The organism is Cyanobium sp. BA5m-21 (genome assembly GCF_024346235.1).
Lineage (GTDB): Bacteria > Cyanobacteriota > Cyanobacteriia > PCC-6307 > Cyanobiaceae > Cyanobium_A > Cyanobium_A usitatum.
Genome location: NZ_JAGQCO010000007.1, coordinates 1 through 55,143 on the forward strand (window position 1 = coordinate 1; position 55,143 = coordinate 55,143).

General features: G+C 62.8%; 59 protein-coding genes and 1 pseudogene (1 of these 60 only partly in view). 27 read left to right on the forward strand and 33 right to left on the reverse strand.

Features of this window, described 5'->3' with window-relative positions; all coding sequences use genetic code 11:
• Positions 1–330: 330 nt before the first annotated feature.
• The 3 genes from cysK to KBY72_RS03450 are packed head-to-tail and all read left to right on the forward strand — an operon-like array spanning position 331 to position 3,931.
• Positions 331–1,317 carry a cysteine synthase A gene (gene cysK, locus KBY72_RS03440; protein ID WP_254961716.1) on the forward strand — a complete coding sequence of 329 codons (987 nt, stop codon included), beginning with the start codon at positions 331–333 and terminating at the stop codon, positions 1,315–1,317.
• Positions 1,318–1,323: 6 nt separating this feature from the next.
• Positions 1,324–3,393 carry a cation-translocating P-type ATPase gene (locus KBY72_RS03445; protein ID WP_254993077.1) on the forward strand — a complete coding sequence of 690 codons (2,070 nt, stop codon included), beginning with the start codon at positions 1,324–1,326 and terminating at the stop codon, positions 3,391–3,393.
• Positions 3,290–3,931, forward strand: coding sequence for a cation transporting ATPase C-terminal domain-containing protein (locus KBY72_RS03450; RefSeq protein ID WP_254961718.1), 642 nt, complete (start codon positions 3,290–3,292; stop codon positions 3,929–3,931). The genes KBY72_RS03445 and KBY72_RS03450 overlap by 104 nt, the downstream gene beginning before the upstream one ends.
• On the opposite strand, the gene gorA is transcribed toward KBY72_RS03450, so the two are convergent.
• From gorA to KBY72_RS03470, 4 genes are all read right to left on the reverse strand, one after another.
• On the reverse strand, positions 3,928–5,271 hold the full coding sequence (gorA, locus tag KBY72_RS03455) for a glutathione-disulfide reductase (RefSeq protein ID WP_254961719.1): 1,344 nt from the start codon (positions 5,269–5,271) through the stop codon (positions 3,928–3,930). The genes KBY72_RS03450 and gorA overlap by 4 nt on opposite strands.
• A 190-nt stretch (positions 5,272–5,461) precedes the next feature.
• Positions 5,462–5,800, reverse strand: a complete 339-nt coding sequence (locus KBY72_RS03460; RefSeq protein WP_254941649.1) for a P-II family nitrogen regulator — start codon at positions 5,798–5,800, stop codon at positions 5,462–5,464.
• Positions 5,801–5,812: 12 nt separating this feature from the next.
• Complete coding sequence (locus KBY72_RS03465) at positions 5,813–7,264, reverse strand: ammonium transporter (protein WP_254961720.1); 1,452 nt, start codon at positions 7,262–7,264, stop codon at positions 5,813–5,815.
• Positions 7,265–7,727: 463 nt separating this feature from the next.
• A complete protein-coding gene (locus KBY72_RS03470; protein WP_254961721.1) occupies positions 7,728–8,246 on the reverse strand; it encodes a phycocyanin subunit beta in 519 nt (172 codons plus the stop codon).
• Between the two features lie 93 nt (positions 8,247–8,339).
• Between KBY72_RS03470 and KBY72_RS03475 the strand changes: the two genes are divergently transcribed.
• From KBY72_RS03475 to KBY72_RS03490, 4 genes are read left to right on the forward strand one after another with little or no spacing between them, the layout of a single operon-like run.
• The gene (locus KBY72_RS03475) at positions 8,340–9,596 is read left to right on the forward strand and encodes a glutathione S-transferase family protein (RefSeq protein WP_254961722.1); all 1,257 of its coding nucleotides are present in this window, start codon (positions 8,340–8,342) and stop codon (positions 9,594–9,596) included.
• Between the two features lie 13 nt (positions 9,597–9,609).
• Positions 9,610–10,185: a DUF2808 domain-containing protein gene (locus KBY72_RS03480; RefSeq protein WP_254961723.1), complete on the forward strand. Its 576-nt coding sequence runs from the start codon at positions 9,610–9,612 to the stop codon at positions 10,183–10,185.
• 17 nt (positions 10,186–10,202) lie between these two features.
• Entirely contained in the window at positions 10,203–10,835 is a 633-nt protein-coding gene (locus tag KBY72_RS03485) for a M23 family metallopeptidase (RefSeq protein WP_254961725.1), read from the forward strand.
• A 16-nt stretch (positions 10,836–10,851) separates the two neighbouring features.
• Positions 10,852–11,130: a DUF427 domain-containing protein gene (locus KBY72_RS03490; RefSeq protein ID WP_254941654.1), complete on the forward strand. Its 279-nt coding sequence runs from the start codon at positions 10,852–10,854 to the stop codon at positions 11,128–11,130.
• 46 nt (positions 11,131–11,176) lie between these two features.
• On the opposite strand, the gene KBY72_RS03495 is transcribed toward KBY72_RS03490, so the two are convergent.
• From KBY72_RS03495 to KBY72_RS03505, 3 genes are all read right to left on the reverse strand, one after another.
• On the reverse strand, positions 11,177–11,413 hold the full coding sequence (locus tag KBY72_RS03495) for a hypothetical protein (RefSeq protein WP_254961726.1): 237 nt from the start codon (positions 11,411–11,413) through the stop codon (positions 11,177–11,179).
• A 104-nt stretch (positions 11,414–11,517) separates the two neighbouring features.
• Entirely contained in the window at positions 11,518–13,686 is a 2,169-nt protein-coding gene (locus tag KBY72_RS03500; RefSeq protein ID WP_254961728.1) for a glutamine synthetase III, read from the reverse strand.
• A 125-nt stretch (positions 13,687–13,811) separates the two neighbouring features.
• Complete coding sequence (locus KBY72_RS03505) at positions 13,812–14,207, reverse strand: Hepatitis C virus core protein (protein WP_254961729.1); 396 nt, start codon at positions 14,205–14,207, stop codon at positions 13,812–13,814.
• Between the two features lie 52 nt (positions 14,208–14,259).
• Here KBY72_RS03505 and arsS point away from each other — a divergent pair, with 52 nt between their 5' ends.
• From arsS to KBY72_RS03525, 4 genes are all read left to right on the forward strand, one after another.
• Positions 14,260–15,273 carry an arsenosugar biosynthesis radical SAM (seleno)protein ArsS gene (gene arsS / locus KBY72_RS03510; RefSeq protein ID WP_254961730.1) on the forward strand — a complete coding sequence of 338 codons (1,014 nt, stop codon included), beginning with the start codon at positions 14,260–14,262 and terminating at the stop codon, positions 15,271–15,273.
• A gap of 182 nt (positions 15,274–15,455) precedes the next feature.
• Complete coding sequence (locus KBY72_RS03515; protein ID WP_254961731.1) at positions 15,456–15,836, forward strand: PilZ domain-containing protein; 381 nt, start codon at positions 15,456–15,458, stop codon at positions 15,834–15,836.
• The gene (locus KBY72_RS03520; RefSeq protein WP_254961732.1) at positions 15,833–16,426 is read left to right on the forward strand and encodes a hypothetical protein; all 594 of its coding nucleotides are present in this window, start codon (positions 15,833–15,835) and stop codon (positions 16,424–16,426) included. Before KBY72_RS03515 ends, KBY72_RS03520 begins: the two co-directional genes overlap by 4 nt.
• A gap of 69 nt (positions 16,427–16,495) precedes the next feature.
• On the forward strand, positions 16,496–17,017 hold the full coding sequence (locus KBY72_RS03525) for a LexA family protein (RefSeq protein WP_254941659.1): 522 nt from the start codon (positions 16,496–16,498) through the stop codon (positions 17,015–17,017).
• Between the two features lie 89 nt (positions 17,018–17,106).
• On the opposite strand, the gene KBY72_RS03530 is transcribed toward KBY72_RS03525, so the two are convergent.
• The 7 genes from KBY72_RS03530 to KBY72_RS14390 all read right to left on the reverse strand — a co-directional run bounded on the left by KBY72_RS03530 (position 17,107) and on the right by KBY72_RS14390 (position 20,483).
• Positions 17,107–17,430 (reverse strand): hypothetical protein, encoded by a 324-nt coding sequence (locus KBY72_RS03530; RefSeq protein WP_254961733.1) that lies wholly within the window; start codon positions 17,428–17,430, stop codon positions 17,107–17,109.
• A 435-nt stretch (positions 17,431–17,865) separates the two neighbouring features.
• Positions 17,866–18,000 carry a hypothetical protein gene (locus KBY72_RS03535; RefSeq protein WP_254993078.1) on the reverse strand — a complete coding sequence of 45 codons (135 nt, stop codon included), beginning with the start codon at positions 17,998–18,000 and terminating at the stop codon, positions 17,866–17,868.
• A gap of 437 nt (positions 18,001–18,437) precedes the next feature.
• Positions 18,438–18,812, reverse strand: a complete 375-nt coding sequence (locus tag KBY72_RS03540) for a hypothetical protein (protein WP_254961737.1) — start codon at positions 18,810–18,812, stop codon at positions 18,438–18,440.
• A 101-nt stretch (positions 18,813–18,913) separates the two neighbouring features.
• Positions 18,914–19,102 (reverse strand): YgaP-like transmembrane domain, encoded by a 189-nt coding sequence (locus KBY72_RS03545; protein WP_396121862.1) that lies wholly within the window; start codon positions 19,100–19,102, stop codon positions 18,914–18,916.
• Positions 19,103–19,144: 42 nt separating this feature from the next.
• On the reverse strand, positions 19,145–19,327 hold the full coding sequence (locus tag KBY72_RS03550) for a rhodanese-like domain-containing protein (RefSeq protein ID WP_254932001.1): 183 nt from the start codon (positions 19,325–19,327) through the stop codon (positions 19,145–19,147).
• Between the two features lie 18 nt (positions 19,328–19,345).
• A complete protein-coding gene (locus KBY72_RS03555; protein WP_315859519.1) occupies positions 19,346–20,158 on the reverse strand; it encodes a rhodanese-like domain-containing protein in 813 nt (270 codons plus the stop codon).
• 16 nt (positions 20,159–20,174) lie between these two features.
• Positions 20,175–20,483, reverse strand: coding sequence for a hypothetical protein (locus tag KBY72_RS14390; RefSeq protein WP_315859518.1), 309 nt, complete (start codon positions 20,481–20,483; stop codon positions 20,175–20,177).
• A 102-nt stretch (positions 20,484–20,585) separates the two neighbouring features.
• On the opposite strand from KBY72_RS14390, the gene KBY72_RS03560 reads away from it, so the two are divergent.
• The 4 genes from KBY72_RS03560 to KBY72_RS03575 are packed head-to-tail and all read left to right on the forward strand — an operon-like array spanning position 20,586 to position 23,637.
• Complete coding sequence (locus KBY72_RS03560; protein ID WP_254993079.1) at positions 20,586–20,924, forward strand: ArsR/SmtB family transcription factor; 339 nt, start codon at positions 20,586–20,588, stop codon at positions 20,922–20,924.
• Between the two features lie 47 nt (positions 20,925–20,971).
• Positions 20,972–22,516, forward strand: coding sequence for a carboxypeptidase M32 (locus tag KBY72_RS03565; RefSeq protein WP_254931999.1), 1,545 nt, complete (start codon positions 20,972–20,974; stop codon positions 22,514–22,516).
• 30 nt (positions 22,517–22,546) lie between these two features.
• Positions 22,547–23,134 (forward strand): inorganic diphosphatase, encoded by a 588-nt coding sequence (locus KBY72_RS03570; protein WP_254931998.1) that lies wholly within the window; start codon positions 22,547–22,549, stop codon positions 23,132–23,134.
• A gap of 14 nt (positions 23,135–23,148) precedes the next feature.
• Positions 23,149–23,637, forward strand: a complete 489-nt coding sequence (locus KBY72_RS03575) for a L,D-transpeptidase (protein ID WP_254993080.1) — start codon at positions 23,149–23,151, stop codon at positions 23,635–23,637.
• Positions 23,638–23,916: 279 nt separating this feature from the next.
• Here the strand turns inward: KBY72_RS03575 and KBY72_RS03580 are convergent, their stop codons facing one another.
• From KBY72_RS03580 to rpoD, 4 genes are read right to left on the reverse strand one after another with little or no spacing between them, the layout of a single operon-like run.
• Positions 23,917–25,935, reverse strand: coding sequence for a chloride channel protein (locus tag KBY72_RS03580; RefSeq protein WP_254993083.1), 2,019 nt, complete (start codon positions 25,933–25,935; stop codon positions 23,917–23,919).
• Entirely contained in the window at positions 25,910–26,860 is a 951-nt protein-coding gene (hemC, locus tag KBY72_RS03585; protein ID WP_254993088.1) for a hydroxymethylbilane synthase, read from the reverse strand. The genes KBY72_RS03580 and hemC overlap by 26 nt, the downstream gene beginning before the upstream one ends.
• A 25-nt stretch (positions 26,861–26,885) precedes the next feature.
• Positions 26,886–27,284: a DUF1824 family protein gene (locus KBY72_RS03590; protein WP_254960927.1), complete on the reverse strand. Its 399-nt coding sequence runs from the start codon at positions 27,282–27,284 to the stop codon at positions 26,886–26,888.
• The gene (gene rpoD / locus KBY72_RS03595) at positions 27,281–28,678 is read right to left on the reverse strand and encodes an RNA polymerase sigma factor RpoD (protein WP_254960928.1); all 1,398 of its coding nucleotides are present in this window, start codon (positions 28,676–28,678) and stop codon (positions 27,281–27,283) included. The genes KBY72_RS03590 and rpoD overlap by 4 nt, the downstream gene beginning before the upstream one ends.
• Before the next feature lie 417 nt (positions 28,679–29,095).
• Between rpoD and priA the strand changes: the two genes are divergently transcribed.
• A complete protein-coding gene (gene priA, locus KBY72_RS03600; RefSeq protein WP_254960929.1) occupies positions 29,096–31,312 on the forward strand; it encodes a primosomal protein N' in 2,217 nt (738 codons plus the stop codon).
• 9 nt (positions 31,313–31,321) lie between these two features.
• On the opposite strand, the gene KBY72_RS03605 is transcribed toward priA, so the two are convergent.
• Genes KBY72_RS03605 through KBY72_RS03615 form a run of 3 tightly spaced genes read right to left on the reverse strand, consistent with a single transcriptional unit; the run spans position 31,322 to position 33,901 of the window.
• Positions 31,322–32,440 (reverse strand): DUF3153 domain-containing protein, encoded by a 1,119-nt coding sequence (locus KBY72_RS03605; RefSeq protein WP_254960930.1) that lies wholly within the window; start codon positions 32,438–32,440, stop codon positions 31,322–31,324.
• Positions 32,433–33,311, reverse strand: a complete 879-nt coding sequence (gene argB / locus KBY72_RS03610) for an acetylglutamate kinase (protein WP_254960958.1) — start codon at positions 33,309–33,311, stop codon at positions 32,433–32,435. The genes KBY72_RS03605 and argB overlap by 8 nt, the downstream gene beginning before the upstream one ends.
• A 41-nt stretch (positions 33,312–33,352) precedes the next feature.
• On the reverse strand, positions 33,353–33,901 hold the full coding sequence (locus KBY72_RS03615; RefSeq protein WP_254993090.1) for a DUF2854 domain-containing protein: 549 nt from the start codon (positions 33,899–33,901) through the stop codon (positions 33,353–33,355).
• Positions 33,902–33,923: 22 nt separating this feature from the next.
• On the opposite strand from KBY72_RS03615, the gene KBY72_RS03620 reads away from it, so the two are divergent.
• The gene (locus KBY72_RS03620; protein ID WP_254960932.1) at positions 33,924–34,127 is read left to right on the forward strand and encodes a hypothetical protein; all 204 of its coding nucleotides are present in this window, start codon (positions 33,924–33,926) and stop codon (positions 34,125–34,127) included.
• 23 nt (positions 34,128–34,150) lie between these two features.
• On the opposite strand, the gene KBY72_RS03625 is transcribed toward KBY72_RS03620, so the two are convergent.
• Positions 34,151–34,639 (reverse strand): single-stranded DNA-binding protein, encoded by a 489-nt coding sequence (locus tag KBY72_RS03625; protein WP_254960933.1) that lies wholly within the window; start codon positions 34,637–34,639, stop codon positions 34,151–34,153.
• A 16-nt stretch (positions 34,640–34,655) separates the two neighbouring features.
• On the opposite strand from KBY72_RS03625, the gene KBY72_RS03630 reads away from it, so the two are divergent.
• Entirely contained in the window at positions 34,656–35,462 is an 807-nt protein-coding gene (locus KBY72_RS03630; RefSeq protein ID WP_254993092.1) for a precorrin-6A/cobalt-precorrin-6A reductase, read from the forward strand.
• Between the two features lie 3 nt (positions 35,463–35,465).
• On the opposite strand, the gene KBY72_RS03635 is transcribed toward KBY72_RS03630, so the two are convergent.
• The 4 genes from KBY72_RS03635 to KBY72_RS03650 all read right to left on the reverse strand — a co-directional run bounded on the left by KBY72_RS03635 (position 35,466) and on the right by KBY72_RS03650 (position 40,180).
• Positions 35,466–36,464, reverse strand: coding sequence for an adenosine kinase (locus KBY72_RS03635; protein ID WP_254960935.1), 999 nt, complete (start codon positions 36,462–36,464; stop codon positions 35,466–35,468).
• Positions 36,464–37,783, reverse strand: coding sequence for an adenylosuccinate synthase (locus KBY72_RS03640; RefSeq protein WP_193486180.1), 1,320 nt, complete (start codon positions 37,781–37,783; stop codon positions 36,464–36,466). The genes KBY72_RS03635 and KBY72_RS03640 overlap by 1 nt, the downstream gene beginning before the upstream one ends.
• Before the next feature lie 88 nt (positions 37,784–37,871).
• Positions 37,872–38,306 (reverse strand): photosystem II protein Psb27, encoded by a 435-nt coding sequence (psb27, locus tag KBY72_RS03645; RefSeq protein WP_106502435.1) that lies wholly within the window; start codon positions 38,304–38,306, stop codon positions 37,872–37,874.
• 47 nt (positions 38,307–38,353) lie between these two features.
• Complete coding sequence (locus tag KBY72_RS03650) at positions 38,354–40,180, reverse strand: proline--tRNA ligase (protein WP_254960936.1); 1,827 nt, start codon at positions 40,178–40,180, stop codon at positions 38,354–38,356.
• A 140-nt stretch (positions 40,181–40,320) separates the two neighbouring features.
• Between KBY72_RS03650 and KBY72_RS03655 the strand changes: the two genes are divergently transcribed.
• On the forward strand, positions 40,321–40,809 hold the full coding sequence (locus KBY72_RS03655; protein WP_254993093.1) for a hypothetical protein: 489 nt from the start codon (positions 40,321–40,323) through the stop codon (positions 40,807–40,809).
• Between the two features lie 399 nt (positions 40,810–41,208).
• On the opposite strand, the gene KBY72_RS03660 is transcribed toward KBY72_RS03655, so the two are convergent.
• Entirely contained in the window at positions 41,209–41,907 is a 699-nt protein-coding gene (locus KBY72_RS03660; protein ID WP_254960937.1) for a class I SAM-dependent methyltransferase, read from the reverse strand.
• 82 nt (positions 41,908–41,989) lie between these two features.
• Here KBY72_RS03660 and KBY72_RS03665 point away from each other — a divergent pair, with 82 nt between their 5' ends.
• Positions 41,990–42,352 carry a 2Fe-2S iron-sulfur cluster-binding protein gene (locus KBY72_RS03665; protein ID WP_106502554.1) on the forward strand — a complete coding sequence of 121 codons (363 nt, stop codon included), beginning with the start codon at positions 41,990–41,992 and terminating at the stop codon, positions 42,350–42,352.
• Positions 42,353–42,381: 29 nt separating this feature from the next.
• Complete coding sequence (locus KBY72_RS03670; protein ID WP_254941160.1) at positions 42,382–42,726, forward strand: Spx/MgsR family RNA polymerase-binding regulatory protein; 345 nt, start codon at positions 42,382–42,384, stop codon at positions 42,724–42,726.
• On the opposite strand, the gene KBY72_RS03675 is transcribed toward KBY72_RS03670, so the two are convergent.
• Positions 42,692–44,233: a hypothetical protein gene (locus KBY72_RS03675; protein ID WP_254993096.1), complete on the reverse strand. Its 1,542-nt coding sequence runs from the start codon at positions 44,231–44,233 to the stop codon at positions 42,692–42,694. The genes KBY72_RS03670 and KBY72_RS03675 overlap by 35 nt on opposite strands.
• Positions 44,234–44,310: 77 nt before the next feature.
• Between KBY72_RS03675 and lepB the strand changes: the two genes are divergently transcribed.
• Positions 44,311–45,078 carry a signal peptidase I gene (lepB, locus tag KBY72_RS03680; RefSeq protein WP_396123055.1) on the forward strand — a complete coding sequence of 256 codons (768 nt, stop codon included), beginning with the start codon at positions 44,311–44,313 and terminating at the stop codon, positions 45,076–45,078.
• Here the strand turns inward: lepB and KBY72_RS03685 are convergent.
• The gene (locus tag KBY72_RS03685; protein ID WP_254993097.1) at positions 45,041–46,321 is read right to left on the reverse strand and encodes a dihydroorotase; all 1,281 of its coding nucleotides are present in this window, start codon (positions 46,319–46,321) and stop codon (positions 45,041–45,043) included. The genes lepB and KBY72_RS03685 overlap by 38 nt on opposite strands.
• Positions 46,322–46,324: 3 nt before the next feature.
• On the reverse strand, positions 46,325–47,659 hold the full coding sequence (locus KBY72_RS03690) for a histidine phosphatase family protein (RefSeq protein ID WP_254960941.1): 1,335 nt from the start codon (positions 47,657–47,659) through the stop codon (positions 46,325–46,327).
• A gap of 83 nt (positions 47,660–47,742) precedes the next feature.
• Here KBY72_RS03690 and KBY72_RS03695 point away from each other — a divergent pair, with 83 nt between their 5' ends.
• The 5 genes and pseudogenes from KBY72_RS03695 (at position 47,743) to KBY72_RS03715 (ending at position 53,084) form a co-directional block, all read left to right on the forward strand.
• Positions 47,743–49,158 carry a CPBP family intramembrane glutamic endopeptidase gene (locus KBY72_RS03695; RefSeq protein WP_254960942.1) on the forward strand — a complete coding sequence of 472 codons (1,416 nt, stop codon included), beginning with the start codon at positions 47,743–47,745 and terminating at the stop codon, positions 49,156–49,158.
• 66 nt (positions 49,159–49,224) lie between these two features.
• The gene (locus KBY72_RS03700; protein WP_254960943.1) at positions 49,225–49,698 is read left to right on the forward strand and encodes a hypothetical protein; all 474 of its coding nucleotides are present in this window, start codon (positions 49,225–49,227) and stop codon (positions 49,696–49,698) included.
• Between the two features lie 13 nt (positions 49,699–49,711).
• On the forward strand, positions 49,712–51,529 hold the full coding sequence (locus tag KBY72_RS03705; RefSeq protein WP_254960944.1) for a peptidoglycan D,D-transpeptidase FtsI family protein: 1,818 nt from the start codon (positions 49,712–49,714) through the stop codon (positions 51,527–51,529).
• Positions 51,530–51,645: 116 nt separating this feature from the next.
• Positions 51,646–52,632, forward strand: a pseudogene (locus KBY72_RS03710) (transaldolase); the annotation flags it as partial.
• 74 nt (positions 52,633–52,706) lie between these two features.
• A complete protein-coding gene (locus KBY72_RS03715; RefSeq protein ID WP_254960945.1) occupies positions 52,707–53,084 on the forward strand; it encodes a Crp/Fnr family transcriptional regulator in 378 nt (125 codons plus the stop codon).
• An 8-nt stretch (positions 53,085–53,092) separates the two neighbouring features.
• Here KBY72_RS03715 and KBY72_RS03720 read toward each other — a convergent pair whose 3' ends face one another.
• The 3 genes in view from KBY72_RS03720 to pyrH are tightly spaced (at most 8 nt apart) and all read right to left on the reverse strand, a layout consistent with a single transcriptional unit that may run on beyond the window.
• Positions 53,093–54,259, reverse strand: a complete 1,167-nt coding sequence (locus tag KBY72_RS03720) for an NAD(P)/FAD-dependent oxidoreductase (RefSeq protein ID WP_254960946.1) — start codon at positions 54,257–54,259, stop codon at positions 53,093–53,095.
• Entirely contained in the window at positions 54,256–54,795 is a 540-nt protein-coding gene (frr, locus tag KBY72_RS03725) for a ribosome recycling factor (protein ID WP_254960947.1), read from the reverse strand. Before frr ends, KBY72_RS03720 begins: the two co-directional genes overlap by 4 nt.
• An 8-nt stretch (positions 54,796–54,803) precedes the next feature.
• On the reverse strand, positions 54,804–55,143 hold the 3' end of the coding sequence (gene pyrH / locus KBY72_RS03730) for a UMP kinase (RefSeq protein ID WP_106502448.1). 368 nt of this gene lie beyond the right edge of the window; the window shows 340 of its 708 coding nt (coding positions 369–708); its start codon lies off the right edge, out of view — the gene reads right to left on this strand; its stop codon occupies positions 54,804–54,806.

Consider the following 55,143-nt stretch of genomic DNA (forward strand, 5'->3'; position numbering starts at 1 on the left):
TGGCAAGCCACCAGACGGAATCCCGTCGAGCGCAAGGACATTGCGTAACAGGACTGTAACGGAAGATTGCGGGATTAGTGAGAAGGCCGGCCGGGAGGCGCCAAAGCCCTGCTGATGAATCCCATAAGTACCGCTTATGTTGAGGTGCGGCAGGCCCCAATCGGGTCAACCCCAGGGGCCAAGCCCAAGGCCTTGCGTGAGGCATCGAGTTGGCTCGCCGTCTGCAGATCGATGTTGTTGACCACAAGGCCTGTAAAAACAGGCTAATTCTTGCTGTTCGCTTGGCAGAGCATCCCTAGGGTGCGCTAAGAGAATGGCTCCCCCAAACGGATGACGAGCGTTTACGCCGACCACAGCCTCACCATCGGCAAAACCCCCCTAGTGCAGCTCAATCGGGTCACCGAGGGATGCAAGGCCCGCGTACTGGCCAAGATTGAAGGCCGCAACCCTGCCTTTTCGGTGAAGTGCCGCATCGGCGCCGCCATGATTTGGCGGGCCGAGCAGGAGGGACTGCTGGGACCTGGCAAGGAGCTGGTGGAGCCCACCAGCGGTAATACCGGCATCGCCCTGGCTTTCGTGGCCGCCGCCAAGGGGATCCCCCTAACCCTGACGATGCCGGAGACCATGAGCCTGGAGCGCCGCAAACTGCTCACGGCCTACGGCGCCCACCTCGTTCTCACTGAAGGAAGGATGGGTATGCCCGGCGCCATCGGCGCTGCCAAGGAAATGGCAGCCTCCGACCCCGACCGCTACGTCCTTCTGCAGCAGTTTTCCAATCCGGCAAACCCCCAGATCCACCACGACACCACCGGCCCCGAAATCTGGGACGACACAGACGGCCAGGTGGACGTACTTGTGGCTGGAGTGGGCACCGGAGGCACCATCACTGGCGTCAGCCGTTACATCAAGGGAACCCTGGGCAAGCCGCTGGTTTCGGTGGCAGTTGAACCCGTCAACAGCCCAGTGATCAGCCAGGCCAAGGCAGGGCAGGAGCTCAAGCCCGGTCCCCACAAGATCCAGGGCATCGGCGCTGGCTTTGTGCCCGCAAACCTCGCTCTGGACCTGGTGGACCGGGTCGAAACCGTTAGCGACGAGGAGGCGGTGGCCATGGCCCGCCGGCTGATGAAGGAAGAGGGAATCCTGGCGGGCATCTCCTGTGGTGCCGCAGCCACGGCCGCCCTGCGGCTAGCCCGAGAGGAGGCCTACGCCGGCAAAACCATCGTGGTAGTGCTGCCCGACTCAGGCGAGCGCTACTTAAGTTCGGTTCTCTTTGAAGGGGTGTTTGACGAGAAGGGCCTTGCCCCACGATCTAGCTAACCCGCCATGCAGCTCTCTGCTAGCCAGCCGATCTGGAGTATCCCAGCGCAGGCAGTGCCGGCAGCTCTGCAGTGCACACTCCAAGGCTTGAGCGACTCAGAGGCCCAGCGGCGGTTGGAGAGGTTTGGAGCCAATCGCCTCCCAAGCCAGCGCCGCCGTTCCCTGCTGCTGAGGTTTGTCGATCAACTGGTGCATTTCATGGCCCTGCTGCTCTGGGTGGCTGGGGCCCTGGCATTTGCAGCGGGCACGCCCCAGCTGGGCTGGGCTATTTGGGCGGTTGTGCTGGTCAACGGCCTGTTTTCCTTCTGGCAGGACTACCAAGCCGAGCGCACCCTGACGGCGCTGAAGCGATCCCTACCCCGCCAGGTGCGGCTCTGGCGCAACGGTGAACTCACCGAGCTAGATGCCGAGCTGCTCGTGCCGGGCGACCGAATCCTGCTGGAGGAGGGAGACCAGGTGCCCGCCGATGCTCGCCTGATCCAGGCCAACGAACTGAGCCTGGATCTCTCTGTGCTTACAGGCGAATCGCAGCCAGTGGCGCGCCATGCCGATGCCATCGACTCACCTGCGGCAGACAAAGTTGTCCTGATCCCGACTCGGGAACGGGCCAATCTGGTTTTGGCGGGCACCAGCGTGGCCGGGGGGCGCGGCGAAGCCATCGTTTACGCCACCGGCGGTGAAACCGAATTCGGCCATGTGGCCCACCTCACCGCCGCCACATCCAGGGGCATCAGCACCTTGGAGCAGCAGGTGGGCCACATCGTGCGCACCATCACAGCCATCGCCTTAACCATGGGGGCGATCACCTTCAGCTTCAGCCTCCTGTTTGTGGGGATGGGTCCCCTCGAAAGCCTGGTATTCGCAGTTGGCATCATAGTTGCAAACGTGCCCGAGGGCTTGCTGCCCACGGTCACCTTGGCCCTGGCGATCAACGTGCAGCGCATGGCCAGTCAGAAAGCACTGGTGCGCAGGCTTTCAGCCGTGGAGACCCTCGGCTCGGTAAGCGTGATCTGCAGCGATAAAACCGGCACCCTCACCTGCAACCGCATGGCAGTGGAGGAGATCTGGCTGCCCCAGGCAGGCGAGCAGCCAGGGATTGATCGAGGTGGAGAAGCCGAGCTGTTGCTGGCGGCCTGCCTTTGTTCAAACGCCCAACTCAAAGCCAGCGGTGACGGCAGCCGAGCCCTAGGCGACCCCACTGAAACCGCCCTGCTGGTGGCAGCCCAGGCTCGAGACCTGGGCCTCGCGGTGCATCAGCAGCGCCATCCCCGCAGCCGGGAGTTGCCATTTGATTCCCATCGGCGCCGGATGAGCGTGATCGTGGCCACCGAGGCCGGGCTGCAGCTGATCACCAAGGGGGCACCCCTGGAGCTGCTAGAGCGCTGTAGTCCGGCGGGCCGCGCCCAGGCAGTAGCCGCCAACGACGACCTTGCATGCCGCGGCTACCGCGTCATCGCCGTGGCCCAGCGCAGTCTCGAGGCCACAGAGGGGCAAGCCCCAGCCGATCAACTGGAGCAAAAGCTCAGCTTGTTGGGCTTGATCGCGCTCTACGACCCGCCCCGGCCTGAGGTACCCGAGGCGATTCGCCAGTGTCACCAGGCGGGCATCAAGGTCACGATGGTGACTGGCGACTACGGCCTCACCGCCCAGGCCATAGCGCGCCAGATCGGCCTGCTGGATATGCCGGCCAAGGGTGACAACCACCCCCAGGCTGATCCGGTGCGGGTGATCCAGGGCGACCAGCTTGAATTGATTAGCGATGTGCACCTGCGCCAGCTGCTCAAATACCGCAACCGGCTGGTGTTTGCCCGGATGGCCCCCGAGCAGAAGCTACGGCTTGTGCAGGCCTACCGCTCCCTCGGCGAAGTGGTTGCGGTCACTGGCGATGGGGTCAATGATGCCCCGGCCTTGCGGGCGGCCGATTTGGGCATAGCTATGGGCCTGGTGGGCACCGATGTGGCAAGGGAGGCAGGTGGTGCTGCTAGACGACAACTTCGCCACGATCGTCACGGCGGTGCGCTTTGGCCGAGGCGTGGTGGCCAACATTCGCAAGTTCCTGCCCTACGTGCTGCCTAGCAACGTGGCCGAGATGGCTCCGTTTTTAGCCATGGTGACCGTGCAAATCCCGGCGGCCCTAACCGTGCTGCAGATCCTGGCGGTGGATCTGGGCACTGATTTACTACCCGCCCTGGGGCTAGGAGCCGAGGCGCCTGAATCGGTATTGATGCGCCAACCGCCCCGGCGCCGTTCAGCGCCGCTACTGGATCGGCCCCTGATGCTGCGCGCCTATCTGGTGCTGGGCCTGAGCGAAGCCGTGGTGTCGATGACGGCCTACCTGCTCAGCTGGCAGCAGCAGGGTGTGGGGATGGCCTGCCGCAGTGCGCATCGCTCCGCCTTCGTCAACTTGGTGCAACAGGGCTGGCGCCGCAATCCCCTGCTTTGGCTTGGCATAGCAGCTGAAATTCTCTTCACAGCGCTATTGCTCTATTGGCCGCCCCTGTCGTGGCTAGCGGCGATGGTGCCAATTGACAGCCGGGCCCTGCCGATGGTCCTGTTGGCGCCGCTGGTGGTGATGCTGGCTGATGATTGGCGCAAAAGCCGGCTCACGGCCTAGTTCGGCATGGTCACAAACTCCTCGGCAACCGAGGGGTGCAGGGCCATGGTGCGATCGAAGTCGGCCTTGGTGGCGCCCATGCCAATGGCGATGGCTGCCATCTGGATAATTTCAGCGCTGTGTTCGCCCACCATGTGGCAGCCCAGCACCTTGCCGCTTTCCAGCTCCACGACCAACTTGAGCAATACCCTGGGCCCCCTGGCCGGCAAGGCCTGGCTCATCGGCCGGAAACGGGCCCGATGCACCCGCACGCCCTCTGGGCCATGGCGCTGGATCGCCTCCTCTTCGCTGAGCCCCACACTGGCCAGCTCCGGCTGACTGAATACCGCATAGGCCACCAGGCTGTGGTCCACCTGGCGCGGGCTAGTGCCATAGACACTGTCGGCAAAGGCCCGTCCTTCATCAATGGCAACCGGGGTGAGGTTGATGCGGTCGGTGACATCGCCAACTGCATAGATGTGGGGCACGTTGGTGCGCTGCTCGCTATCCACTGGAATGCGATTGGCTTCAGTGGCGATAGCCGCTGCCTCAAGGCGCAGGCCCTCCAGGAAAGGGCGCCGGCCGGTGGCAAGCAGCACTCCACCGCAAGGAATGATTTCGCCTGCCTCGGTATGGACGCTGAGGTCGCCGGCACTGCCAGTGATGGCTGCAGGACTGTGGGCAAAGCGAATCTCAATACCCTCTTGCTCCATGCCCTCCTGGACCGCCTTGGCAGCTTCAAGATCAAAGCCCCGCAGCAAATGATTGCCGCGCACCAGCTGGGTCACTGCCACGCCAAGGCCATTGAGGATGCAGGCGAATTCACAGGCGATGAAGCCAGCACCCACCACCACAAGGCGCTCCGGTAGTTGCTCCAGCAGAAACATCTCATCGCTCACCCAGCCAAGCTCTGCCCCTGGAATCGCTGGCCGCTGGGGCCGCCCCCCCACCGCAATCAAGATGCGCTCGGCCCGCAGGCGGCGCTCGCCAACGGCAATGGTGTGAGCGTCTTCAAAGCAGCCCCAGCCGCGCACCAGCTCTACCCCCGCTTTTTCAAGAAAGCCGAGGTGCAGCTGATTGAGACGACCCACCTCGGTGCGCACATTGGCCAGCAGGGTGCTGGGGTTGCGGCGAATCCCCTCGATTTCCCAGCCATAGCTGGCTGCATCGGCAAGCAAGTGTTTATAAGCGGAGCCGTAAACCAGCAACTTTTTGGGCACGCAGCCGCGGATCACGCAGGTGCCGCCCACCCGATCGCCCTCCACGATCGCCACCCTGGCGCCATAGCTTGCGGCCCGTTTGGCAGCAGCTAGACCACCCGAGCCGGCACCAAGCACCACCAAATCGAAGTGTTCGTTCATGGGGGGAGCTGAAGTGCTGGAGCTCCTCACGCTATGGCGTGAAGTCCTTGGGCGGAAGGGTGCTCCCCAGCTCAGCGAAAAACCCAGGGAAGCTGGTGGCATTGTCAGCAGCCATAAAAAAAGCCCCCCGGATGGGGGGCAGTTGAGGTGTCCCAGATGGAAACACCACATCAAATCAAGAGGTGGGTGCTCAGATCGCCGTGTCGCCGCGCTCACCGGTGCGGATGCGGATGGCTTCCTCAACGGGGGTGACGAAGATCTTGCCATCACCGATTTCGCCGGTTCGGGCGGCCTCGAGAATGGCAGTGAGGGTGGCTTCCAACTTGTCGTCAGTCACCACCACAACGATCTTGGACTTGGGTAGGAAGTCCACGGTGAACTCGTTGCCGCGGTAGCGCTCCACCTGACCCTTCTGTCGCCCGAAACCGCGGACATCGACAAGAGTCATGCCGACCACATCGAGGCCGACGAGGGTTGTTTTGATTGCTTCCACCTTGGAAGGGCGGACCATTGCCGTGATCATTTTCATGGTGATTCAGCTTCAGTTGGTCGTGGGGTCGTAAGCCTCTTCCCCGTGGGCGACGAAGTCGAGTCCACGTTCTTCCTGCTCAGGAGTGACCCGCAGGCCCACCGTGGCGCCAACGATCCAGAGAATGACCGCGGTGCCGATGCCGACAAACCCGTAGCTGATCAGCACGGCCTTGACGTGGGCCACGAACAGGGCGGTGTGGCCGCCGCTGGCGAGGATTGCTGCCGATTTGGGGAAGTAGTCGGCCGGCACCAGGGCAGGGATGGCTAGGGCGCCGGTGAGCAGGGCTCCCACCGTGCCACCTACGCCGTGGACGGCGAAGGCATCGAGGGAGTCATCAAAGTTGATAGCCGACTTCACCTGAACTGCGAAATAGCAGGCGATGGAGGTCGCCGCACCGATAATCAAAGCCTGGGGCATGTAGACGAAGCCGGCGGCGGGGGTGATGCCCACCAGACCAGCCACGGCGCCGGTGGCGGCTCCCACGGCGGTGGGTTTGCCATCAAGGAACCACTCAATCAAGCACCAGGTGAGCAGGGCCGTTGAGGCCGACAGGGTGGTGGTCAGGAAGGAGAAGCCGGCACCCTTAGCAGCGAAGTAGCTGGCGCCGTTGAAGCCGAACCAGCCGAACCAGAGCAGGCCGGCACCCAGGAGGATGAAGGGCACGTTGTGGGGAGGACGCTTGCTGCCGGGGAAGCCGCTGCGCGGACCCACAATCGCAGTGGCCACCAGAGCAGCCACGCCTGCAGCAATGTGAACAACTGTGCCGCCGGCAAAGTCGATGGCGCCGATCTCACCAAAGGGACCGATGTAGCCACCGCCCCAAACCATCTTGCACATGGGGCAGTAGATGAACAGGCTCCAGAGCAGGGAGAACCAGAACCAGGCCTTGAAGTTGATCCGCTCCACAAGGGCGCCGGAAATAAGCGCCGGGGTGATGATCGCGAACATGCCCTGGAAAAGGGCGAAGGAGGAAGCGGAGATGGCGAAACCATCAGCTAAGGGAGCATCACCGAGCTCACCGCCCACGCCGTTGAGCCACATCTGGCCGAGACCACCGATGAAGGGGCTGCCGAAGCCGGTGTCGAAGGAGAGGGAGTAGCCGATCACAACCCAGACGACACCGATGAGCCCCATCAGGAAAAAGCTCATCATCATGGTGTTGAGCACGTTCTTGGCGCGGGTGAAGCCGCCGTAAAAGAACGCCAGGCCTGGGGTCATAAGTAGAACCAGTGCTGAACCCATCAGCATCAGCAGGGTGTCGGCGCCGTCGGTGGGGACCTTCGCCAAGGCTGCCTTGGCGGAGCCTGCCATCAGCGGCAGCAGGCCAGCACCAAAGGCGAGCAGCATCACGGCGTAACGCTTCAGTTCAGGCTCCTGAACCTTGGCGAGAAGCTGGGTGCGGAATCGATCAAAGACAGCGAGCGGGGTTGGACCGCCGCCAGCGATGGGGACTTGGGCCATGAAGGAAGGTGACCTCTAATGTTCACCCGGCCACAATCGTGCAGCGCTGCAGTCCTGTGGGTAGCAAATGACACCGTTCACCAGAACGCTGATCCCTTCCGCCCTGTGTTGGCTGGCAGCCCAATCTTGGGACGGACGTCGCTGACTAGAAGCCGCCGAATGTGCCGCCGAGGATCGACGGCAGAGCGGGTCTGGAGGGCCAACTGGGCAACTCCATGACTGGTCCTCAGATTTTTGTGATGTTGGATCCGTTCACGGTTGGATCGGTTCACGAGTTAGTTGTCTGCGGCTGAGTGAAACAATCCTTCGTGACTGATGCCCTGATGCTCACTATTGAGGTCTTCAGCTGAGCTGCCTGGCCCCATCCCTTGGCTCTTGATCTCCAGTGCAACCGGAAACCAAACAACCCTCTGGTTGAGCCGTTGGGCTCCTGCCAGAGGGACATTCCTGGGCTTGTGCCCAATCAGCCGACTGCAGCAGCAGCGCGGTCGAAGTAGGTGCCAACTTCGGACATCAGGGCGGAGCAATCGCCAGGGGTGATGCCGTTGCGATCGTTAGCGATCGAGATAGCAGCTTGCTTCATTTTGCGAACGCCTTCTGCCACAGAAGCGCCAGGAACGCCGAGGGCGAGGTAGGTCTCACGCAGGCCGTTGAGGCAGCGGTCTTCCAGCACGGAAGCATCGCCGTTGAAAATGGCATAGGTGACGTAGCGGAGGATGATATCCATGTCGCGCAGGCAAGCAGCCATGCGGCGGCTGGTGTAGGCGTTGCCACCTGGAGCGATCAAGGCGGGCTGCTGATCGAAGAGATCGCGGGCAGCGTTGGTAACGATGGCAGAAGCGTTGGAGGTGATGCGGTTCACCGTATCCATGCGCTTGTTGCTTTCGGCAACCATCGCTGCGAGGGCATCGATCTGGCCGGCGTTAATGAATTCGCCACGGGCATCAGCCTGGGCAACAACCTTGGTGAAGGCGTCGAACATTGGATCTCTGGTATGAAACTTCGCTCTTGAAACTTAGTTAGGCCACCGAGCACCCCGCGAGCTCCTAGAACCAAGGCTGCTGCAGCGATAGGCATGGAGTCGAAAGCCGAGGGAGTGCTCGATTGGCACGAGCTCGAACGCCTCGGTGCGTCCCCAGCCGATCCAGTCAACGGTCCCACCAGCGCCCAGGCCCGGCTGCGTTTGTTTGGCCAGCCGGAGGAGGCAGTGCGGGTCACCCTGTTCCGCGACCACCACGCCTGGTGCCCCTACTGCCAGAAGGTGTGGCTTTGGCTCGAAGAGAAGCGGATCCCGTACCGGATTCGCAAGGTCACCATGTTTTGCTACGGCGAAAAGGAGGCTTGGTTCAAACGGCTAGTTCCTTCGGGGATGCTGCCGGCGCTTGAGCTCGATGGCCGCCTGATCACTGAGAGCGATCGCATTCTTGAAGCCCTCGAGGGGGCCTTCGGGCCCCTGGGACTGGGCATGAACGACCCGGCGGTGGTGCCCCTGCGCCAACTGGAGCGATTGCTGTTCCGGGCATGGTGCCAATGGCTCTGCAGCCCGGGGCTGCGGTCCGCCCAAGAGCACGCTGCCAAGGCGGCTTTTCAGCGCATTGCAGGCAACTTTGAGCAGGCGCTCAGCCAGCAAAGTGGGCCCTTTCTGCTTGGCGAGCTAGGCACGGCTGACCTGGTGTTCGTGCCCTACGTGGAGCGTATGGCTGCAAGCCTGGCCTACTACAAGGGCTTTCTGTTGCGCAGCGAGCATCCGGCCATTGGCCGCTGGTTTGAGGCGCTGGAGCAGCGCCCCAGCTACTTAGGCACCCAGAGCGACTTCCACACCCATGCCCACGACCTACCGCCCCAGATGGGTGGCTGCTATGCCAGCGGAGATGCCAACCAACAAGCACTAGCCACTCAAATCGATCGGGGCCCCTGGCCCCTGGGCAGCCCCGACCCGGAAACCAGCCAGGCCGAACCGGCCAATGCGGCAGCCTTTGCCCTCAGCCGGGTGATCAAGCACCGAGCGGCAATTCTTGGCCGCAGCCCCCTGGGAGCGGAAAACTTCGATGTCCCGCTCCGCACAGCTCTCACGGCCCTGATCCACGCCAAGCCCCTGCCAGCACCGGCGGGCTCTGCCCCTGCCCTGCGCTACCTGCGCGATCGCATCAGCGTGCCCCGGGATATGCCGCTGCATGCGGCTCGGTGCCTGCGCCAGGCCCTGGAGGCCACTGCCAGTCTCGATCCAGCGGATGGCACAGCCCAGGGTACGCCGATTCCGGTGGGCCATCGCCGCGATCAGGATCCCCAGCCATTCCTGCGGGCCGCTCCTAGCGTTTTGCCAACTGCCTAATGCCCTAGTGCCTGTGCCCCGTCTTCGACGCGTCGCCGTTGCGCTCGGCTGGGCCCTAGCCAGCTGCATTGCCGGGGCGCCCGCACTCTCGCCGCTTGCGATCCCCGCCGCTGGCGCCCTTGAACTCCGGGGCGTCACCTACTTCAGCAAGGCTCCCTGGAAGGTGGACCTGGTGAGCTACTACACCACTGTCTGGCAGACCCGTGCGGAGTACTACTTCACGATCACGCTCGATCCGGAGGCGGGGGTGGCCCTCGGCGGCCTGACGATTCAGCAGACCCGCGGCGTTGATACCAGCTTTCCATTCTTTGTGGATCGCACCTCAGCCTTTTTGGGCCGGCCGCGCCAGCAGGGTCCCCGCGTGCCAGTGCTGGCCCAGTTCGATAGCGATGCGCGCCGCTTCACCCTCAGCTTCCCTGAGCCCGTTTCTCCCGGGGCCACGCTCACCGTGGTGCTCAAACCCTGGAACAACCCGGCTGTCTCCGACACCTACATGTTCCAGGTGACGGCCTACCCAGCCGGCCCCAACCCCTCGCCAGCGTCGCTGGGATTTGGCACCCTGCGGATCTACGACCCCGATTGGCGCTGAGCCAGATCCCCTGAGCCATGACCCACCGGAGCTGGCCCGTGCTGTTGCCGTTGTTTTTGGCAGCGGTTGTGGGCCAGTCGTCGCTGCGTGCCCAGACCGCGATGCCCCAGGATCTACCCCGCCAAGTGGCGGTGCCTGATGTGCGGCTCCCCGGATCGGAGGGATCTCTGGCCCGAGGCGCCTTGCCGGCACCAGGGCTGGATCCGGCGGCGCTGCCCCTGGCTTACCCGTTGGCCCAGCCCGCCGAAAGCCTGGACCCCTGGGGCTGGCGCTACTCGGAGCGCCGCTCGGCCTGGCGGCTGCACACCGGCATTGATCTGGCGGCGCCGCAGGGCACGGTGGTGCTCGCCTCCCGGGCCGGACGGGTGCTGCTGGTGGAGTCGATCAGTGGCTACGGCACCACGGTGCTGCTGGACCATGGCGAGGGTTGGCAGACGCTCTATGCCCATCTGCACGACGCCATCGTGGTGAGCGGCGTCTGGCTGGAGCAGGGGCAACCCCTGGGCATGGTGGGCATGACCGGCTCGGCGACGGGCCCCCATCTGCACTTCGAACTGCGTCGCCAGGGCGCCGAGTTGCTGGCCCTGGATCCCACACCCCACCTGCCGCCCCCATCCCTACCCCCGGTGCTTGCCACAATCAGCCCTTAATTGCGCCACACGCCCCATGCAAGCCCAGTGGAATGGTCAGGTGATTGCCAGCAGCGATGACATCGTCAAGGTCGACGGCAACGCCTATTTCCCCGCCGCAGCACTTGACCCCGACTGCATCCGCCCCTCCAGCCACACCAGCGTGTGCGGTTGGAAAGGCACGGCTCACTACTACGACCTTGTGGTCAATGGCCAGGTGAACGCCAATGCGGTCTGGTTTTATCCAGAGCCCAAGGAGGCTGCCGCCAACATCCGCGGCCGGGTGGCCTTCTGGAAGGGCGTGCAGGTGACCTGAATCAGCTGTCTCGCGCAACTCGAGAGAGGTGGCAGCAGCAAGGGATTCAGCAACCAGGAAATCGCAGGGTGCGCCAGTCACCGCTGGCAGTGCTCACTTCAACGCCAATCTCCACAGGCCCTGAGCTGCCACCGCAGTGGTCGTTCCACCAGCCAATCGCCTCGCTCCATGCGGCATCGAGGGATTCGTAGAGGTCGTCGAGTACGGGATGGGGGGCGCCTTGACGATCGACTAGGCGGTAGATCCGCACGTGGCTGGGGGATTGGGTTCGCACTGCTGGCATGTCTGGCTTCGCTGCTCTGCTGGTAATCATGGACCTTGTGCCAGATCGAAACTGTCACCTTCACAACATCTTCCGGTATTGCAGGTTGCTGCACCGAGAGGGCATCAGCGCATAAACAGCATCTCCTGGTAGCTGGGCAGGGGCCAGAGACCGTCGTCGACCAAGCCCTCCAGGCCATCCACTGCCGCACGCAGGTCGCCGATTAACGGCATCAGGCTGTCGGCGCAGTGACGCATGTGGGCTTCGGTGCCGTGGGGTGAGGAATGTAGGGCCTGATCGAGGCTCTCGCAACCGTTGTTGAGCTGCTCGAGCAGTTCGCCCAACTGATTGCGCAGTTTGAGATTGGGATGCAGACCCATCGCCTGCTGCTCCTGCAGGGCCTGGCCCAGCTCGCCTAGGTAGCGCACAGCAGCTGGATATACCTGGGTGCGAGCGATCTGCAGGGCCAGCTTTGCCTCCACTTCAATCGCCAGCACATACTGCTCGGCGTACACCTCAAAGCGGCTCTCCAGCTCCACCGCACTGAGCACTCCCTGGCGCTCAAACAGCTCCCGCACCTCCGGGCGCTGCAGCACTGGCAAGGCATCGGCGCAGGTGCGCAGGTTTTCCAAGCCACGCTCTTCCACCGCCAGGCGATGCCATTCGCTGGAGTAGCCGTCGCCGCCAAACACCACGGCGCCGTGCTCGCGCATCACCTGCTGGAGCACGTTGAAGGCTGCTTCGCCTAGGGCGGTGCCACTGTCGAGCTGACTCTGCAGCCGATCTGCAATCCAGCCGATCGAATCGGCCAGCACCGTGTTCATCGCCACCAGGGGCCCGGCTACCGATTGGTTGGAGCCAACGGCGCGGAATTCAAAGCGGTTGCCTGTGAAAGCAAAGGGTGAGGTGCGGTTGCGATCGCCGGGGTCTTTGGTGAATTCCGGCAGGGTGTCCACCCCCAGGGTCATCACGCCGCCCTTGGCAGAACTCTGCAGGTTGCCCTCGCGGATCTGGTTGAACACATCCTCGAGCTGGCTGCCCAAATAGACCGAGATGATCGCCGGGGGAGCCTCATTGGCGCCGAGGCGGTGATCGTTGCCAGCGGTCGCCACCACCGAGCGCAGCAGTGGCCCGTAGCTGTGGACGCCGCGGATCACGGCGGCGCAGAACAGCAGGAACTGCAGGTTGTCGTGGGGCGTTTGGCCCGGGTCGAGCAGGTTGCCCTGGGTGGCGTTGCCGATCGACCAGTTGACGTGCTTACCCGAGCCGTTGATCCCCGCAAAGGGCTTTTCGTGCAGCAGGCAGGAGAAGCCGTGCTTTTTGGCCGTGGCCTTGAGCACGGTCATGGTGAGCTGCTGGTGGTCGGTAGCGACGTTGGCGGCTTCGAAATAGGGCGCAATTTCAAATTGCCCAGGTGCCACCTCGTTGTGGCGAGTCTTGGCTGGAACGCCCAAGCGGTAGAGCTGCTGCTCCACGTCCTGCATGAACACCTGCACGCGCTCGGGGATGGCGCCGAAGTAGTGGTCGTCGAATTGCTGGCCCTTGGCGGGCGGGGCGCCAAACAGGGTGCGGCCAGCGAGGAGCAGGTCTGGGCGCAGGGCGACGAAGGCGTTGTCGACCAGGAAATACTCCTGCTCGGCGCCGCAGCTGGAGTTCACAGGAGCTACGTCGGTTTCACCGAGCAGACGCAGCAGGCGCTGGGCCTGGCGATTCATGGCGGCGTTGGAGCGCAGCAGCGGCGTTTTTTTATCTAGGGCCTCACCGGTCCAGGAAACAAAAACGGTGGGAATGCAGAGGGTGACCCCATTGGGGGTCTGCATCAGGTAAGCGGGGCTGGTGATGTCCCAAGCGGTGTAGCCGCGGGCCTCAAAGGTGGATCGAATGCCGCCATTGGGGAAGGAGGAGCCGTCTGGCTCGCCCTGCACCAGCAGCTTGCCTGTGAATTCGGTGATCACCCGACCATCACTTTTGGGCGAAATGAAGCCGTCGTGCTTCTCGGCCGTTGAGTTGGTGAGCGGGTAAAAAACGTGGGCGTAATACAGAGCTCCACGGGCGCTGGCCCAGGTCTTCATGGCGTCGGCCACGGCGTTGGCCAACGACAAATCGAGCTTGCCGCCCTCCCGGATGGTGAGCTGAATCGACTTAAAGATGCGTCCAGGCAAGGCTTCCTTCATCGCCTGGAGGCCGAATACGTCGCTAGCCCACAGCTCATCGAATGGGGCGGCAGCAGTTGTCGCCACCGGGCGTCGCCGCTGAATCTGCTGCAGAGCGGCGTAACGGTGCGAGCTGGGCATGGGATCGACTTGAAAAGGCTTTATGGGAGCATCCAATGCGGCAATCCCGCCTCCTTATGTAGCTGTTGCTACAAAATCACTCCCCGCATTCGAGGGCTGGTGGCCACGGCGATAGACCGGCCAGCTCAGATCAAGTAACGGCGAATGCTGGGCCGACTCCAGAAAACCAGCGCAGCAGTGGTAGCCGCCCAAAGCAGACCAGACAGCACTGCGGTGAGCAATCGGCCCTCACTGAGCAGAGCCAGGCGCACGATTCCGTAAGGCAGCCCCACAGCCAGGGCCATAGACAGGGCCACGATCGCCAGGATCTGTCCCCAGGCACGCCACTTGAGCAGGGCGATCGAGGCCACCAGGCCCACCACGGCCGTAGGCAGCACGGCACTGGCGCCCACAACCAGATTGGCCGTGCGCCAGGTGGGATCCAGCAGGATTACCGCCAGGCCGAGGGGAATGGCCAGACCATTGGCAACCAAACCCAGGCGAGCCAGGGTGACGTAGCCGCGGGGGGGCTGCTGCAACATCGCAAACTGGGTGCTAGCGACTCACCATGCTCGTTCATGGGTAGGCGGCAAGATGGTGGCGTTCGCAAATGAACGGGGATTGCAACTCCATTCCGCCCCGCCCCTAATAGGAGCCCAAGGTCCAGCAACGGCCTTCCCGCCGCTTCAACGGGGACGCCTGACAACCCTGCAGGTGAACCTCGGTTATCGCTGTAACCAGGCCTGCAGCCACTGCCACGTCAACGCTGGACCATCCCGCACCGAAATGATGGATCCGGCCACCCTGGCCCTGATCCCGCCGGTTCTGGCGGCTCGCCAGCTGAGCTGCCTCGACCTCACCGGTGGAGCGCCGGAGCTCCATCCCCAGTTCAGGGAGCTGGTGGTGGCTGCCCGCCAGCTTGGCGTCGAGGTGCTCGATCGTTGCAACCTCACGATTCTGTCGGAACCCGGCCAAGCTGATTTGGCTCGCTTTTTGGCGGATCAGGGCGTCACGGTGGTGGCCTCCCTGCCCTGCTATGCCGCCGAAAACGTTGATCGCCAGAGAGGCAGCGGCGTGTTTGAGCGCAGCATCGAGGCTCTACGCCAGCTCAATGCCCTTGGCTACGGCCAGGCAGGCAGCGGCCTAGAGCTGCAGCTCGTATACAACCCCCAGGGGCCGGAGCTACCCCCTCCCCAAGCCCAGCTGGAGGCCGACTACCGCCGGGTGCTCGCCGCCGACTTCGGGGTGGTGTTCACCAGCCTCTACGCCCTAGCCAATATGCCGATCCAGCGTTTTGCCAGCTGGCTCCAAGCCCAGGAAAAGCTGGAGGCCTACCAAGCCCTGTTGAAAAACAAGCACTGCGGCGCCAACCTCGAGCGGGTCATGTGTCGCTCCCTGATCAGTGTCGACTGGCAGGGCTGGCTTTATGACTGCGATTTCAACCAGCAGCTTGGTCTGAGCGCAGCTGGCCGGCCCAAGCGCCATCTGGGCGAACTGCTGGGCTGGGATCCGCAGGGGGATGCGGTGGCAGTGGCAGATCATTGCTTTGGCTGCACCGCCGGGGGGGGCTCTAGCTGCGGCGGGGCCCTAAGCCGCGCCGCGGGCTGAATGCCACCACCTGGCCACGCTCAAAATTTTCTGCCTTTTCTCAGTTGGCTTTTCGACTCGCTTCACTACGATGTAATGACATTACTGGGTAATGTGCACACCCGGATTTTTACGAATATCCGCCTGCATTTGACTTGATGCCGGATACTTCCTCAAGGCCAGATCCTTCCCCAAGGAACGAGGTGAGGCACATTGTCCCCTCAATCAGCATTTCAATTCCGATCGACTTTCATGTCGATCCGGTGCAGTTTATTGGTCGCCTTTGGGATGTGAGCGCCTCTGGTGCCTGCCTGCTGTTTCCCATCCGCGAGCCTGTTGTGCCTGGCTTGGTCGGCACCCTCACGATTCACCAACCCACCTTCGGCGATCCGATCCGGCTGCGGGCCAGCTCCCTCTGGGTCGATCGGCTGGAGTCTGCCTCCTATGTGGGGGTGCGCTTTCTTGAAACAGTCGACTTCAGCACCACCTTTTTGAATTTTCTGATGCGCCGCAGCGGTGGCTACACGCCCGTGGGTGGTTTTGGCGACCTCCGCTCTGGCACGGCATTCGGTAGCTTCAGTTGAGCAAGCAGCGTCTTAGCCCAGCCCTGCTGATACCCCTTGGGCTGGGCTGGCTGCTTGCGAACTCTGCCCAAGCCCTGCAGCGGCCGGTGGATCCAGTAGCGGTCTGCGTGGTAAACCCCCGGGTGGAGCCGGTGACAGAAGGGGATGCCATTGGCCTGGTGCCCACACCCATGCCCCTGCTCGTAGTGGTCGAACCCCTGCTGGAGCTCCGCATCGAGCGCCAGGGCCTGCTGGTTTGGCAGCAGCTTGCGCCTGCCGGGCGCCCCTTCCGCGCACCCCTGGCCTGGCCCCTGGCCCCCATTGCCCCCGGCGAGGTGGTGCTGATGCGTCTGAGGCCTGAGCAGGCGGCAGAGGGCAGCTTTGCCCAAGTGCAATTAGTGGGTGCGGACGCCGAGCGGATGGCCCGCACCGCGGCCCTGATCCTCTCCCTAGGCCAGAGCCCCCCTGCTTGGCTGGCAGCGATCGAAACGGCCCTGGAAGCTGGAGATGTGTCTCTGGCCTGGGCCCTGCTGTTTGAACCCCAGCGCCCCGATGCAGCCGATCTAATCGCCCTGCGCAACGAGGTGGTGAGCAGGGGCTGCGGCGACTGAGCCGCGACCACAATGCAAGACAGTACGGCCGTACTATTTTGCATAGTGTGTCGGCCTTCGGGGATTGCCATGGCGAGCGATCTGATCTGGCTTGGTCCCTTGCAGCCAGCGCATCACGACCTCGAGCCCCTGCTTTTGCCCCTGGCCGGCGAAACCGTGGCCGCAGGCTTTCCCAGCCCTGCCGATGACTACATCGAGGCAACAATCGATCTAAATGGAGCCCTGATTCCGCGACCGAGCTCCACCTTTTTGATGCGGGTAGACGGCGATGCCATGCGCGGAGAGGGCATTCATCACGGCGATTTATTAGTGGTCGACCGCAGTGTGGGTCCCCGTTCTGGCTCCATCGTGGTCGCCGTGCACGAGGGGCGCTTTCTGCTGCGGCGACTGGAGGGAACACCTCCCCATTGGCGCCTGGTGGCCAGCGATGCCACTAGCCCCGCCATTGCCCTACAAGGTGACGATCCCGACCTGCTGATCTGGGGCGTGGTGATCCATGCGGTACATCACCTCTGGAAGCCATCGCCGCAATCGCGAGTCCGAGGAAGCGCCTTTAAGCGTTCACCAGAAGCCTTTGGAATAAAGCCATAGGCCTAGCAATCCCATTGGCACAAACACTGCGCCAAGGATCTGCAACTTGACGGTGCGCGGAGATGGCTGATTCGTACGGGGCATGGGGGTCAGGCTGAAGGGGAGAACAAAATCGGGCGATAGGTGGGCCGAGCAGCGGGCGAGAGGCTCCACTTCACCCGGCAGGTGAAGGTGGCGTATTCACCTTTGATGGCAGTTGAGAGCCGCATGGCCGTAGCGGTTGCATTGGCTGGCATGCGGTATTGGGCCTGATTGCAGGAGTCCACTTCAGAGACGTTCGACTTGTATTCAACGGTGCCACTGGTGGGCGCGGCCTTGGCGTCTGTTTGGCCAGCCTGGGCTGCGCAGGGTGCAAGCAGGGAAGCAGTAGTACAAAGGGTCAAAAGACAGGGAAATGCAGCAATGCGGCGCATGTCTAAGCGTCAAGGTCTTCCTGTAATAGCCGAAAAGACGCAGCCGCGCCTAGTCGAGCAGCCAGTGCGGCAACCTGGCCCAGCAACGCGCTTAGGGCGGTTCTGATCCACTCATGCACTAAAAGAGATTTGGAGTGCTCTTCGGTAGCCGTCGCCATTGGCGGGTAATTGCGGCTTCCCGTGGCCACCCAGTCGGTGCGAAAGGTGGCCAATTCTCTGCAACCCGAGCTCGCGATCGGCGCTATTTCGGCAGGAAAGGTTGCGGTATGGCGAAACGGCCAAGCAACTGGGCCAGCAAGTCGATTAACTCGAAATCCTGATGCTGGTGAAGCACCTCTAATCCGTGGGCATGTGGTGTGCAGCGTTTAATCAGCTCGAAGATCGCGAGGTGCTTGATCTTCTGGTGGCGGCAACACCCGATACGCTCAACTGAAATCACTGCTTGCCTTTGACCTCGAGATCGTGAGCACCCTTTTCCACAAGGTAGGAATTAATTGCCTCTTTTAAGACGGCACCAAGTTTCTTGCCCTCGAGAATGGTTAAAAGTTTTAAAGCTCGATGCTCCTCCACGGAGAGCTCAACGGTAATTCTTGGCATGATTGTGAAGGGACCTGAACCGATATGACAAATATATGCCAATACTGGTGGAGGATGTGCAATCGGATATCAACACCTAAACGACAATGCTTCACCACGGGACTGTGAGATAATGCACTGGTACATGGGTTGAATTGGTGAATTAGTGATTGAGAGTTAAGGCTAATTTTGCCAAAGCTTCCAGGTGTCCCAGAAGCGTCGTAGCATTCCAGGCTGTCAGGCCGTGCGGCGTCCACCTCCCCCGTCAGGTCAGTGCGGCCAGCCGGTCGAAAGTTGGTTTCGTTAAGGCTGGAGTTCTAGGAATAAATAATTGTCTTCAGGGCTTATCGGCCTCGCCAGCAAATGCAAAATACAAAGACTAAATGGTTGCGAAAAAGACAAAGCGGCCAGCTATTCAAGCAGGCATTCCTTCAGTGATGTTGGCGCCACCAGTGCCAGCTTTCAATATTGATCAACAACCCAAGCAGGGTCATCACCGCCATCAGCATGATCTGATCAAGGCGTGCATCTGGCACCAAGATATCTGCCAGAAGATGCAGGATATTAGTAATTAGGTAAACTACACTTAGCCAAAAGTGCAGCCGCCTCAACAGCCGCCAGCGAATCCCTGGACCGATGGCTGAATCAGCGAAAGAGATCAGCACGATTGCCAGTAATGGCAGGAAAAAATAGCCGAGCATGGCACCAAGCAGCAGCGGCAAGGCTCCCAATGGGACTTGGCTGTTGATCTCGGGTGACTGCCCGTGGAATAAGGGCATCAAGCCCAAATCCACGTGGAACAGCATGGCCAGCAACCAGGCAATCCAGAGAGTGATCAACCGCTGGGCATGATTTGTAGTGGAGCGCCTGCATCCATCCAGGTGTTATGGGCAAGCGCCTGCTGCCATCAAATCGAAGCCCGGTTCCAGGGCATCAGGGCCAGCAGGCGGGCCATGCCACAAAAACCACTGATGCCAGCAAACACCAGGCCGGCTCCCACCAACCAGCTGAGCAGAATCCAAGCCGGCGCCACCCAGCTGCCGAGGCCCAGACCGAGCAGCACCAAAGAGCCAGCGGCGATCTGAACCTGGCGCATCAGCGGCAGGGGGGCTGGTGTGCCCGTGCCGCACCAACTGGGCTAGAGCCTGGGCACTGCGGCGACCGCTGTGGCATACCAGCACCAAGGCACATTGACGCTGCCTTCGATGTGCCCGCCGGCCAATTCCATTGCCCCGCGCACATCGATCACGCTGACCCGCTTTTCAGCCAGCTGCCGGGCTAGTTCCTGGGCATTGAGACGGGTATCGAGGTCTGGTTTCATGACTGATAAGGAGGTTGATCAGGTGGAAGCGACGCCTTGCAGCGGGTAGCCCTCATCCGCCCAGCGGGCCAGGCCGCCGTGGAGGTTTGCCACCTGGCTGAGGCCGGCCTTAAGCAACTGCTGGGTAGCCAGGGCCGAGCGGCTGCCGGAGTGGCAGACCACCACCACCGGTTGATTGACGCGAAGTTCGGAGATGCGACCTTCCAGTTCCGGCAGGGGAATCAGCAGGCTGTCCGCCACCCGACCGTCGGGGCCGCCATATTCCTCAGCCGAACGCACATCCAGCAAGCTGAGGCCATCACGGTGGGACGCCACCCAGGCGGGGGGAAGTTCGGGCAGGCCCGCATAGCTGCGTTGCAATGGCGCCCAACATGGGTTTGCAGCAGGGCTGGTGACGTCCTGATCAATGGGCTTGCCAGAGCGCATGTTGCCAGGCAGGGCTTCGGCGATCCTGTGGGGGTGGGGCAACTGCATCGACTCCATGTAACCAACGAAATCCCTTTCGGTGGCCATACCGCCCAGGCGGGCGTTGAAGGCTTTTTCTTCAACCACCGAGCTGACCGTGCGGCCCTCGTAGTCGTGCCCTGAATAGAGCAAGCAGGAGTCGGGCAGGCTGAAGAGTTGCTGGGTAATCGAGGCCCAGAGGGTATGGGGGTTGCCCTGCTGAAAGTCACAGCGACCGCAGCCCCGTACCAGCAAGGCGTCACCACTGAATGCCATCGACTGATCGTCGAGCACAAAACTGAGGCAGCCATTGGTATGACCTGGGGTGCTGCGCACCTCGAGCCAGCGAACGCCAAAGGAGAGCCGATCCCCGTGCTGCAGGGGCATGGTCACGTTTTCCGCCCTAGCGGCTGCAGACAGGCCAATTGCACAGCCAGTGGCCTGTCTGCAGCAGCCAGCTGCCGGTGACATGGTCGGCGTGGGCATGGGTATCGAGGGAGGCCACCAGCTTGAGCCCCAGCTCACGGAGTAGGGCAAGATCCCGGCCATGGCGCTCAAACACCGAATCGATGATCACCGCCTGGCGACTGGAAACATCGCCTAGTAAGTAGGTGAAGGTGCCGGTCTGGGCATCAAAAAGCTGGCGGAAGAGCAGGGATCCCCCTCCAGCCGCTGCCCGCAGGGAAATCGGCGTAAACGGGGCGACAACCATCGCGGCATTGCAGCTTGTTATGACCATAGCCGCATAAAGGCGTCGCGTCCGGGGTCGCTCGGGGGAATGCGGCTTGCGACATAGCTGCGACATAATTAATAGATGGCCTATTCCAGCTCCATGCCGTCTCCCCAGTTGCTGGAGGAGTACTGCCAGTTTTTCCGTTTGCTGAGCGAGCCGGCGCGCCTCCAGTTGCTTTGTCAGCTCAGGGCAGGGCCCCTGGATGTGGCAGCACTGATCGAAGCCACTGGCTTCTCCCAATCCCACATCAGCCGCCAGCTCGGCCAACTGCAGCGGGCGGGCCTAGTGCGCTGCGAGCGCGATGGGGTGCGCACTATCTGGAGTGCCGAAGGCGCCTTGGTAGACGAGCTCTGCTCCCTGGTCCAGACCCGACTCAAGCGACGTCTGGAGAACCAGTTAGCCCAACTGCAATCAGCCTGAGCGCGCCGGCCCTGAAGCCGGAAGAATGGCCCTAGCAAAAGTTCCCCATGGCGCAGGCAAAATCGCCCCTAGATCAGCTGCAGGAGCATCTGCGCCAGAGCCAGCTGCTGGGCTCAATCAGCAGTGCCCTCTATTACGACCAGAACACGGTGATGCCGGCGGCCGGTGCCGAATGGCGTGGCGACCAACTGGCCCTGTTGGCCAGCCAGCTACACGAACGCCAGAGCAGCCCTGCTTACGCCGATCTGGTCGGGGCGGCGGAAGCCGAGCTGCAAGCCAGCACTCCGGCGGCGGTGCGCCGCAACTTGCAGCTACTGCGGCTTGAGCTAAATCGCCAGCGCTGCCTAGATCCCCAGCTAGTAGCCCAGATCGCCCAAGCCCAGTCGCGCGGCAATGCCATCTGGCAGGAGGCAAGGCGCCGCAGCGACTTCAGCATCTTTGCTCCGGCACTGGAAAGTCTGATCGGCCTACGCCGCGAACAAGCGACCCAACTTGCCGCCGCTGAAGTTCAACACCGCAGCCCCTGGGAAATCCTGGCCCAGCCGTTTGAGCCCGACGTCAGCAAAGAACGGCTGCAGCAGCTGTTTGCCCCACTGCAGGCCGAGCTGCCCGTCCTGCTCCAGCAGGTAGCAGCAACCCAGGTGTCCCCCCTGCCAGAGCTACCCGAAGCCCTGCAGGAAAATCTCTGCAGCGAGCTACTCAACAGCTGGGGCTACGACCCGGCCTACTGCCAACGCTCCCGCTCAGCCCATCCCTTCTCCTGCACCGTGGGCCCCCAGGACTTCCGCATCACCACCCGGGTGGTGCCGGATCAGCCCCTCTCGGCCTTCCTTGCCACCGCCCATGAATGGGGCCACTCCTTATATGAACAGGGCCTGCCCCGCACGGGCAACCACTACTTCCCCTGGCCGCTGGGTGAGGCCACCTCGATGGGGGTGCACGAGTCGCAGTCGCTGTTCTGGGAATGCCGGGTGGGCCGCAGCCGCGCCTTCGCCGAGCGCTGGCATCCGCGCTTCTGCGCCGGCTTAGGCAGTGGCGGTGGCAGTGGCAGTGATCCCTGGGGCGGCGCCTTCGGCTTCTGGCGAGGGCTCAATCCCCAGCGGCCCGGCCTGATTCGGGTGGAAGCCGACGAGCTCAGCTACTGCTTGCACATCGTGCTGCGCTTTGAGCTGGAGCTGGCCCTACTCGAGCAGGACATGCCGGTGGCGGAGCTTCCAGGTTTATGGAACCGCCGCATGGGCGAGCTGCTGGGCCGTACCCCTTCAAGCGATTCGGAGGGATGTCTGCAAGATATCCACTGGGCAGAAGGCCTGTTTGGCTATTTCCCCAGCTATGCCCTGGGCCATCTGATCAGCGCCCAACTCGCGGAAACCATGGAGCAGGAGCTTGGCGGCCCAGGTGCCATCGAGGCCGCGATCGCTGCTGGTAAGGAGAGCAGCCTGCGGGACTGGCTGGCCAGCAGGGTTTATCCCCTGGGCCGCAGCGTCAATGCGGAAGAGCTGGTGGAACAGGTGAGTGGCCAGAGGCTCAGCGCGGCAGCCTTCCTTCGCTATCTGCGCAACAAGCTGGAGCGCCTGCAGGCAGATACTTAGGATGCTGCTTAGCCACTCAAATTCCGCTTCATGGCGAACATCGACCACGCCCCGAGCCGCACGATGCTCAACCTGTTGCACGTGCTGCCGGCCTTCGCCGATGAAGCCAAGCTGCGCGTGAACGCGATCGTGGAGCTCAACTCCATGACGATCAACAAGTACGAATTGATCACGGAAACCGGCCACCTCAAGCTGGATCGCGTCGGCTATTCGTCGCTGGCCTACCCCTTCGCCTACGGCTGCATCCCCCGCACCTGGGACGAGGACGGCGACCCCCTCGATATTGAAATTGTCGGTGTCACCGAGCCCCTAGTGCCGGGATCGCTGGTGGAAGCTCGGATCATCGGCATCATGACCTTTGACGACGGCGGCGAGGTCGACGACAAGGTGATCGCCGTATTGGCCGATGACAAGCGCATGGACCACATCACCAGCTTCACCCAGCTTGGTGAGCAGTGGGTCACGGAAACCCAGTACTACTGGGAGCACTACAAAGACCTCAAAAAACCCGGCACCTGCAAGGTCAATGGCTTCTTGGAGCCAGCAGAAGCTGTGAGCATCATTAAGGAGTGCGAACGGCGCTATCTCCACATCATCGACGCCAAACTGGTTAACTAAGCGCCCTTATTACCATGGCTGACTACCTCAAACCGCTCTGGATTGCCGCAGCAGCCCTGGCGATGGCTCCGGCTTGGACCCCTGTCCAGGCCCAGAGCAACAGCCGGGAAATTGTGCTTCAGCTTGATAAGCGCACGATCAGCCTGCGTGAAGGCGGCAAGGTGCTGGGCAGTTGGCCAGTGGCGATTGGCGATCCCAGCACCCCCACACCAGTAGGGCGCTTCTCGGTGCAAAACAAGGTTGTTAATCCCAAATACCAGAGCACCAAAAGCGGCAAGATCAACTCCACCGTCGGACCAAATGGCCCATTAGGCGATCGCTGGCTTGGATTCCAGAAAAGCGGACCCAACCAGTACGGCATCCATGGCACGCCAAATGCTTGGTCCTGGACGGTGACATCACGCGCAGCCGTTACCAATGGCTGCGTGCGCATGCTCCACGAGCATGTGCGCTCCTTATTTGATCAGGTGGAAGTCGGTACGCCGGTAATCGTGCAGCGCTGAAGCCAGCCGATTGTCGGAAAATATTCTGGAGATAACCCCAGCTGCAGCCGCAAGTTGGGGTTATCGGCGTTCCTCATAAGGCCAAAACAAGGCATGAGGCCTTTCGACTGCGTCTATGTCTGCGGTTCCCCACTCCAATCCTTCCTGCGAACCCCAAGTGAGCACCACCTTGAAGTGGGCCAGTGACGGCGAGCTTTCACCCCTTGATTTGGAGCGGATACTGGCCAGGTTAAGTGCGGTTGATCCAGCAGCCCAGGCGCTCTGTAGCCAGCTTCAGACTCAATCCTGAGCCCCATCCCCAGGGGGTGTGAGCTGGCGCGCTAGGGCCCGGGCCATGCCATCGCGGCTGGCCAAGCCACGTAGAGAAGCAACCGGCAAACCGGGATTGGGAAGGCCATGGGGCAGGGCTGCCGCCGCCGCAGCCGGCACATCAAAAACCGGCAATTGGCGCAAGCCATTTGGCCTGAGCTGGTCTTCCAGCTGAGCAAGCTGGGCAGACATCGGCAGCCACACCAAGTCACTGCGGCGACAGGAGAGCAAGGTGGGCACCGGTGAAGACCCGTCGTCATTGAACTCCCGCTCGGCACTTAGGGCCCGCTGCAGATCAGCCAGGGTGACCAGCCCCACCACCCAAGCCCCATCAGCCACCACCAGACAGTGGCCGTGGGCCTCCACCAGCTGAAGCAAGGCCTTTTTGGCTGGTAACTCAGCTGCCAGCACCAGGGGTGGCTCGGGCTCGAAAGCCTCAGCCACCTGCAGGGCGGCCAACTGGCGGCGGCGATGCTCCTCTTGGGGGTCAGGCCCAAGTAAGCCCGGATCAGCCAGGCCCTGCCAGCGCTCCACCAAGGCAGCACTGAGGCCGGCGGCGGCCATTAGCGGCAGCACAATTCGAATATCGCGGGTGAGCTCAAACAGCAGCAACAGGGCCGTAAGAGGAGCCCTGGCACTACCGGCCAGCACAGCTGCCATGCCCACCATGGCGTAAGCGGGTGGCTCAGCCACCGGCAGGTGCAGGCCACTATCACCAAGCAGCTGGCCGTAGCAGTTGCCGAGCACCGCTCCCAGGAACAGGGATGGGGCAAAACCACCGCCAACAAAGCCGGTGGCATTGCTGATACCAGTTGCTAATAGCTTGACGCCCAGCAATACCAGCAAGGTGAGCAGGGGCACGCCACCCTCGCTGCCAAGCAGGGCTTCAATCGTGTCGTAGCCGACACCAAGCACCTGGGGAAAACCCAGAGCCATCACACCCACAGAGGCACCCCCTAGGGCGGTGGGCAGGCCTGGCGGCAGCTGGCCCAGCCAGGCCTGAAGCCGCTCGCTGCGGCCTGCAGCCAGCAGGCTCACCAAGGCCCAGGACATCAAGCTTGCCACCAGGCCTAAGCCCAGATAAAGGGGCAACTCCAGCGGTGAGCGCACCTCATAAGCAGGCAAGCGCAAAATCGGTGTGTCCCCGAGCAGCAATTGGGTGACCAGCGAGGAAGCCACCGCCGCCACCAGCACCGCCCGCAAGCTGGGCCGGCCCTGAACGGCACTGAAGCTTCCTTCAAAAGCAAAAAACACCCCGGCGATGGGTGCCTTGAATCCCGCCGCCAGACCTGCGGCCACTCCCGCGGCCACCAGGGCTTTCTGACTCTGGGGAGAGAGCCCGCCGCGCAGGGCCACCCACAGACCGATATTGCCGCCACTCTCAACGCTGGGCCCCTCCGGGCCGAGGGAGGCACCACTGCCCAGGCTGAGGGATGCACCCAGCAGGCGCTGAAAGGGCAAGCGGGGCCGAGCGCTTACGGCGCCATCGGCCATCGCCATCAGGCTGGGTAGGCCAGGGCCCAGGTCACCGCCATAGCGGCGCAAAAGACCAACGGCCCAGCCCCCCAGGGTGGGCACCACAACCACCGGCCAAAGACTTATCCAATCGGGCAGGGAGGAAACCGGCAGGGGCAGCGGCTCAGGAACGGCCGGGGGCGGTGGCAGGAAGCCAAGCCCGCCGAGACCCACCTGGAGCAGGGCCCGCAGAGGTGTGCCCGTATCAGGAGCAGCCGCTAGCGGCAATTCGATTGCTAACTCCGGCGGCTGGCTACGACCAACCGTTAGAAGCCCCTCCACAAAAGGTCCAAACAGCCCGTTATTGATGAAGCCCAGCAATTCGTGGAAGGCCACCACTGCCAGTCCCGTGAGCACCCCAATCAGGGCAGCCCAGGCCAGCAGATTCCATTGATAGGGAAGGGCGCGTGCCTCGGCTTCAACGGGGCTGGCCGCCGCTGGCGCTGGTTCAGGCTTCGGGCCGGACAGTTGCAAAAATCTCCTCCAGGATCTCGCCTGCGCCCTGGGCCTTCAAAGCATGGGCAAGGGCGATCCCAATGGCCTCAGGGTCGCTCTGGGGACCGCAAGCCTGATCGCGAATCAGGCGCAGGCCGTCGATGCTTGCAACCATTCCTGTTAATACAAGCGTATCCCCGTCAAAGCGGCTGTTAACGCCGATGGGCACCTGACAGCCACCCTCCAGCTCACGCAAAAAGGCTCGCTCAGCCAGACAGCGACGGGCGGTGGGCTGGTGCTCCAACACCTTGATCTGCTCGAGTACGGCGGCATCGCCCTCTCGACACTCAATACCCAAGGCACCCTGGCCAACGGCGTGGAGGGAAATGGACGGGTCGATCAGTTCGTGGATGCGATCCCCCAAACCAAGCCGTCCCAAGCCAGCGGCCGCCAGGATCAGGCAGTCGTACTCACCAGCATCAAGTTTCTCCAAGCGGGTGATTACGTTGCCGCGCACATCCTTAAAGCTGAGGTGCGGGAAGTGGTGGCGCAGCTGGGCTAGACGGCGCAGGGAACTGGTGCCTACCACGGCGCCTGCGGGCAGGGTTGCCAGGCTCTTATCCCGGTGTTGTTCATGCACCACCAAGGCATCCGCGGGATCTTCCCGCTCGGTGATGCAGCCAAGCATCAGCCCCTCGGGCAGGTTGGTTGGCAGATCCTTGAGGCTATGGACGGCGATATCAGCCTGTCCAACAAGCATCTGAGCCTCTAACTCCTTGGTAAAAAGGCCTTTGTCGCCGATCTTGGCGAGGGCCACATCGAGAATCTTGTCCCCTTGGGTGGCCATCGCTTCAATCGTGATCTCCAGGCCGTTGTGGGCCTGGATCAGTTCATCGCGCACCCAGTTGGTTTGCACCATGGCCAGCTGGCTGCGGCGGGAGGCTATGCGCAGGGGGTTGGCCATCAGGGGCAGATAACAGCCACTCAGATTAAGGGCCGAAGAAATCAAGGGGCAATGGACCCCAGGTGTCTTCCGCAGCCGTATCTGCTGAACAGTGACCGCTGATCAATAGTCCCTCTCCTAGACCGGTTTCAGCGCGCACCTGAAAGCGACCGCTGTTCTGGTTGGCCTTGAGGAAGACCGGACCCTCGATCGAATCGAGGGCAACACCGGCGGGATCTAGCTGCAATTGCGACCAGCCCAGAGCCATCTCAACCTGACGCAGACAGGTCACCGCAGCCGCTGCAGAGGCTGCCATCACTCCCGCCGTGAACCAGTCGCAGCGAGCCAGCAGCGGCTCAAGCTCTGCCCGCAGCTCCGAGAGCGCTGCGGGGTCGAGCGACGGAGCAGTGCGCAGCCCCCGCAGGGATGCCAGGCCCTGACTCACTTGATGTACTCCTTGAGCACGCCGTTGCGGTTGGGGTGGCGCAGCTTGCGCAGGGCCTTGGCTTCAATTTGACGAATGCGCTCCCTGGTGACATCAAAAATCTGGCCGATCTCCTCAAGGGTCTTCATGCGGCCGTCATCTAGGCCGTAGCGCAGACGCAGCACGTCACGCTCCCTGGGGCTGAGGGTGGCCAGCACGCCCTCGAGGTCCTCTCGCAGCAGGTTCTTGGCCACATCCTGCTCAGGGTTTTCAATATCGGCCTCGATGAAGTCACCGAGCCGGGAATCCTCCTCTTTGCCGATCGGCGTCTCCAGGGAGATGGGCAGCTGGGCGCTTTTGGCGATGAAACGCAGCTTCTCGATGGTCATTTCCATCGATTCGGCAATTTCCTCTTCGGTGGGCTTGCGGCCGAATTCCTGGGAGAGGGTCTTAGTGGTCTTCTTGATCCGGGAAATGGTTTCGTATAGGTGCACCGGAAGGCGGATAGTGCGTGACTGATCAGCGATAGCGCGGGTGATCGCCTGACGAATCCACCAGGTGGCGTAGGTGGAAAATTTATATCCCTTTTCGTGGTCGAATTTTTCGGCAGCCCGGATCAAGCCGAGGGAACCCTCCTGAATCAGGTCCTGGAAGCTCAGGCCCCGGTTCATATATTTCTTTGCGATCGAAACCACCAGGCGCAGGTTTGACTGCACCATCTTTTCCTTGGCTCGGCGGCCAAGCATCAGGCGCCGGCGGAACTTGATGGAGGGCATCTCCACCAATGCCGCCCATTCCTTGTTGTCGGGCTGGCGGCCGTGATCGGCCTCAAACTGAGCGGCGATCTCCTCGAGCTGGAGCAGATCGGCGATCTTGCGGGCCAGCTCGATCTCCTCATCGGGCCGGAGTAGGCGGATACGGCCGATCTCCTGGAGGTAAACCCGAATGGAGTCTTCGGTGTAGACACCTTTAGGCCCCACCTTGATGCTGGCGAGGGCCTTGGCGGCCTTCTCGTCCTTCTCGGCAGAGCTGCCGGATGGGCCTAGATCATCGGAATCGTCTAGCTCAGCGGTATCGACTGGAGCCTCAGTTTTGGCCTTGGCCGCTGGGGGTTTAGGCGCTGAGGATTTGCTCGCGGCCGGCTTTGCCTTGGTAGCAGCCTTTGCCTTGGTAGCAGCAGTTGCTTTAGAAGCAGACGGGGCTTTGGTGGCAGTCTTTGCTTTGGGAGCAGCCGTTCCCTTGGAAGCAGCCGGGGTCTTGGCAGCAGCCGGGGCTTTGGCAGCGGCTTTTGCTTTTGGCGCAGCCTTTGACTTAGGTGCAGCCTTCTTGGGCGTTACTTGCACCTCTTCACCGGCCGCCGTGGCCACCATCAAGATTTCAGGGGATGCTTTCGGCTGGGCAGCAGCAGGGCTCATAGGTAACAAAAACGAAACAACAAAACAAATGGGCGGAAACGCATCGCCTGAAATCGGGTCTAGAGATCTTCTGCCTGCAATCGGCAGAAATTGTTTCAGCTACGCCGGGATTAGCCGTAGGAGCTGGTGCAAGACCACGAAAACGGGAACGAAACCTCTGAACGGTGGTAGTCGGCAAAGAAAGTCGAGCGACCCGGCAAAAAGCAAGGGGTCGGTGGCCGAGGCCTGGACAGGTTGGCCGAGGCCTGGACAGGGCTGACAGGGGTGGTCGCAGACCGGGAGGCCGAATGGTGGGAGGCTGGCTCCCGGGGTCTCACTTCAGGTCTTCCCGCTGGACGGAAATCTGCTTAGTTCCGACGGCAGTCCTTGAACTGCCCAACATCCACATCCTAAGAATGGGTTGTGACCTTTGCAAGCTTGTCGACCCCCTGGCTGCAGATCTGGCTCGAAGCCGGGCGCGAAGGCCAGGTATTCACCTACGCCAACTCGCCAGAAACCCCAGCCGGGATTGGGGATTTGGTGCGGGTGAGGCTGCAGGGACGCCCGCACACCGGCTTGGTGGTGGGCTGGCTTGATCAATTACCCGGCAGTCTCAGCAGCAAGCGAATACAGCCGATCCTGGAGATTTGGCAGCGGGCTGCCGTAGATCCCGATTGGCAAAACTTAATGACAAGCGTGGCGGCGGAGTGCCACACGAGCCTCTTCAAAACTCTGAAAAGTGCCCTGCCACCGGGCTGGCTTGGCCAGCGCAACCAGGGGCCAAGCAGGCCAAGCCGCGCAATCTGGCTGGTGGAGCGCTCCGATGCAGCACTCCTCAGCCAGCCCCTCACCGAGCGGCAGCAACAACTGCTTGAGCACCTTGGGCGCCATAGCGGGCCAGTGCCCCTGAGGGATCTTTGTGGTGAGGCTGGCTTCAGTCGCGCCGTCCTCAAGGGCCTGGAGGCTCGGGGCCTGGTGCAGCGCCTTCAGGCTCCCCCCGAGGGCAGTGGAGCTGGCCTGGCACCGGCTCACTGGCCTGCCCTGACGGAGGCCCAGGCCGCTGCAGTCGAGGCCCTTTCCGGTGCCCCAGCGGGCGCGGAATTTTTGCTCTGGGGTGTAACAGGCGCCGGCAAAACTGAGGTGTATCTGCGAGCGGCAGCTCAAGCTCTGGAGCTGGGGCAGGCCATCCTCTTACTCACCCCGGAGATTGGCCTAATTCCCCAGTTGCTCGACCGGGCACGGGAACGCTTCGGCTGCCGGGTGGTCGAGTTCCACAGCGGCCTTTCCGATGGAGCCCGGGTGGCGGCCTGGCGTCGCTGCCTGGAACCAGAAGCGGTGGTCGTGGTGGGTACCCGCTCAGCGATCTTTCTGCCCATGCCCAGGCTGGGCCTGATCGTGCTCGATGAGGAACACGACAGCTCCTACAAGCAGGACAGCCCGATGCCCTGCTACCACGCCCGCGACGTAGCCCGCCTAAGGGCCCGGCACAGCGGGGCGCGGCTGGTGCTCGGCAGTGCCACCCCCTCCCTCGAGAGTTGGCTGAGCTGTCAATCCCCCCAACCAGCCAGCCGCCTCCTACGACTGCCGGAGCGGATTGGTTCGCGGCCCCTGCCTGCCGTACGGGTGATCGACATGCGCCACGAGCTCGCGGACGGCCACCGTCGCTTGATCAGCCGGGCCCTGATGGGGCGCTTAGAGCAGCTGCAGGAGAAGGGCGAACAGGCAGTGGTGCTGGTGCCCCGACGGGGCTATCGAGCATTCCTGAGCTGTCGCAGCTGCGGCGAAGCGGTGCTCTGCCCCCACTGCGATGTATCCCTAACCGTGCACCGCTCCAAAGGGGGCCAGGAATGGCTGCGCTGCCACTGGTGCGACCACCGCGCCGAGATGGGCAATCGCTGCGGCCACTGTGGCTCCACGGCCTTCAAGCCCTTTGGCGCGGGCACCCAGCGGGTGATGGAACAGCTGGCAACCGAGCTTGAAGGGTTGCGCCTGCTGCGCTTTGACCGTGACACCACCCGGGGCCGCGACGGCCACCGCCGCCTGCTCGATCGCTTCGCCCAAGGGGAAGCCGACGTATTGGTAGGCACCCAGATGCTGGCCAAAGGCATGGACCTACCCCGGGTCACGCTCGCGGCGGTTTTGGCGGCAGACGGTCTGTTGCATCGCCCCGATCTGCGCTCCTCCGAGCAGTGCCTGCAATTGCTGTTGCAATTAGCGGGCCGGGCGGGACGCGGCGAAAAACCGGGCGAGGTGCTGGTGCAGACCTACAGCCCCGAACACCCGGTGATTCGCCACCTGGTGGATGGGCGCTACGAGCTGTTTTTGGCCGAGGAGAGCCAGTTGCGCCGCCAGGGTGGCCTGGTGCCCTTCAGCCGGGCCTGCCTCCTGCGTCTGAGCGGACCAAGCGCCAGCTGCACGGCAACCGCCGCCGCTGCCTTGGCCGAGAGAATCCGCAGCCAAGTGGCGGCAGCCGGCTGGCTGTTGATTGGTCCCGCCCCGGCCCCGGTAGCCCGGGTAGCGGGCAAGAGTCGCTGGCAGCTGTTGCTGCATGGTCCCGCCGCCCAGCCCCTGCCCTTGCCGACTGAAAGCCTGCTGCGGGAGGGGCTGCCTGCGGGGGTGGGTCTGGCGATCGACCCCGACCCCCTCTGCCTTTGAGCACCGCTCTCAAGCCGGTAGTTCCGGCAGGCCGAAGCCCAGCAGTCGCCGCAGGCGCTCCAGGGCCAGCACCAGCACTAGGGCAAGGGCAATCAGGGCGCCGCCAATACCAAGACCACTCCAGCGCCAGCAGCTGAGCTGCAGGGTGTTGCTGGCGCCAAATCGCAGGGGCCAGTGCAGGGCAGCTCGTCCAGAAATCGTCGCAGCGGGCTCGGGACTGGCCAGGCGGACAGCCGCAGGGGTCACAGGGGCCAGGTCGATGGCGGCGCTGAAACCCGGCAGAGCGGTGAGCCCACGCAGGTCCACAGTCAGTTCAAGGCTTTGGCGCACCCCCAGCAGCCAATTGCGCTCCCGCAGCTGGAAGTGGGGCGGCTGCAGGGCCACACCGGCCAGATCCGCTGCCGCGCTGAGGTTTGCTGCCAGCAGGGCAAGGGCCTCGGGCGCTGGCAGCACCGGGCTCTCCAGTCGCTGGTGAAAGCCGTCAGCGCCAGCAGATGGCTTGGGCTGCTTGGCCGGGTGAAATCCCTGGGTCAGCAGGGTGCGGCCAAACTGACGGGCCCAGGGCTCGGGTTGGGTGCCGGGGCTCGATAGGCCATGGGCGATCTGCAGCCGGCCCGGCCCCTTGAAGGTCAACTCGCTGCGCACCTCGGTGCAGCCGCCGAGCAGCAGCGTCAGCAGCAACAGCAAAACTGCCAGCACAGCGAAGCCCACTGGAGCCCTGGTTGGCCCCACCGGTGGCGGTGGCGGCGGTGGTGGTTTGTTGGAGCGGCGGCCGCGGGCAAGCTGCTGCATCTGGCCGCCCATGGCCTCTGCTGTGCCCAGATCGGGCAGGGTGATCGACCAATCGCGGGGGCGCTCGAGGGCCGGTGCCTCCAGCACGGTGAGTAGGTCTATGGCCTGAGCCCGCAGGCTGGCATCACGGCAGCGCTTGATCAGCCGGCAACACAGGATCGCCCGGCCGTTGTCGCCCCGCCCCATCCAGGCGGTGGCGAGCAGCAGCTGAATCTCAGCTCCGGTGGCGGTAGCAGCAGGATGCTCTCTGGTGAGGGGATCCAATAGGCGTACAACCTGGCCGTAATCGCCCCGCTCGAGGGCTGCACGGGCTGCAGCCAGCAGGTCTTCAGCCATGGCCGCCGCGCTGGCTGCCCACCACCATGGTGCCAATCCCCGAATCGGTGAAAACCTCCAGCAACAGGGCGTGGGGCACCCGGCCATCAACGATGTGGGCCGCCGCCACTCCCTGGGCCAGGGCCCGGATGCAGCATTCGGTCTTCGGGGTCATGCCGCCTGCCACCACACCCTCATGGATTAATTGGCGTGCGTCCGCCAGGGTCAGCTGACGAATTAGGGAGTCAGGATCGTGGCGATCCTTCAAAACCCCTGCCGTGTCTGTGAGCAGGATCAGTTTCTCGGCCTGTAAAGCCGCGGCCAGTTCACCGGCCACGGTATCGGCATTGATGTTGTGGGCCTGGCCCTCAGCGTCGGCGGCCACGCTTGAGATCACCGGGATGTAGCCGGCATCGAGCAGGGGAAAAAGCACTGCCGGATCTACTGCCGCCACCTCTCCCACCAGCCCATTAACCCCATCGGCGTAGGTGCGGGCTCGCACCAAGGAGCCATCACTGCCGCAAAGTCCCACGGCCCGGCCACCCACCTGATTGAGGCCGTTAACGATGTTTTTGTTGACCCGGCCCACCAGCACCATCTCCACAACGTCCATGGTTTCCGGAGTGGTGACCCGCAAACCGTCACGGAATTCGGGCTCTATTTGGAGGCGATTCAGCCAGTCATTGATCTCCGGACCGCCGCCATGAACCACCACTGGCTGCACCCCCACCGAGGCCAGCAGCACCACATCGCGGTAGACAGCGTCGCGAAGCTCCGCTTGCACCATCGCCGCGCCGCCGTACTTGACCACCACCCTGCGGCCCGCAAAGCGTTGGATGTATGGAAGGGCCTCACTTAGGACCGACACCCTCAGGGTGTCCTGGCTGCTGATCAAGGTTTCGCTTGCCGATGGGGCAGATGGATTAAGCGGTCTTAGCTAGCGCTGGGCTCGGGCACCAGAGCGAGGCTGAATTCATCGCGGCGCTCTGGCTTGATGTCGGCACTCAAACCGGTGCCAAAGAAGCGGCCAAGCCGATCAGCGCGGGCCTGCCAGCGATCTAGGGGCACCCCTTCGCAGCGAAAGCGCAGGCGCAAGCCATAGCGGCCATCGCAGTCGAGCTCCTCAACACTCAGCAGCTGGGGCGGAGCGTCCTCGTCCCAGAGCTTGAGCACCTCCAGAGAGCTCTCCAGATGGGCTTTCTGTCCGTAGCGCCAGCGATCTACATCGGCCAGCAGCTTGCGCAGGGGCTCGCTCTCCGGCAGGTCCCGCAATTGCTTGAAACGGGAGGCCGGCGTTAGTCGCTTAGGTGGAGGCAGCTCAGAGGATTTCAAGGCCAACCCACCCAACAGGATCGGAATGCCGTAGAAAATCGTGGGCAGGCTGAGATTGGGGATATCGGTGGCGTAGGCGATCGTGCCGATCACCGTGAGCACAGCCCCCGCGATGGTCACGAGGCTGCCTGGTGAGAGAAGTGCTTGCATACAGCCATCTTCCTTTATGCCCATGGCGGATGCGACCACCAGCCGGCCCAGCGAAACCGGCACCGCCGAACTGATCAGCAACCTCAAGAGCGACCGGCTTTGGTTATTGCGCCAAATTGATGCGGGTCGTTGGCCCCAATGGCGCCTGGATCTAGCAGCCTTGGAGCGGGAGCTGGGCCAGCTGCTCGATCAGTTGAGCGACTCCGATTCCAGCGCCGACGCCTAGCTCTAAACGGGATCAATCCCGCATCAAAAAGGGATGTCGTCGTCGTCAGGGAGATCAGGCACCAGCGGGGAGGTATTCCAGGTTGGGGGCTGGGCACCCGCCGGCGCGGCTGGAGCCGGGGTGGAAGGGGGAGCCGCTGTTGGGGCACGGCGCTGGGGCGCAGGCGCAGTAGCGGCAGCTGGATTGACAGCAGGACTGCTGGTGGCGCCAGGACCCATGCCGTGCAGCCGGGCCAGGGTGAATTCAGCGCGCTTTTCCTTGACGCCGTCCTGACGGGTGACGGTATTCATACGCAGCCGGCCCTCGAGCATCAGCCGCTGGCCAACCTGCACCCGGTTCTGGAGCTCTTGGGCCAAATTGCCCCAGCCGACCACCTTCAATTGACCCGGGGGATCATCAGGACGCAGGCCGTCTATCTGGACCGCCATCTCCGCCACCGGCGTCTGATTGTCCTGGGTGTATCGCACCTGGGGCGCTTCCAGCACCTCAACCTCGAGCAGACAGTGATTCACTCCCCGGCAACCATTGGTGGCCCCCATCCTGATGCACGGACCTGAGATTCAGCAGACCTCGCCCCGTCTGTGGCTGATCGGCGGCACCGGCGAAGGCCCCGTAGTGGCGGAGCGGCTGCTGCAGCGCGGCTGGCACCTAACCGTGAGCGTTGTTGGTGCAACAGCGGCCCTGGCCTATCGCCCCCATCCGGGGCTAACCCTGCGCGTCGGCGCCATCGATGGCGAGCAGGGGGTATGGGCAGAACTGGCCGCCGCCGAATCGGTGGGTTGGCCCTATGCGGTGGTGGTGGATGCCAGCCATCCCTTCGCCTGTCTGGTGAGTCGCCAGCTGGCCGCCGTGTGCAAGCAGCGCCGCCAACGGCTGATACGGCTGCTGCGCCCCACCCTGCCTGGAGCGGCAACGATCTTGCCGAGCCTGGAGACGCTGCGTAGTCGCTCGCTGCAGGGCCACCGCCTCCTATTGGCAATAGGTGCCCGCCAACTAAAACAGGCGCTGGCCTGCAGCCCCGGCGCCCGTCACTTCGCCCGGCTGCTGCCCAGCCCAAGGGCCCTACAGCTGGCCATGGCGGCTGGCTTGGCGGCCGATCAGGTCGCCTGCCTCCGCCCAGGCTCGGAGCTGGAGGTAGAGCGATCCCTGATTCGCCGCTGGCGCATCACCATGGTGTTGGCACGCCAGTCGGGCGGAGCTACCGAACAGCTCTGGAGGCAGCTCTGCGCTGGCCCCGGCCCCGAATTGTTGCTGATCGGCAGGCCAGCAGAGCCAGCCGGAGTAGAAGCCTTAAGCCAAACTTGCCTATTGGAGGCACTGGTGCTGCCGCAGTGAGGCTCAGCCCAGGTGCTCGGCTACTAGCTGCTTGAGCGAGCCCTGGGGCCGGGGCCCCAGCTGGGTCACGACCTGACCAGCGCAGAGGGAACCCAGCCGTCCACATTCGTCGACGGGCTGGCCCTGGGTGTAGGCGTGCAGGAAGCCAGCGGCGTAGAGATCACCCGCCCCTGTGGTGTCCAGCAAGGGACCGAGCTGGAAGGGGGCGACGCTGTGGGTGCCGGCGCCATTGAGGATTACCGATCCCTGCTCGCTGCGGGTGAGGGCTGCCAGCTTGCAGCGGCCCCGCACCTGGTCGGCAGCCTCTTCAAAACTATTGGCCTTGTAGAGGGCCGTGATCTCCATTTCGTTGGCAAACAGGATGTCGACGTGGCCGTCCACTAGCTCCTGGAAGCTTTCGCGGTGACGCTCGACGCAAAAAGCATCCGACAGGCTCAAAGCCACCTCGCCCCCATGGGCGCGGGCCACCTCGGCCGCAGTGATGAAAGCCGCCTTGGCCTCGTCGCTGTCCCAGAGGTAACCCTCTAGGTAGAGCACCTTGGCTTGGGCAACCATGTCAAGGTCGAGGTCGGCTGGATCCAGCCCCACCGAAGCGCCCAAGTATGTGCACATGGTGCGCTGGGCATCCGGAGTCACCAGGATCAGGCAACGGGCCGTGGAGGGCCCCTCCGTGGCCGCAGGGGTATCAAAGCGAGCACCAACCGAACGGATGTCGTGGGTAAAGATCCCCCCCAGCTGATCGTTGCGCACCCGACCGATAAAGCCCGCCCTGCCGCCCAGTTGGGCAACCCCGGCCAGGGTGTTGGCAGCGGAGCCACCAGAGGTTTCAAGGCCCGGTCCAACGCTGGCGTAGAGGCGCTCGGCTTGGGCTTCGTCCACTAGGGCCATGGTGCCCTTGGTGAGTTCGAAGTTGTCGATCAGGTCGTCGTTGGCTTGCACCAGCACGTCAACGATGGCGTTGCCAATGCCGACGACGTCGTAGGTCTTTTCCATGGGATCCATTAGGTACTCAGCAGGGCCCGCTTGGGACCGTGAATGGGGTCTTCCACAACGATCGTCTGATCGCGGTTAGCGCCAAGGGAAACTATGGCGATTGGTACCTCCATTAGATCGGCAAGAAAGCGCAAATAGCTCATCGCCGTTGGAGGTAATTCCTCCAGGCTGCGGCAATCTGCAGTAGAGGTTTGCCAACCCGGCAAGGTTTCAAAAATCGGCTGGCAGCGGGCGAAATCCTCAGAACTGCTGGGGAAATATTCGATGCGCTCGCCGTCGAGTTCGTAGGCAACACACACCTGGATTTCATCGAGCTCATCAAGCACATCGAGCTTGGTGATGGCCAGACAATCGAGGCCGTTCACCTCCACCGCATAGCGACCGATCACCCCGTCAAACCAACCGCAACGGCGGCGGCGGCCTGTGGTGGTACCAAACTCACCGCCCCGATCACAGAGGTGATCGTTGAGGCTGCCCTGGAGCTCGGTGGGGAAGGGACCCTCTCCTACCCGGGTCGTGTATGCCTTGGCTACCCCGATCACCCGATCGATCAAGGTGGGGCCCACCCCTGCTCCGATGCAGGCACCGCCACTTACCGGGTTTGAAGAGGTGACATAGGGATAGGTGCCGTGGTCAAGATCCAGCAGGGTGCCCTGGGCTCCCTCAAACAGGATGTTTTGGCGGGCCCGCGCAGCGCTGTGGATAGTGCGGGTGCAATCGACCACATGGGGCGCTAGCCGCTTGCCATAGCCGACGTATTCGGCCACAACCGTCTCGAAATCCAACGGCTCAAGGCCGTAGAGCTTCTCGAGGATTTCGTTCTTTTCGGCAAGGGGGCCCGCGAGGCGATCCCGTAACCGATCCCCGTCAAGAATGTCCAGGATTCGGATGCCATTGCGCTCCGATTTATCTGCGTAGGTGGGACCGATGCCCCGGCCAGTGGTGCCGATGCGGCGATCGCCGCGGCGCTGTTCCATCGCCTGATCCAACAGGCGGTGGTAAGGCATGGTGACGTGGGCCGTAGAAGCCAGCTTCAAGCCACTGATGTCGATGCTGTAGGTGGCGAGCATGTCGAGCTCCCCCAGCATCACCTTGGGGTCGACCACCGTGCCGGAGCCGATCAAGCAAATCGTGTCGGGGTAAAGGATCCCGGAGGGGATCAGGTGCAGTTTCAGCACCTTGTCGTCCACGACGATGGTGTGGCCGGCGTTCACCCCGCCTTGATACCGCACCACAACGTCGGCTGAGCGGCTGAGAAGATCCGTGATCTTGCCCTTCCCCTCGTCACCCCACTGCGCACCGATGACGACAACGTTGGCCAAGGACACAGCGGCCCGGAGCCGCTTCTGAGCACAATCCGAGAGCTTCTCAGATCGTGGGGTCTTTCGTCAAAGATGGTTGGCTTGGATCAGGGCCTTAGGCGCCGCGAGTCGCGTTGGTTTCAGCCTTCTTGAGTTCCTTGGCGATCCGCTCCTTAAGCGCCTCCGGCAGCGGGCGATTGGGATAATTGGTGTAGTGGCCAGCCATGGAGTTGATCGCCGTCTGCATGGTGGTGAAAGAGCCCAAGCCGTTCACCGAGCTGCGGGGGCGGTAGCGGGCCACGTAGCCATTGCTCAGGCTGCGAGCTTCGATCTCGGCCTCAGCGCGGGCAGGATCGTCGGCCCCTAGGGCGATGGTGCTCAGCAGGCTGTCGGCCACCGCCACAGTGTCCTCGATGTAATTACCAGAAAGACCGGTATTTGCAGAGCTACAGGCAGTTAGAGCAAGGCTGAGGCAGAGCACTAGGGCTACGGCCAAGCGTGAAAAAAGCTGCTTCAGCCGCTGGCGGAAGGAGGGAAGCACAGCGGCCATGGGAGAAATGCGAATCCCCCCATCCTAGAAGCCGCCTCAGGGGCCCTTTACGCAGGCAGGCCCATGCGCTGGCTTACCAAGCAGGGCAGCAGGGTCTCAAGCAGCTCAATGGCCGGCAGATCGCGCTTGCTGCAGCTGGAGCGCTCCACCAACTCCACCAGACCATCAGCCGCTCCGCGACCCACCACTACCCGCCAGGGAATACCAATCAGATCGGCATCCTTAAACTTCACTCCAGCCCGCTCACTGCGGTCATCCAGCAATACATCTACACCTGCTTCCTGGAGACGCAGATAGAGCTGCTCAGCCAAGCCGCTCTGCTTGGCTTCGGCCCAATTGGCCGCCACCACGATCACTTCGAAGGGCGCAATCGATACGGGCCAGCAGATGCCATTGCCATCGTGATGTTGCTCAACAGCCGCCTGGGCCAACCGGGAGACACCGATGCCGTAACAGCCCATCCACAGGGCTTCTTCCGAGCCAGCCTCATTGGTGAAACGGGCCTCAAGGGCCTCTGAATACTTGCGGCCCAGCTGGAAAATGTGTCCCACCTCAATGCCCCGACTGGCCTGGAGCTGCTGGGAGGGGTCGTGTTGGCAGCGATCACCTGGTTGGGCGGCCCGCAGATCAAGGCTCTCAGGGCAGGGGCAGAGGGAGCCCCAAGCCGCGCCTACTAGGTGGATATCGGTGCTGTTGGCACCACACACAAAGGAACTGAGCTCAGCAGCTGTTCTGTCAGCTAGTCGCAAGAAGTGCTTGCTCCAGTGACTGGAATTGCTCAGCAGCCCATCGGCTAAGTGGGGACCCATAAAGCCAAAGGGCAAGGGCAGCAGCCCTTCGCTGGCCGCGGCCTCCCTAGTAATTGGGGAAATGTCCAATAGCGCTCCATGCTCCGCTGAGCAGCGGGCCGTTACTGCATTGGCCAGCTTGACTTCGTTGAGTTGTTGATCGCCCCGCAGGCTCACCAGCAGGGGCTGGCCGCTTTGATCTTCAAAGCGGGCTAGCAACATCAACACCTTTACGGTCTGACAGGGCTCAATGCCATGGCCGGCGCAGAGATCTTCGATGCTGCTTTGTCCAGGGGTGGCAAAAGGTTCACCCTTACCGCCAGCCCGCGGTCCCCCCGGTAGGGAAATTGGGTCAGCGGCTAACGAAACAGCCCGCTCCTGGTTGGCGGCGTAGGCCCCATCGGAACTGGCCAAAATCAAATCCTCACCTGCCTCAGCCGTAACCATGAATTCCTGGCTGGCCGAGCCACCAATCGCACCGCTGTCTGCCTCCACCGCGACAGCTCGCAAACCACAACGGGCAAAGATGCGTCTGTAGGCGCCATCCATAGCGGCGTAGGTTTGCCGCAAGGACTCCTCATTGGCATGGAAGGAGTAAGCATCTTTCATGATGAATTCGCGACCACGCATTAAGCCGAAGCGGGGACGAATCTCATCGCGAAATTTGCTCTGTATCTGATATAAATTGACGGGCAACTGCCTGTAAGAACGCAACAGATCGGTGGCCAGATATGTGATCACCTCCTCATGGGTAGGCCCCAGCCCCAACTCACGCCCCTGGCGATCCTCGAGGTGGAACATGATGCCCTCCCCTGCGGTGTAGCCGGCCCAACGGCCGCTGCGCTGCCACAACTCCGCCGGCTGAAGTTGGGGCAACAGGGTTTCAAGGGCTCCGGTGCCGTCCATCTCCTCACGCACCACCCGGGAAACCTTCTGGAGCACCCGCCACATCAAGGGGAGATAGGCGTAAATGCCCGAGGCAACCCGGCGGATGTAGCCGGCGCGAAGCAGCAGCTTGTGAGAGGGAATCTCAGCCTCCGACGGATCGTCGCGGAGCGTCACCAGCATCAGGCGGGAGACGCGCATGGCAGGAGCTTTCGATGAGGGCGGAACCTATCACCGACACCCAGCCAGGGGAGCCTGTATGGGGGTGACCACCGCTGGTGATTACGTGCAAAACCCCTGCTATGGTCTCGATCTGATCCCGTTAGTCCAAAAGCCGTCTCATGCCACCCCAGCCCAGTTCTGCAAATGGATTGGGGGCAATCGGCCTACCTGCTGGGCTTGTTGCCCAGGCCGAAACCGCAGATGCTGGATCCGCCGAGATCGCTGAAGGCCTAATCGGTATTGATGAGGTCCAAAGGGCTCTCAACCGTTCTCGGGCGTCTGTATACCGCTATACAAATACTGATCCCCGCAACCTCAATCCGCCTTTCAACCCGCGCAAGTTGAATCCGGAATACCGCAGCGATCAAAAGGATCCGCTGATGTTCCACCCCAACGAGGTGGCCCGTTTTGCCCGCGACGTGCTGCGGATCAAGGAAGTAACGGTTGAGGTACTCAACTCACCCTCCACTGCCACCCAACAATTGTTGGGTTCGATCCTCGAAGAACTGCGATCCATCCGATTGCGCTTAGACCATCTCGATGGTCGCCCTACAGACCTGAGTGCCCGCCGTGATCAACACGATCAAGGCTCCCGCCCTGCCGCCTAAAATATTTGCCTTACTAGTTGACCGGTCTTGCAAGTTGCACGGTTCAGTCTTGCTAGTTGCACGAGTCAATAATTGTTCAATCCCCAATTTCTGAGCCACAGTGCCAGAATTGAAGAAGTCCCTTTGATTTTCTGAGTGGAATCGGTGCCTTATGCGCCCTTTCCCATTGCTATGGATTCAGTTCCCCGAGATTCCCAACCCTCTTCCATCCCCTATCTAGCCGAAGCGACCGCGCCAGAACGCGATCTTGATGAGCAGGGTGAAGATCCATTCAGTACGGGCCCCCAAGCCCTTTCAGGCCTGCTGGGAAGCCTGATCGCCCTGGCCACGGCGGTGGTGCCGCTAGCCATGGTTGTCGCTGGAAGACCCTTCAGCTATTCGGCCCCGAGCTTCGAGGGCTCAGGGGCGGCGCTGCAGCAGAAAGCCCTCATAGCCGAGAGCCTGAAAAATCCTGGCCGGATCTCCAAAGCCAGCCGCGTTGACGAGAGCCGTTAGCCGCGCTTCCCCAATCGGGTGGAGGCCTTGGGTAAGAGGAGCGAGATCGTGAGGATCAGCGTTGAGGCCACTAGCCCGTTGGAAACCCATCCAGGCTGCCTCCACCTGGCTTTGCAGGGTTGATCGCTCCGGCGCCATCAAATCAACCAGCACGAGTTGGCCACCAGGCTCAAGGCTGCGGGCAAGGGCCGTAAGGAATGCAAGCTTGCTGCCATCGTCTGGCAAGGACTGCAAAACCAGCACGGAAAGGGCGCCAGCAAAACATCCGTCGGCGTTGAGGTCCTCGACCGTGGTTTGACGCCAGCTGATCGACTCGACACCCAGTCGCTGTTGGGAAGCGGCGAGCATCTCAGCGGAGGGATCGATTGCGGTGAGCTGCCAGTCCGGGCGCTGGGCCCTTGCCTCCACCAGCTCTGCTCCGGTGCCGCAGCCCGCCACCAACACAGCTGCACCAGAGCTGCTGGCCCGGGGCGAGGCAGCGAGCAAAGCAACCGCCAGGCGAGCCAGGCTGGCGTATCCCGGAATCAGCTGCTGGACTATCAGGTCATAACCAAGAGGCAGGTCATAACCAAGAGGCAGGTCGTAACCGAGGGGCGTTGACACAACTCGCTCGCGAAGGTTCCGATGCTAGGCATTGGGACGGGCGTGACCTAAGTTGGGCGGCGCCCATTCCCCCAGCCCGACCGTGCCCACCATCCGTTTTGAACAGGAAGGCCAGACGGTCGGTTGCATCGAAGGTGCCAACCTCCGCAAGGCAGCCCTGGATGCGGGCATCAACCCTTACAAAGGGCTCAACAACGTCAACAACTGCGGTGGCATAGGCCAGTGCGGCACCTGCGTTATGGAGGTGATCGAGGGCATGCAAAACCTTTCCCCCCGCAGCGATGTCGAGGAGGTTTACCTCTCTGATCGCCCAGCCAATTTCCGCCTCAGCTGCCGCACCAGCGTCAACGGCGACGTCACCGTGCGCACCAAACCGACCAACGCCGTTGGCCAGGGTTCAAATAGCCTGGTGGGCGCCCTCAAGTCCCTAATCGGCATCAAATAAGCGGCCGGTACCCCAATCCGTAGCTCCGGATGAAGCTTTATAGCTATCCACGCTGCAGTACCTGCCGCAAGGCAATCGCCTGGCTGACAGCCCGTCACCTAGTTGCCGAAACGCTGGACATCACCGAGCAGCCGCCCAGCATCGCCGAACTTGAGCAGGCCTTTGCCCAGCTTGGCAGGCAGCGCCTGTTCAATACCAGCGGGCAAAGCTATCGGGCCTTGGGAGCCGCCGCGGTGCAGGCCATGGACGATCAGGCCGCTCTAGCAGCGCTGGCCGCGGACGGCAAATTGATCAAGCGGCCTTTTCTGGTCGCAAACGACGGACGCATCCTCACCGGCTTCAAGGAGCCGGAGTGGCTGGATCTTCTGGGCTAGCGGGGCCAGGGGCGGTCATCAACTGGTCGAGCTCCTGGATCAGGGCTTCGATTCCGGCCCTGTTGATCTGGCTGAGATAGGTGCCCTTGGCACCGTCTATCAAGGTGCACAGCAGCTCCTGGGAGCGCTCCAGGGCCGAGCCGCTCTCGAGTGCCGCGGCCAGCTCCTCCCAGAACCTGTCGATGAACCGCTGCAGCAAATCGAGCTGAACGTCATCGCGGCGGGAAAGCTGGTTGCCAGTGCTGCGGGAAAGCTCAAGGAGGCTGTCGACCATGCCGCTAGCTAGTTGGCGACTGATGCCGGTCTCGACCTGGAGCAGCGGTTGCAACTGGCGTAGCGGTGCTGGCACCACGGTGCGCTCGAGGCTCTGACGCAGGCTGTATCCCAGCAAACCCTGCAGCTCCGGCGCAAGCTTCGGTGCCACCCGGCTCAGCAGCAGCGGCGCCCAGATCCTCACCAGCTCCACCAGCGCCCGCTCGTCGCTGCTGCTGGCCACGCTCTGATGGCTGCGCAGGGCTCGCAACCGCTGGGGCCAGCGCCGAGAACGAATCAAACCCTGGGTACCATCGAGGATCTGCAGCGACAGCACTTCAAACAGCTCCACCGCCAGTAGCGCCACCACCCCCCGGCTCACCACGGCCCGCAGCGGCTCAAAATTGACCAAGCCGGAGGTCTGCAGGCGCTCAAGCACCGGTACCAGCCGCAGCCAGCGCCAGAAGGGCAGCAGCAGGGGCAGGTCGCTCCAACGGCGCAACAGGGCATCACCCCAGCTGAGGCCCGGTAGCCGGCGCCGCAGCCGGATCAGCCGCAACAAGATGTCTAAAACAAAGACGCTCTGAAACAGCAGCAGGTCGATGCGCCAGAAGTGGTCTGTGGGTCGGCCGTTTTCATCGATCGATCGCCAGTAGTTGGTGGCCACCAGCGGCAGCACCTGGTCGTTCCAGAAGCGCCGCTCCTGGCTCCAGCCGCTGGTCCGTATCCGCTCTGGATTCAGCAACAGGCTGGAGGCCTGTCGAGCGGAATCCCGGTCTGCCCGCTGCCGCAAGCGATTTTTGATTTTCTCCAGGGTTCCCGAGGCCTCAGAAGCGAGAAATGGATTGCTATCGATCAGCTGGGCCGTGAGTTGGGCTTGACGGTTCAGCAGGAACACCTGGCGTGGCTGCGGTGCCTGGCCGGCCGGCAGGGTCAGCAGGGCCGCATCGAGTTGGCGAAATTGCTCCAGGTAGGCCTGGGTCTCCCGGTGGGGCTCAATGCCCTTGATCGGATCCACCAGGGGGGTGACATCCGGGATCACGGTGAGGGGCACCACTAGGGGCACCGAGGGGATCGGGTAGAGGTTGCGCTGCAGCCAGAAGGTGCGCAGCGGCACGTAGGTGATGTCGAACGCCACCCACAGCAGGTTGACGCTGGCCCACACCGCCACAAAGCGGTCCCAACCCAGCATCCAGCGGCCTACAGGCTCAGCCGATGCCGACTTGGTGCGATCTTGCCAGCGAGGGGACGCCATGGTCTTTGGCGGGGTGGTTGTTGTGCCTAATCTGCCCTGTCTGGTTCGGTGAACCTGAACAAAGGAGATCTGCTGTCTTGAGCCCTTCCAACAGTCCAGAGAGTGGTCAGGTTGTCAATGAGGAGGGCGGCAGTCCCAGCCCCTCCCTGATCCAGCCCGAACAGGCACCCCAAGAGAGCCCCTGGGCCTTCTGGCGCAGCGTCCTGATCACCTTGGCTGTGGCTCTAGGTATTCGCCAGTTTCTGGTGGAAGCCCGCTACATCCCCTCGGGTTCGATGCTGCCAGGGCTGCAGCTTCAGGACCGCCTACTTGTGGAAAAGCTGAGCTATCGCCAGCGCTCGCCGCGGCGCGGTGAGATTGTCGTATTCCATTCGCCCCACCGCTTTGACCCGGTGCTGGCAGCTGGATCAAGCTCCAATCCCCTGCGTTGCCTGCTGGTGAATCTGCCGCTCCTGGGCAGCCTGCCCGGGGTTGCCAACCCTGCCTGCGACGCCTACATCAAGAGAGTTGTAGCCCTTCCCGGTGAGAGGGTTGTGGTGGATCCAAGGGGACACGTATTCATCGATGGCCAGCGGCTGGCCGAGCCCTACGTTCAAGGCGATTGCCCCGTAGATAGCCAGGGCATGGGTCCATGCCGAACCTTGAATGCCGTCGTTCCAGCTGGCCACGTGCTCACCCTGGGCGACAATCGGGCCAATAGCTGGGATGGCCGCTTCTGGCCTGGGGGAGCGTTCCTGCCCGAAAGCGAAATCATCGGTCGGGCCTTCTGGCGCTTTTACCCCTTCAACCAAACCGGTGCCCTTGGAGTCACAAGCTCCAGTGATCTGCCGGCTGCAGGCCAGTAGCCCGCACAGCTCCGCATACCGACTGGCCCAAGCGAGGCTGGTTGGCTGCCATCGACAAGGATTCACCCCGCTCCCAGCTCCAGGGGTGCTGGGGGTCAAACAGCAGCCAGCGGCGAGTTCCCTGGCTTAATTGCTCGGGGGGCAGTCCCAGCAACTCGGAGCCTCCCCAGCTCAGGGCCTGCCAGAGCAGCTCCACGCTCCAGCCGCGGCCCTCCACCAGCTCTTGCCACAAGAGCGGCAACACAAGCCCATGGCGGGCGCCATGGCCGGCCACTCCGGCCCGCCGTTGATCCAGGGGGAGCAGCTGCTCTTCCGCATCAAGCGGCAGATGGTGCACGGCCACGGCGGTAAGCAGTCGCTGCTCTAGGCCAGCGAGCAAGCCCAGGCGATCAGCGGGAGTTCCCAAACTGGGCCGCAGCCGCCAGCCCTCCTCGGTGGGGTGGAGATTGCCGCTATCAGCTAGTAGGTGCCACCAGCTGACGCTGGCCAGGGGCCGAGTGGGCGCCTGGGCCAATAGATCCACCCCAGCGGCTGTGGATAGGTTCATCAGCCGCATAGCCACAGGCGAACGAGCCTGAGCAAGGCTGAGCAGGCTCTGCAGCGGCAGGGTTTCGCTGAGCTCCGGATCAAGGGGCCAGCCCGCCCTCAGAGCATCAACCCCCTCGCGCACGAAGCCACTGCAGCTAAGGCCGGCATCACGCGGGGCCACCAGCACGGGCCGGCTGCCCATCTCCCCCAGCAGCAGGCCCCGCTCCAGCAAAGCCAACGGTGGCTGCTGCTCAGCGCAGGCCAAACCAATGGCACCGGCGGCGATTTGATCGGCATGGGGGGCCAGCTCCTGATCGGCACCCTCCAGGCTGAAACTGCCCCAAAGCAGTAATTGCATCGGCTCGGCCCATTCCAAACCAAGCCGCTCCGGTCGATCACGCCAGGGAGTAGCCCAGGGCAGCAGGGCCACGGTGCCGTAGCCGCCAGCAGCAGCGGCGGCCGCCAAGCTGGCCAGATCTTCCGCTCGCCCGCCGCAAGGTTGCTCCAGCACGCTGTGGGGGTCAACCAGCACTGGGGCCAGTAGCCAGGAACGGGCGTCGGTGGGGCTGAGGCCAAGGGCCTGGGCCCGCTGGCTAGCGCCTTCGCCCCAGAGGAGCAGCTCGCCACCGCTATCGATCAGGGCATCTGAGCTAGTGATCGGCTGACCAGGACCGGTGAGTAGCTGAACCTGGTGAAGCCAGAGGGGGAGCGTCAAAACTCAGAGAGCACCGGCGGCGGTGCGATCCAACACGCCTCCAAGATGCGAGGTGAGGTTCATGGCGGCTACCACAGGACGGCCAGCTGGACCCTCGGGGTAATCAATCACCGTGACACCGCCATTGCCCTGCTTGATGGCCCAGATGTCGGCGGGTTGCAGGCCCAGCAGCCCGCACAGGATGGTCTTGTTGACCGCGTCGTGGGCCACCACAAGGGCCGTTTCATCGGTGCGGAGGCTGGCAGCTATGCGAGCCCAGGTCATTAAAGAGCGGTCCCAAACCTCCTGGAGAGTCTCCCCCTCAGGCATCTGAACTGTGTGTGGTGCCCGCTTCCAATCGGCCAGCAGCTCTGGCCAACCTGCGGCGATCTCCTGCTCCAAGCGGCCCTCCCAGAGGCCGTGGCCGATCTCCACCAGGCCAGTGCTGCTGGTGAGGGGCACACCAGGATGGCTAGAGAGGATTGCCTCGGCGGTCTGGCGCGGCCTGGCCATGCAGCTGGTGTAAGCGCGATCGATGCTCACCGGGGCGAGAAAGTTGCCAGCGGCCTCGGCCTGGGAGCGTCCGTTGGCATTGAGGGGAATGTCGATCTGGCCCTGAAAGCGACCCTCTCGGTTCCAGTCGGTTTCGCCGTGACGCACCAACAGCAGTCGGGCGCCTGAAGCTTTAGGGGGCAGGGGCTCACCAAGGTGGGCCACCCCATTGAGCGACTCCACCTGGACGCCGCCCTTGCTGACATTGAGCACAGAGATGGAACAGTTATCGACCCGCAGCCGGCGGAAGCCGCTGAGGGGCAGCTCCAGCAGGGCTAGTAATAGGCAACGCAAGATGGCGTTATGGGCCACCACGAGCACGGTCTGGGGAGGGGCCTGATCGTCAGCTAGCGCGGCGGCATGGCGATCAAACAGCAAATGGCGGAACTGCTGGGCCTGGGCCATCAGCTCCGGCAAAGGCAGGTAAGAGCTGCCATCAGGGCGCTGCAGCTCAAGCAACTCAGGGGCCTGGCGCCATTGTTGCTCCTGCTCGGGGTAGCGCTCCCGCAACTCCTCTCGCAGCAGACCGCTCCAGGGGGCCAGATCAATTTCCAGCAGCCCTTCCGCCTGTTCGGCAACCAGGTCCTGGCCCTGCTCGGCTAGGAGCAGACGGGCGGTTTCAGCGGCCCGCCGCAAAGGGGAGCAGTAGGCAGCGGCGCAGGTCAAATCACGCAGGGCCGCTCCTGTGGCACAGGCCTGGCTTTGGCCAGTTGCCGTCAGGCTCGACAGGTCGTCGCGGCCCTGGATCCGATGCTCCACATTGAAGCTGCTCAGCCCATGGCGCACCAGCACAATCCGAAGGGGCACGGGCTCGTCGCTGCTTAGATCCCATCGTATGGGAGGGGTGCGGTCCAGAATCCCGAAACCGGTGCGCCCTGGAGGGCCTGCGTTTGAACGCCAGTCCCCCCCCGCAACCCCGCCAGAACGCTGGATGGACCACTGGACTTGCCCTGCTGAGCCTGGTGCTCAGTGGCCTGCTTTGGATCACTGGCCTGGTGGACAGCCTGCAACGCCCATCTGTGGGCAATTCCCTGGAGCTGCGCCAACTGGAGCTGACCGCCCTGGCAGCACCAGCACTGCCGGCTGGCCTGCGCCAAGCCCTCACCGGCGCCAACCCCCTCGAGGCCCTGCGCCTTGATCTGCAGAAACAGTTGGATGGCAATCCCGTGCCGCCAGCACCGCAGCAAGAGCTGCAACTAGCCCTACTGGAGCTTCAGGCCGGCCAGGGAAGTGCGGCACGCCAGCGGTTGCAAGAGCTAAACCAGCAGGTGCCACCTGAGCAGCGCCTGCTGCTCAAGGCCTTGGTCGAACCAGCATCCAGAGCCGCCAGCCGCGACCCAGAGCAAGCGGTACAGGACCAACTACTTAAGGGCTGGGGCCTGTCTCCCCTAAGCAGCCAACTGGTGTGCCAAGCCCTAAGCGATCCCCAAGTTGCTTGTGGAGATCGCGCCGCCCAGCAGGTAGCAGTGCTGCGCCTCCTCGGAACCGCCGTGGTGCCGGTGCTGCTGCTGCTGCTGGGCTCAGCCCTGCTGCTGCGCGAGCTGTGGCTGCGCTGGCGCGGCAAGGCAGCCCCGCCCGCCCCCCTGGTAGGGCCACCCCTCACCCTGGCGGAGGTGACCCTGCTGATCGCTGGCGGGTTCGTGGTGCTGGGCGAGCTGGTGATGCCCCTTGTGCTGGCGCCGCTGCTGCAGGGGCTGCTCAAACCGTTGTCCAGCCAGCCGGCACTGCAACAGGGATTGCTGGTGTTGGGTCTCTATAGCGGCCTGATGGCAGCGCCACTTGTTTTGTTGTGGAGCCAGCTGCGACCCCATGGACCCGGGCCCCAGGGGGGCTGGTTGCAGTGGCACTGGCGGCCGCTGGCCAGTGCGCTTAGCCGAGCTTTGCTGCAGGTGTTGCTGGTGTTGCCGCTGGTAGCCCTGGTGGGATGGCTGCTGGAGCGTTTGGTAGGCGATCCCGGTGGCAGCAATCCCCTGCTTGAGCTCGTGCTCAACAGCGCCAATCCCCTTGCCCTGCTTTGTTTCGCCATCACTGCCCTGGTGCTGGCACCCCTATTTGAAGAAACCCTTTTCCGGGGGGTGCTGCTGCCTGTGCTGGCCCAGCGCTGGGGGGGGCCTGTTGCAGTGGTGGTGAGCGCCCTGCTTTTCGGTATCGCCCACCTCAGCCTGGGAGAACTGCCACCTTTGTTCGTGTTGGGGCTAGGGCTGGGCTGGCTCCGGCTGCAGAGCGGACGGCTCGGGCCCAGTGTGCTTATGCACAGCCTCTGGAATGGCCTCACCTTTGCCAATTTGTTGTTACTTGCTGGCTAAGCGTCTGCCAGCTATTGCTGCCTGGCGCCAAGAATGGTTCAATCGCGCAGTGCATTGCCCTTTCCCTTGGTTGCCTCCCTTTCGCCCCGGCAGGCTCCAGAGAGCAGCGTGACTGCAGGGGCTAAATCAAGTCGCAAGCTGCAGCAACGCACGCTCAAGCTGATCCAGGGTTCTCTCTCAGCCCGCAAACTTGAACGCCGGGCACCTTGGATATCCAACCTGCACCGGGCTACCGATGGCACCCTGGCTGGTCTGGGAATCTGCATGCTTGCCCTCAGTGCCCTAACCCTGCACTGGCAAAACCAATGGGGTGTGAGCTACCAGCAGATGGAGTCGTCCCAAGTGCTGGAGCACAAGCTGCAGGAATCAGCCGCCCTGCTGGAGCAGCACCACCTCGGTGCCGTGAAGCGTCCCGGCTGGCTGGTACCCACCAGCAGCGAAAAACTCATTTACCTGCCGGCTCCGAGCGTGGCCTCAGGTGCATCTGGCTTGCCACTGCTGAGCAGCCTGCCCCTGCGCCAGATCCGGACGGGCTATTGATGGCAATAATTCAATGAACAGCAGCCGTCAGCGTGGTCCGGTTCGGGCTCCTCGCAGCTCCCAGCAACGGGTGGTAGCCATCCAACCAGTGCCCGCTGGACGCCTGCTCGCTGTTTACGGCTTGCTGTGTGCCGGCTTAGTTGGCCTGGCGGGTCGGCTGGCCTGGCTCCAGGTGGTGGATGCCACCAACCTGCAGACCCGGGCCCATGCCATCCAGACCCAAACCACCAAGCCCATCGGCAAGCGACGCACGATCGTCGATCGCAATGGGCGTCTAGTGGCTCTCGATGAGCAGCGCTTCACCCTCTGGGCCCATCCCCGTTATTTCAACTTCCCAGGCGACGACCCCCAGAAGATCCGCACGGCAGATGAGGTGGCCGGCAAGCTGGCTGCCGTTCTCGCCCAGCCCAAGCCAGCACTACTGCAAACCATGGCCGGCCGGCCTAGCGGCGTGAAGCTGCGCACCGACCTCGACCCCGAAACTGCAGAACGGGTAAGGCAACTGGGCATTAGTGGTCTCGATCTGGAGGCCTATCCACACCGCATCTATCCCCAGGGCTCCCTCTTCGCCAACGTGGTGGGCTTTCTCAACCTGGAACGCGTTCCCCAGGCTGGCCTGGAGCAAAGCCGCGACAGTGATCTCAAGCGCCAGGAGACTGCCCTGCAGATGCGCCGCGGCGCTGATGGCACCCCCTTACCAGCGGGCCTAACGGCCGGCTCCCTCTACGGCGACGACCTGCGCCTACAGCTAACCCTTGACGCCCGTTTGCAACAGGTAGCCCTTCAGGCCCTGGCAAAGCAGGTGAAGAAATGGAATGCCAAGCGCGGAGCGGCATTGGTAATGGATGTGCGCAATGGCGAAATGCTGGCGCTGGCTTCCACACCCACTTACGACCCCAATAAGTTCTGGGCTTTCAATCCAGGGCTGTTCCGCGAATGGTCTGTGCAAGACCTCTATGAACCGGGCTCCACCTTCAAGCCGATCAACCTGGCGGTGGCCTTGCAGGAAAAAGCCATTGAGGCAAATGGCCGCGTTGCCGACACCGGCCAACTCAGCATCGGCGGCTGGCCAATCTTCAACCACGACAAACGGGCTAACGGCTTAATCGATTTCCCTACCGTTTTGCAGGTGTCGAGCAACGTAGGCATGGTGAAGGCCATGGCCCAGGTGAAGCGCGATCGCTTCTGGCATTGGCTGCGCACTATGGGGATTGACGAAACCCCCGATACCGACCTGCCTGGGGCGGTGGCCGGCGAGCTTAAGACGCGCAAGGAGTTCACCGGCCATGCGATCGAACCTGCTGTTGCCGCCTTTGGCCAGGGGTTTTCCCTCACCCCGCTGAAGTTGCTGCAACTGCACGCCATGCTTGCCAACGGCGGCCGTCTGGTGAGTCCGCACATCACCCGCGGACTGCGCTCCGGTGATGCCCTAGCCAGCGCACCCGGAGGCAGTGGTCTCCAGTTGCTTGATCCAGGCGTCACCCGCACGGTGATGGCCTGGATGGAATCGGTGGTGGACAACAGCAGCGGCCTGGGTATGAAGATTCCCGGTTACCGCATCGGCGGCAAGACCGGCACCGCCCAGAAGGCTGAACGTGGCGTCTACATCCCAGGGGCCCTGATCACCAGCTTTGTGGGCCATCTGCCCATCGACGATCCCCGCTATGTGGTGCTGGTGGTGGTGGATGAGCCCAAGGGAGGCAATACCTTCGGTTCCACAGTGGCTGCGCCAGTAGCTCGCCAGATCATCGATGCCCTGCTGGTGCTGGAGCGGATCCCCCCTTCCCACCCAAAGGAGCTGCAGAAAGCAGTCGCTAAGCCCCGCGCCTGAGCGCCTGTGGCCGTTCCCTGAAGGAAGGGCATCGCCGCTGGGATAACCCGAAAACACTGGCTAGCGTGATTGCACACCGGGTCGATGCCCCGCCATCAGCCCCCCTCTTCCAGCCAATGGCCAACCTGCTCGATCAACTCGCCGCCATGACCGTGGTGGTGGCCGACACCGGTGACATCGACGCGATCAAGCAGTTCACGCCCCGCGACGCGACCACCAACCCCTCGCTGATCCTGGCGGCAGCCCAGATCCCCACCTACCAGAATCTGATCGATCTCTCCTTGCAGGAGTCGCGCCAGGTGATGGGTGCCGATGCCGGCTCCGATGCGGTGGTTCGCGAAGCCCTCGATGAAATTTGCATCACCTTCGGCAAGGAGATCCTCAAGATCGTGCCGGGGCGTGTTTCCACTGAAGTTGACGCCCGCCTCAGTTTCGACACCGAGGCAACGATCACCAAGGCCCGCAAACTCATAGGCCTTTACAACCAAGCCGGCATCAGCAACGACCGCGTACTTATCAAGGTGGCCTCCACCTGGGAAGGTATCTGCGCAGCTGAACAACTGGAACGGGAAGGTATCCACTGCAACCTCACACTCCTCTTCGGGTTTGCCCAGGCCGTCGCCTGCGCGGAGGCCGGCGTCACCCTGATCTCTCCATTCGTGGGGAGGATCCTCGATTGGTACAAAAAGAGCAGCGGCCGTGACGGCTATCCAGGTCCAGAAGATCCCGGTGTGATCTCCGTAACCCAAATCTTCAACTACTTCAAGACCTACGACTACAAAACGGAGGTGATGGGGGCCAGCTTCCGCAACATTGAAGAGATCATTGAACTGGCCGGTTGCGACCTTCTGACGATTTCGCCGGCGCTGCTTGATCAGCTGCGCCACACCGATGGCGAGCTAGAGCGCAAGCTCAACTCCTTCGACCCCGGCCCCACCGACGCTCAGATCCACCTCGACGAAGATAGTTTCCGTCAGATGCTGGCCGCCGATCCAATGGCCACCGAGAAACTCGATGAGGGCATCCGTGGTTTCTGCAAGGCCATCGAAACCCTCGAGGCCCAGCTAGCCCACCGCCTTGCCGAACTGGAAGGCGCTGCTGCCCTTGTGGGGACCGGCTTGACCCAGGCTTAACCGAGGCAGGCCACACTGGCCATTAAGTACAGAATATTGGCCTAGTGAACGCCCTCGACACCATGCGCGCCTTGGCCAGCAACGGTGAGGTTGTCAAGCTTGAGCCCGGAGAGCTGATTTTTAGCTCTGGAGATGCCGGCGACTGCATGTTTGGCCTACTTGAAGGATCGGTCCAGCTCAGCTGGAACGGCGACCAAGGCCACGAACAGATCAACGCCGGCGATGTATTCGGGGCAGGCGCACTGGTGACGAGTGATCACCGCCGCTATGGCAATGCCAAGGCCCTAACCGACTGCAAGGTGCTGGTGATGAACCGGGAAAAGTTTTTGTTTGCCGTGCAGGAATCGCCGATGTTTGCGATTGAGCTGCTGGGATCAATCGACCAGCGGCTGCGCCAACTCAAGGACTGCACCAAGATCTGAGCCGACCTTCAATTGCGCTGAAACAGCAGTCGCCGGATCACACGCTGGGCGATATCGCCATATCCCATCTCGCCGGAAAGGATCTGGGCGATCCGCTGGGGAGCCGTAGGCCGCTTTATGCCGAGTTGATAGCCAACCCGCGGCACCCGGTAGAACACCTGGGCGATGCGCTTGCCCCAGGCCATCGAGGCGCCCCACCCAGCCCGCATGCGATTGGTGTAGCCCACCAGGGCCTGACTATCACCGGCTAGCCAGGGAATCAGAGCTTCGGCGGCCCGGCAGCCGCTGATCAGGGCAGGCCGTAGCCCCTCGGCCAGGAAGGGGTCGCAGAGGGAGGCGGCATCGCCCACCACCACCAAACCGGCATTGGCACCCTGGCCATGCAAGGGGTGGTGGCCATCCCAGATGCGTAGTCGGCCAGGCTGGCGAACGCCTGCATGCGGCGGCAGGCCGAGGCTGGGCAGCAGCTGGCTGAGCACCGCCTCGGCATTAGCGGGGTCTCGGCCAATGAAGGTGCCCACGCCAATGCTGTAGCCACCCTTGCGGGGGAAGGTCCAGCAAAAACCGTGGCGCACCAGGCCAAATTCAAAGCGGGCGGTGCTCGGGTCTCTCACCTCGCAATCCACCTCCACCGACACTGTTTCGGCGTAGCGTGGCTGGCTTGGACCAAGGCCATGGCGAGCCGCCAACAGGGAGCCTGAACCATCGGCGATGACCACGGCCCGGGCCTTTAGCTGCAGCGCTTTCCCCTCCTGCCCGCGGGCCTGAAGCTGCCAGCAATCGCCTGCCCGCTGCAGGTTTTCCACCGCTACCCCAGTTAGGAAAGTAGCTCCAGCGGTCTGGGCCTGCTCCACCAAATAAGCATCGAGCACGGAGCGGCGCACGATCCAGAAGGGCGAATCACCGGGCAGGACCGCCGTAACCGGGTCGCCCAGGCACCAGGTGAAGCGCACCTGGTCAATCACCGAATCAACGGCAGGGCTGAGATCGAAGGGAAATAGCCCCTGCATCGAGGCCGCCATGCCACCGCCGCAGGGCTTGGATCGGGGGAAGCTGGCTCGCTCTAGCAGCAGCACCTCTAAACCGCCAGCGGCTAGGTGGAAGGCAGCAGCAGCTCCAGCCGCACCAGCGCCGACCACCGCCACATCAGCCACGCCAGCCGGCGAGCTGGTCACACCTTGAGGATGTCAGCTTCCTTAGTAACCAGAAGCTTCTCAAGCTCAGCGATGAATTTATCGGTGAGCTTCTGCACCTTCTCCTGTTCGTCGCGGCTCTGATCTTCGGAGAGATCGCCGTCTTTTTCCTGCTTCTTTACCCTGTCGATGGCGTCACGGCGCACGTTGCGCAGGGCAACCTTGCCCTCCTCGGCGTATTTGGCAGCCAGCTTGCAGAAATCCTTACGGCGCTCTTCAGTGAGGGGTGGGATGTTGATCCTGATCACCTTGCCGTCGTTGTTGCAGGTGAGACCCAGTTCACTCATGGAGATGGCCTTTTCGATCAGGCCCATCGAACCGCCATCAAAGGGCTGGATCTGAATCGTCTGGGAATCGGGGGTGGAGATGGTGGCGAGGGATTTCAGCGGCGTTTCAGCGCCGTAATACTCCACGGAAATCTTGTCGAGCAGGGAGGGGTTGGCTCGACCGGTACGGATGGTGTTGAAGGTGCGTTGGGTCGATTCCAACGACTTGCGCATGCTGGCTTCCAAATCCATGGCTGGCGTCAGGGGTGAATACGGGTACCAATCGGGTCTCCGGCCACGGCTCGGCCGATGTTGCCGGGGCCGAACAGGTCAAACACCACGATTGGGATGGAGTTGTCCTTGCAGAGGGCAATGGCTGTGCCGTCCATCACCTCCAGCTCGGAGCTGAGCACCTCCAGGAAGGAGAGACTCTCGAAGCGCACCGCATCGGCGTGCTTATTGGGGTCTTTGTTGTAGACCCCATCCACTTTGGTGGCCTTGAACACCACATCGGCGCCGATTTCAGCAGCCCGTAGGGCGGCGGTGGTGTCGGTGGTGAAAAAGGGATTGCCGGTGCCAGCAGCGAAGATCACCACCCGG

What these genes read in the sequence shown, in the direction of transcription:
- KBY72_RS03490 (WP_254941654.1), top strand. Translation starts at nt 10,852, where the DNA reads ATGCAAGCCCAGTGGAATGGTCAGGTGATTGCCAGCAGCGATGACATC.
- cysK (WP_254961716.1), top strand. Translation starts at nt 331, where the DNA reads ATGACGAGCGTTTACGCCGACCACAGCCTCACCATCGGCAAAACCCCC.
- KBY72_RS03670 (WP_254941160.1), top strand. Translation starts at nt 42,382, where the DNA reads ATGAAGCTTTATAGCTATCCACGCTGCAGTACCTGCCGCAAGGCAATC.
- KBY72_RS03530 (WP_254961733.1), bottom strand. Translation starts at nt 17,430, where the DNA reads ATGCGCCGCATTGCTGCATTTCCCTGTCTTTTGACCCTTTGTACTACT.
- KBY72_RS03505 (WP_254961729.1), bottom strand. Translation starts at nt 14,207, where the DNA reads ATGTTGCAGCAGCCCCCCCGCGGCTACGTCACCCTGGCTCGCCTGGGT.
- KBY72_RS03635 (WP_254960935.1), bottom strand. Translation starts at nt 36,464, where the DNA reads ATGGATCCCATGGAAAAGACCTACGACGTCGTCGGCATTGGCAACGCC.
- psb27 (WP_106502435.1), bottom strand. Translation starts at nt 38,306, where the DNA reads ATGGCCGCTGTGCTTCCCTCCTTCCGCCAGCGGCTGAAGCAGCTTTTT.
- hemC (WP_254993088.1), bottom strand. Translation starts at nt 26,860, where the DNA reads ATGGCCAACCCCCTGCGCATAGCCTCCCGCCGCAGCCAGCTGGCCATG.
- KBY72_RS03615 (WP_254993090.1), bottom strand. Translation starts at nt 33,901, where the DNA reads ATGCAAGCACTTCTCTCACCAGGCAGCCTCGTGACCATCGCGGGGGCT.
- frr (WP_254960947.1), bottom strand. Translation starts at nt 54,795, where the DNA reads ATGGATTTGGAAGCCAGCATGCGCAAGTCGTTGGAATCGACCCAACGC.
- KBY72_RS03540 (WP_254961737.1), bottom strand. Translation starts at nt 18,812, where the DNA reads ATGCTGTTCCACGTGGATTTGGGCTTGATGCCCTTATTCCACGGGCAG.
- KBY72_RS03485 (WP_254961725.1), top strand. Translation starts at nt 10,203, where the DNA reads ATGACCCACCGGAGCTGGCCCGTGCTGTTGCCGTTGTTTTTGGCAGCG.
- KBY72_RS03705 (WP_254960944.1), top strand. Translation starts at nt 49,712, where the DNA reads ATGAACAGCAGCCGTCAGCGTGGTCCGGTTCGGGCTCCTCGCAGCTCC.
- gorA (WP_254961719.1), bottom strand. Translation starts at nt 5,271, where the DNA reads ATGAACGAACACTTCGATTTGGTGGTGCTTGGTGCCGGCTCGGGTGGT.
- KBY72_RS03465 (WP_254961720.1), bottom strand. Translation starts at nt 7,264, where the DNA reads ATGGCCCAAGTCCCCATCGCTGGCGGCGGTCCAACCCCGCTCGCTGTC.
- KBY72_RS03525 (WP_254941659.1), top strand. Translation starts at nt 16,496, where the DNA reads ATGGCGAGCGATCTGATCTGGCTTGGTCCCTTGCAGCCAGCGCATCAC.
- KBY72_RS03605 (WP_254960930.1), bottom strand. Translation starts at nt 32,440, where the DNA reads ATGGCTGAAGACCTGCTGGCTGCAGCCCGTGCAGCCCTCGAGCGGGGC.
- KBY72_RS14390 (WP_315859518.1), bottom strand. Translation starts at nt 20,483, where the DNA reads ATGGTTGTCGCCCCGTTTACGCCGATTTCCCTGCGGGCAGCGGCTGGA.
- KBY72_RS03475 (WP_254961722.1), top strand. Translation starts at nt 8,340, where the DNA reads ATGGAGTCGAAAGCCGAGGGAGTGCTCGATTGGCACGAGCTCGAACGC.
- KBY72_RS03675 (WP_254993096.1), bottom strand. Translation starts at nt 44,233, where the DNA reads ATGGCGTCCCCTCGCTGGCAAGATCGCACCAAGTCGGCATCGGCTGAG.
- KBY72_RS03650 (WP_254960936.1), bottom strand. Translation starts at nt 40,180, where the DNA reads ATGCGCGTCTCCCGCCTGATGCTGGTGACGCTCCGCGACGATCCGTCG.
- KBY72_RS03550 (WP_254932001.1), bottom strand. Translation starts at nt 19,327, where the DNA reads ATGAAACCAGACCTCGATACCCGTCTCAATGCCCAGGAACTAGCCCGG.
- arsS (WP_254961730.1), top strand. Translation starts at nt 14,260, where the DNA reads ATGGTGGCGTTCGCAAATGAACGGGGATTGCAACTCCATTCCGCCCCG.
- rpoD (WP_254960928.1), bottom strand. Translation starts at nt 28,678, where the DNA reads ATGAGCCCTGCTGCTGCCCAGCCGAAAGCATCCCCTGAAATCTTGATG.
- KBY72_RS03555 (WP_315859519.1), bottom strand. Translation starts at nt 20,158, where the DNA reads ATGCCCCTGCAGCACGGGGATCGGCTCTCCTTTGGCGTTCGCTGGCTC.
- KBY72_RS03500 (WP_254961728.1), bottom strand. Translation starts at nt 13,686, where the DNA reads ATGCCCAGCTCGCACCGTTACGCCGCTCTGCAGCAGATTCAGCGGCGA.
- KBY72_RS03565 (WP_254931999.1), top strand. Translation starts at nt 20,972, where the DNA reads ATGGCGCAGGCAAAATCGCCCCTAGATCAGCTGCAGGAGCATCTGCGC.
- KBY72_RS03470 (WP_254961721.1), bottom strand. Translation starts at nt 8,246, where the DNA reads ATGTTCGACGCCTTCACCAAGGTTGTTGCCCAGGCTGATGCCCGTGGC.
- KBY72_RS03445 (WP_254993077.1), top strand. Translation starts at nt 1,324, where the DNA reads ATGCAGCTCTCTGCTAGCCAGCCGATCTGGAGTATCCCAGCGCAGGCA.
- KBY72_RS03495 (WP_254961726.1), bottom strand. Translation starts at nt 11,413, where the DNA reads ATGCCAGCAGTGCGAACCCAATCCCCCAGCCACGTGCGGATCTACCGC.
- KBY72_RS03460 (WP_254941649.1), bottom strand. Translation starts at nt 5,800, where the DNA reads ATGAAAATGATCACGGCAATGGTCCGCCCTTCCAAGGTGGAAGCAATC.
- KBY72_RS03620 (WP_254960932.1), top strand. Translation starts at nt 33,924, where the DNA reads ATGGCGGATGCGACCACCAGCCGGCCCAGCGAAACCGGCACCGCCGAA.
- KBY72_RS03560 (WP_254993079.1), top strand. Translation starts at nt 20,586, where the DNA reads ATGGCCTATTCCAGCTCCATGCCGTCTCCCCAGTTGCTGGAGGAGTAC.
- KBY72_RS03570 (WP_254931998.1), top strand. Translation starts at nt 22,547, where the DNA reads ATGGCGAACATCGACCACGCCCCGAGCCGCACGATGCTCAACCTGTTG.
- KBY72_RS03545 (WP_396121862.1), bottom strand. Translation starts at nt 19,102, where the DNA reads ATGCGCCAGGTTCAGATCGCCGCTGGCTCTTTGGTGCTGCTCGGTCTG.
- KBY72_RS03575 (WP_254993080.1), top strand. Translation starts at nt 23,149, where the DNA reads ATGGCTGACTACCTCAAACCGCTCTGGATTGCCGCAGCAGCCCTGGCG.
- KBY72_RS03655 (WP_254993093.1), top strand. Translation starts at nt 40,321, where the DNA reads ATGCCACCCCAGCCCAGTTCTGCAAATGGATTGGGGGCAATCGGCCTA.